Here is a 55749-nt window from a genome sequence, read left to right on the forward strand (position 1 = left end):
CCCCCCCCCCCCCCCCCCCCCCCCCCCCCCCCGTGACCGTTGCTCCGCGTCGCACGGGCGCCGTATGCGGCCTCGACCTCCCGCCGACCCCCGAGGATCTACCCTCCGCCGAGGGCCGAGGCGATCTCCGCGGAGCGCGCCCCCGCGCGGAACCCACGAGCTCGGTTCCCGCATGTCCCCCCAGGACGTCACGGATATCCCGGGGCACCTGCGCTGATGTCCCTCTGAGGTGGTCAGTCACCCGAGGGGGACAGATCTGGGACCGCTGCACGGGTCGGAGACTCCTCGACCGGACACATCTGCCCGAGCGAGCACTGAAGCGCCCTCCACTCAGCCCGTGGCGACCGCGCCCGCGACCGTCTCACCATGGACCGGAACCCAGGGCGCTTCGAGCCAGCGCTCGAGCAGTCCCGAGGTCTAGCCTGAACGGCATGACACGGGTGATCTTCATGTGCGGGCCCGCAGGTTCGGGCAAGTCGACGATCGCACGCCGTCTGGATGCGCAGGGCTTCGTGCGGCTGTCGTTCGATCAGGAAGCCTGGGAGCGCGGGATCCGGGACATGCCCCTGACGGAGGCCGAGCACCACGACATCGAGAGCGTCCTGCGGGGTCGACTCGCCTGCCTTGTCGGCGACGGACATGATGTCGTCCTGGATTTCTCGTTCTGGTCACGCTCCATGCGCGAGGAATGGAAGCAGTTGCTGAAGCCACTGGGTGTGGTTCCTGAAACGATCTACCTCGCGACCGGGCGATCCATCTGCCTGGAGCGGGTGGCGGCACGGGTAGGCGCTCACGGGGACGATTTCCTCCTGGATGCGAAGGATGCCGCCGCCTACTTCGATCATTTCGAGCCGCCGACACCTGATGAGGGCCCCTTGTCAGTGGTCGATTCATGACCTGAGCGACGCTCGCCGCGATAAGGTCCGAGCCGGGGCCAAGACCAGTCCGTACGCTCGGGCCCGACCGCGGCGGCGGCGACCATCCTGCGAAGGTCGCCGCCGTCTCGTGTCAGCGGGACTCCGTCGACCCGCCGCGATCGGGTGCCGGTTCGTCGGCGGGAGCGGACCCGTCGGCGGGAGCGCCGGGTACCCCTCCCCCGACCTGCAGCCGCGCGAGATAGGCGTTGTACTCCTCGAGCTCGGCGCCGCCGTCCCGCTCGGCCTTGCGGTCGTACTGCCGGGCGCGGCGATCCTCAGACTGCATCCACTGGACGGCCATGAGGATCGCGTAACCGAGGGTCGGCACCTCGGAGACGGCCCACATGATCGAGCCACCGCGCACCTGGATCAGCTCGAGCTGCTCCGCGGTGTACATGCCCAGCTCGGTGTACCAGGACTCGGCGACGAGGAAGGTCGCCGAGACCATCGCGACCCCGAAGAAGGCGTGGAAGGCGAGGGTGACCAGCAGGGTGATCAGCTTCAGCGCCGGGTTGATCGTCCGCTGCGCCGGGTCGATGCCGATCATCACCCAGGCGAACAGGTAGCCCGAGGCGAGGAAGTGCACGGTCATCAGCACGTGCCCGAGGTGGCTGTACATCGCCGCTTCGAAGAGCGGCGAGAAGTAGAAGACGACGAGCGAGCCTGCGAACAGCGCCCCAGCCATCGGCGGGGAGGACACGAAGCGGGCGTAGCCCGAGTGCAGCGCCGCGAGCACCCACTCCCGCACCCCGCGGGAGCCGTCGGTGCGCGGCGCCACCGCGCGGGACAGCAGCGTCACGGGGGCACCGAGCACCCACAGCGGCGGCACGATCATCATCATCGCCATGTGCTGGACCATGTGCGCGTCGAAGCGCATCCGACCCCAGGCGGCGGCCCCGCCGCTCATCACCCAGGCGAAGGCGAGGCAGCCCAGCAGGAAGGCGGCGGTGCGATGCCACACCCAGGCGTCGCCGCGACGGTGCAGGCGCACCACCCCGGCAAGATACGCGCCGGCCATCGCGGCCGCGAGCAGCAGCGCCACCCAATCCGGCTGCACCACGGTGACCAGGGCCCGCACCCCGAACTCCTGCGCGGGGGGCAGATAGCCGACGAGGGAGAGGATCCTCAGGTCCCCCACCTCGGGGATCACCTGCGGCACGGGCGGGGCGATGCGGCCCAGCGCGATCGACGCCCCGATCACCACCGCCATCAGCACGCCCTCCCCCGCGGCCAGATGGCGGAAGCGGAGCCGGTCGCCGAGTCGCCGCCGCTGCACCGCGCCGAGCACGGCGAGCACCGCGAGGCCGAGGGCCTTCAGCAGCATGACCCGTCCGTACCCGGTGGTCAGCAGCTCCGCGGGAGAGGACAGGCGGATGCTCGCGCTGAGCAGCCCGGACAGGGCGATCGCGACCACCGCCGCGAGCGCCCACGGGGAAAAACGCCGCACCGCGGCCACGGCCGCTGCGTCGTCGACGCGGGGCAGCAGCAGCGCGAGGGCCAGCAGCCCGCCCGCCCACACGGAGACCCCCACGAGGTGCAGGGCCATCGCGTTGACGGCATTGGTGTGGTCGAGGCTCGCGCCCGCGTGCCCGGCGAGCCCCAGCGCGCCGACGCCCGCGCCGGAGAGCGCCAGACCCCAGCAGGCGAGCACGGTGGAACGGGCGAGGCCGTAGGCGAGCGCGGCGAGGGCGGCGCAGGCCGCGACCCCGATCTGGATCCGGCCCAGGTCGCCGCCGAGCGCGATCGCCCAGACATCCAGATCCGTGCCCGCCCCGGCGGACTCCAGGCCGCCGAGCGGGACCTGCGCCAGCGCAGCGAGCACCCAGAGCAGGGCACCGGCCGCGGCGAGGCGCACCGCGGACCGGCGGGCGGGATCCAGGGTGGTGACCTCGCGGCGCGAGGGGCCGGGCAGCAGCAGCACGGCGGCGCCACCCCCGCCGATCGCGATCAGCAGGCCCAGGTGGTGCAGTGCTCGCACCACGGGCAGGCCCCAGGTCACCAACGGCGAGGCGGGGACGAGGGCCGCCGGGGCGGTCGCGCCCGTGGCCAGCAGGAGCAGCAGCGCGGTGGCCACCGCGAGCAGGAACAGGAGGGGGACGGCGAGCAGGCCCGTGCGGCGCAGGGCGGCGGTCATGCCCCCGCCCGCCGGCGGCGCAGCGTCTCGAAGAGGCACACCGTCGCCGCGGTGTGCACGTTGAGGGACTCGGCCCGGCCCGCGAGCGGGATGCGCACCGCGAGGGGCGCGGCGGCGAGGGTGGCGTCGTCGAGACCGTGGGCCTCGTTGCCGAGGATCCAGGCGAGGCGCTCGGGCAGGTCGACGGTGAACAGCTCGGCCTCGGCATAGCCGCTGGTGGCGGCGGCGGTGATCCCCCGGGCGGCGAGGGCGGGCAGCAGCTCGTCGATCTCGGCGCCGGTGATCACGGGGAGGTGGAAGAGGCTGCCGACGGCGGCGCGCACCGCCTTCGGGGCGAAGGGATCGGCACTGGTGCGGGTGAGCAGCACCAGATCGGCGCCCGCGGCGTCGGCGGTGCGGATCAGGGTGCCGACGTTGCCGGGGTCGCGCACCTCGTGGAGGACGACGACGGTCAGGGAGCCGTCGGCCGGGAGCTCCTGCACGGCGTGGAGCGCGGCCGCGGGCTCGGCGGCGGGGAGGGTGCCGACGGCGACCACGCCCTGGGGGCTCGTGAGCAGGCCGGCGCCCGCGCGGCGGTCATCGCCCCCGGGACGCTCGGAGGCGTCGGCCGGGCCTGCGGCCTGGGCGGTTCCGTCGGCCTCGGGGGCGGAGCCCTCGCGGACCATGGCGCGCACGATCCGGTCGTCGACCGTGTGCAGCGGTACGCCCGCCTCGTGGGCGAGGTCGGTGAGCTCGGGATGGTCCGCGGCGGCCCGCTCGGTGACGAAGACGGAGCGGGCGAGGTCCGGGCGGTGGGCCAGCAGGGAACGGACCGACTGGGGTCCCTCGATGCGGAAGCGGGACTGCTTGCGACGTGCAGAGCGCCCGGCCAGTGCCGCCACCTTCCGCACCCGTTCGGAACGGGGGGAGGTGATCGGCGACTGATCCGGGCGCTCGCTCATCGCGGTCGACGCGGCGATCAGGCTGCCGGCGCGTTGACGTCCTTGGGCAGGGCGTTCTTCGCGACCTCGACCAGCGCAGCGAAGGCCGCGGCGTCGTTGACGGCCAGCTCGGCGAGCATGCGACGGTCCACCTCGACACCCGCGAGGCCGAGGCCCTGGATGAAGCGGTTGTAGGTCAGGCCGTTGGCGCGGGACGCCGCGTTGATGCGCTGGATCCACAGCTGGCGGAAGTCGCCCTTGCGCTTCTTGCGATCGCGGAAGTTGTAGGTCTGCGAGTGCAGCACCTGCTCCTTCGCCTTGCGGTACAGGCGCGAGCGCTGGCCGCGGTAGCCGCTGGCCTGCTCGAGGATCTCCCGACGCTTCTTCTGGGCGTTGACCGCCCGCTTCACGCGTGCCACGTGATACTCCTTCAGTCGTTCGTTCAGGGGCGCAGGAGCTCGGCTCCCGCGTGGGCGATCAGCGGCCCAGCAGCTTCTTCATGCGCTTGGTGTCGGCCTTGGCGACGGTGGTGTCGTTGCCGAGGCGGCGCTTGCGGGTGGAGGACTTGTGCTCGAGGAGGTGGCGCGCGTTGGCCTTCTCCCGCATGAGCTTGCCCGAGCCGGTCACGCGGATGCGCTTCTTGGTCCCCGAGTGGGTCTTGTTCTTCGGCATCTGCCTGTTCTCCTTTTACGTTCTCAGGACTGTGCGCCGGTGTCGTCCGGGGTCGCGGTCTCGGACTGCTCGTCCGTGCCGCGCGCCTCGGCCTTCTCGGCGTCGGTCTTGCGCTTGCGGGCCTCGGCCATGGCCTGGGCCTTCTTCTTGTGCGGCCCGAAGACCATCACCATGTTGCGGCCGTCCTGTCGCGGGTGCGACTCGACGAAGCCGAACTCGGCGACGTCCTCCGCCATGCGGTTCAGCAGACGCACGCCCATCTCGGGGCGGGACTGCTCGCGGCCGCGGAAGCGGATGATGACCTTGACCTTGTCGCCACCGGACAGGAACTTCTCGACGTTGCGGCGCTTGGTGTCGTAGTCGTGCGTGTCGATCTTCAGACCCATCCGGATTTCCTTCTGGACCGTGTTGGCCTGGTTCTTCCGGGCCTCACGAGCCTTCAGGTTGGCTTCGTACTTGTACTTGCCGTAATCCATGAGCCGCGCGACCGGCGGGTTCGCGCCGGGCGCGACCTCGACCAGGTCGAGATCGGCTTCCTGCGCGAGACGCAGGGCGTCCTCGACCCGGACCTCGCCGACCTGCTCGCCGGCAGGGCCGACCAGGAGGACCTTGGGGACCCTGATCTGACCGTTGATGCGCTGTTCGCTGATGGTGGCTCCTCACCTTGATGTCGCTCGAGACGACGAAGGGCCCCCGCAGAATCATGCGGAGGCCCCGAGGTGCGCGGCGCGGACGCCGATCGGGCACTGCTGCCCGAGAGCCGGGCGCTCGGCCCGACCTGCGATACTGACCCGGTGACCGTGGGCGGCGCCTAGGCTCCTGCCGGTCGTCACGAGGTGGGATGGGACTCCACTTGAGGAACGTGGCGAGGGTTTCGTCGTGTTCCGATCGATTATCCTACCAGGGAGAGCGGCCACGTCCAGGTGATGTGCGTCGCGCCGCAGGTGCACGGCGACGAGGAGTACTGGGTGGATCCGGACCGCGAGGCAGAGGCCCCGTCGACCCCCTCGACCCCACAGCCGTCTCCGACGTCTCCGGCCCCGCCGGCTGCGACGCCCCCGGCTGCGTCGTCCGCCGGGAGCCCGTCGGCCGGAAGTCCGTCGGCCGCTCCGTCGGCCGCGAGCCCGTCGGCCGAGCAGCCGCCCCGCATCGAGACCCCGCCCACCGGGATCCGCACCGGCACCGCACCGCGCGCCCTCCTCCGGCCCGTCCCCGAGGGGTTCCCCACCCCGCCGCCGCGCCCCGCGATCCCCAATCGCCGGCCGGCGCGGAGGGTGGAGCCCGAGGCTCCGACGCGCCGCCGCGGCCCGATCATCGCCTCGCTCGTCGTAGTCGCCGTGCTCGTGCTGGTGGTCGCGATCGGCGGCTCGGTCCTCGTGGTGCGCGCCCTGACCTCTCCGGACGCCGGATCCGCAGCGCCGACGCAGCCGTCCGCGGCACCGACCGACGGATCGGATGGATCCGACAGCTCGGCCGGCGCCACCGCGATCGGCGGCGTCGAGGTCGAGGTGCTCTCCACCGAGCGCGGCGTCGAGGCGGTGGGCGAGGGCAGCACCCGTCTCGCCGCCGAGGGTGAGTTCGTGATCGTCACCCTCGACGTCAGCAACGGCACCGACACGCCGGTGAGCCTCCGCGAGGCCGCGGACCTGGTCACCGAGGACGGCGAGGTGCATCCGCCGAGCCCCGAGGCGGGCCGGGTCCACCTCGCCGACAGCGAGCCCTGGGCGCTGCTGCCCGAGGGCGAGAGCGTCCAGGTCCACTACGTGTTCGACGTGCCGCAGGGCTCTGTCCCGGTCTCGCTCGAGCTCGACCTCCGCGATAACCCCGACGCGGGCACCGGCACGGTGCCCCTCGCGCCCTGAATCCCCGCACGCCCCACCCCGAGAAGGACCCATGACCGAGAACCAGACCCCCACCCCCGCCGAGCCCGACGAGAGCGCCGAGGCGCTGCGGGACATCTCGGAGGTCTCCGCGGTCGAGATCATCACCGCCGCCTGCGTGCACCTGATGAGCGCCTCCGCCGTGAAGGTGGGCCTCGCCGAGGACGAGGAGACCGCCCATCACCGGGACCTCTCCGAGGCCCGCAAGCTGATCACCGCCCTCGCGGGCCTGGTCACCGCGGCCGCCCCCGAGATCGGCAACGAGCACGCCCGCTCCCTGCGCGACGGGCTGCGTACCCTCCAGCTGGCCTTCGCCGAGGCGCTGCCCTTCCCCGACGAGCCGGGCGAGGCGCCCGGGGAGAAGTACACCGGCCGCGTCTCGTGACCTCGGCCGGGCCACCGACCGGTCTCAGCTGCCGAGCACGAGCTTCAGGGAGCTGATCCGCTCGGCGACGAGCTGCTCGGCGCCGAGCCGGGCCGAGAGGTCCGCTACCACGGCCCGCACCTGCTCCGCGGCGAGTCCCGGCAGCAGCCGCACGTGCAGGTCGACCTCGGCCCGCTCCCCCGCCTCGGCCCGCAGCCCCTCGACGGCGACGGTCTCGGCCGCGACCCGGTCCAGCACCGCCGCGAGCTCGGCATCGAGGTGCGGCGGCACCCAGGTGCGTCCTTGGGCGAGGGCCCAGAGGATCGACCGCGGCAGGAGCACCGGGCCGCCCTCCTCGGGCGTCGCCGCGGGATCGACGACCAGGGCGGTGCAGCCCTCCTGGACGGCGGCCTGCGCCGCCTGCGGTCCGACGACCGGGACCGGGCGGGCGTCCGGGCGCCAGTCCGACAGCGCCGCCACCGACGTGAAGAGGGGCAGCAGGCGGGTGCCGTCGGGCGCGGTGATCGAGACCATCGCCATGTCGGCTCCGTTGTCGCCGGTGAGGCCGTGGGCGGTGGTGCCCTCCTCCGTCGCGACGGCCATGATCGGCACCAGCACGCGGGTCTCGGCGAGCGCCGCGGCGAGCTGCGCCCGGTGCGGGTCCTCCCCCGCGGCGTGCGCGGCGAGGGCCTCCGCGACGCGCGGGTCGCGGGAACCGTCGTCCCCGGGGAAGGGGCTCACGCTGTAGTCGCGGCCCTTCCAGGGCACCCCCGCGGTGTCGGTCAGCGGGGACTTCTCCACGAAGTGCGCGGGCAGCTCGCGCTGCGGCCCGGAACCCTCCGCGGCGCCGTTCGTCACGGCCGGCCCGCGACGTCCAGCGCCTCGGGCATGGTGAAGGCGCCCGCGTACAGGGCCTTGCCGACGATCGCCCCTTCGACGCCCTGGGACACCAGCTCGCGCAGGGCGCGCAGGTCCTCGAGCGAGGAGATGCCGCCGGAGGCGACGACCTTCGCGTCGGTGCGGGAGCAGACCTCCGCGAGCAGCTCGATGTTCGGTCCGCGCAGGGTGCCGTCCTTGGTCACGTCGGTGACGACGTAGCGCTGGCAGCCGGCGTCGTCGAGGCGCTCGAGGGTCTCCCACAGGTCGCCGCCGTCACGGGTCCAGCCGCGGGCGGCGAGGGTCGTGCCGCGCACGTCGAGGCCGACGGCGATGCGGTCGCCGTGCTCGGCGAGGATCTCCGCGGTCCACTCGGGGTTCTCCAGGGCGGCGGTGCCGAGGTTCACGCGTCGGCAGCCGGTCGCGAGGGCGGCGGCGAGCGACTCGTCGTCCCGGATCCCGCCGGAGAGCTCGACGTCCATGTCCACGGCGGCGACGACGTCCGCGAGCAGCGCGGCGTTGCTGCCGCGCCCGAAGGCGGCATCGAGATCCACGAGATGCAGCCAGCGGGCGCCGCCCTCCTGGAAGGTGAGCGCGGCCTCGAGCGGGGCGCCGTAGGCGGTCTCGGAGCCGGCCTCGCCCTGCACCAGGCGCACGGCCTGGCCGCCCTGGACGTCGACGGCGGGCAGGAGCTCGAGCACGGGAGCGGTCATGGGGGTCCTCCTGGGACGGGTGGGGGCGGCGCGGGCGCCGGGACGGTGCGGGGTGCCGTAGGGCGGCGAGGAAAGGGCGGCTCAGCCGGCCTGGATTCGCCACCACGAGATGGCGAGGCAGACGACGCCGAGGACGGCCATCGCGACGATCTGCCACCACGGCCGCTTACTGCGATAGAACGACCAAGCGCCGCCGAGGATCATGCCCCCGGCGAAGAGCATGAGGAAGGCGAGGATCATGCCGCGTGCCCGTCGGTGCGGCGCGGCAGGGTCGCGAGCCAGTTGCGCAGCAGGCGCGCCCCGGCCTCCCCGGACTTCTCGGGGTGGAACTGGGTGGCGGACAGCGCCCCGTTCTCGACGGCTGCGACGAAGCGGTCGCCGCCGTGCTCCGCCCAGGTCACCTGCGGCGGAACCATCGGGCCGACGGGATCGAAGTCCCAGGTCCGGGCGGCATAGGAGTGGACGAAGTAGAAGCGCTCGGCCTCGACCCCGGCGAAGAGCCGGCTGCCCGCGGGGGGCTCGATGGTGTTCCACCCCATGTGGGGGACGATCTCGGCCTCGAGCCGGGTCACCTCGCCGGGCCACTGCGACAGACCGGTGGAGCGCTCTCCGTGCTCGGTGCCGGAGTCGAACATGATCTGCAGGCCGACGCAGATGCCGAGCACCGGCAGCCCGCCCGCGAGGCGCCGCTCGACGATCCGGTCGCCGCCGACCGCGCGGACCTGCGCGATGGTCTCGGCATAGGCGCCGACGCCGGGGACGACCAGTCCGTCGGCTCCGAGGGCGGCGGGGCGGTCGGCGGTCAGTTCTACGTCGGCGCCGGCGGCCTCGAGGGCGCGCACCACGGAGCGGACGTTTCCGGAGCCGTGGTCGAGGACGACGACGCGGGGTGCTCGGTCCGGTGCGGCGGCGGAGGTGTCGGCGCTCATCGGCGTCGCCCTCGGCCGCGGCGGCCCTCGCCGCCCTGTTCGCCGCCGGAGATGGCCTCGAGGGCCTCGGCGCGGCTCATCGCGACCGGGTCCGCGCCCTCGCCGAGGTCGGAGAGCTCGAGCGCGCCGAGCAGCAGCTGCTCGACGAGGTCGTCGACCGCGCCGAGCACGATCGCGGGCGAGACGTCCTCGCCGCGCTCCCCGTTGCGGTAGCGGGTCGCGGTCATGCGGTCGCCGCGGCGCCAGAACAGGACGATGCCGTTGCGCTGCAGGGCGCTCGAGGCGATCGCCGCGAGGTCGTGCGCGGCGGTCTCCTGCAGGGGGCCGACGGCGACGGCGCCGGTGGAGGCGTCGTGGGTGCGGGTGCCGGCGGGGATGTCGATGCCGTCGGTGCGGGCCTCGCGGCCGAGGCGGATCACGCCGGCGAGCGCGCGGGCGTCGGCGACGGTGGTCGCGACGACGGCGATCGCCGGGATCTGCTCCTCTTCGGCGGCGGGCTCGGCGGCGGGAGCGGCGCCCTCCGGGGCTGCGCCGAGGAGGTCCTCGACGGTCAGCTCGCCGTCCCCGAGGTCGAGGCCCTGGGTGAGCCGGGCGAACTCGGCGTCGACGTCCTCGGGATCGGGTCCGGGCCGGTCGGCGGTGCTCACAGGGCCCCCTTGGTCGAGGGCACGTCGAACACCCGGTCGTCGTACGCGCAGGCGGCGCGCAGCGCGCGGGCGAGCGCCTTGAACTGGGCCTCGACGATGTGGTGCGGGTCCCGGCCGGCGAGCACCCGCATGTGCAGGCAGATCGCCGCGTGCTGGGCGATCGACTCGAGCACGTGACGGGTCAGGGAGCCGGTGAAGTGGCCGCCGATGAGGTGCAGGGCCTGCGCCTCGCTCTCCCCCTCGTGCACGCAGTAGGGGCGGCCGGACAGGTCCACGACCGCCTGGGCGAGCGCCTCGTCGAGCGGGACCATCGCGTCGCCGAAGCGGGCGATGCCCTTCTTGTCGCCGAGGGCCTCGCGCAGGGCCTGGCCGAGCACGATCGCGGTGTCCTCGACGGTGTGGTGGGCGTCGATGTGGGTGTCGCCGGTCGCCGTCACCGTGAGGTCGAAGCGGGCGTGGGTGCCGAGCGCCGTGAGCATGTGGTCGAAGAAGGGCACCGTGGTGGACACGTCCACCTGGCCGGTGCCGTCGACGTCCAGGGTCACCTCGACGCTGGACTCGCGGGTGGCGCGGGTGATCGTCGCGGTGCGGCGGCGGGGGGTCTCGGTCATCGGGGGTCGGCCTCCTCGAGGGCGGTGCGGAAGGCGGCGTCGTCCTCCGGGGTGCCGATCGACACCCGCAGCCAGGGCTGGGGGCCGACCTCCCGGATGAGCACGCCGCGGTCGAGCAGGGACTGCCACACGGCGCGGCGGTCCGGGGCGCCGCGCAGCAGCGGCTGGAAGTACAGGAAGTTCGCGTCCGACGGGGCGACAACGTGGCCGCGCTCGCGCAGGTGCGTCTCGAGGGCGTCGCGGGTGGCGCGCAGGGCGGCGACCTGGGCGAGCAGCTCGCCCCGGTGGGCGAGGGCGGTGCGGGCGACGGCCTGGGTGACGGCGGAGAGGTGGTAGGGCAGGCGCACGATCCGCAGGGAGTCGACGATCTCCGGGTCGGCGACCAGGTAGCCGAGGCGGCCGCCGGCGAGCGCGAAGGCCTTCGACATGGTGCGCGTGACCACGAGGTGACCGAACTCGGGCAGCAGCTCGAGGGCGCTGGGGACGCCGTCGCGGCGGAACTCGCCGTACGCCTCGTCGACCACCAGCAGTCCCCCGGTCTCCGCGAGCGCCGTGGCGGCGGCGCGGATCACGGCGGGCTCGAGCGCCGTGCCGGTGGGATTGTTGGGGCTGGTGAGCACCAGCACGTCCGGGCGGTGCGCGGCGATCGCGGCGGTGACGGCCTCGACGGTCAGCGCGAAGTCGGGGGCTTCGCCGCGGGGCACGGCGACCCAGCGGGTGAAGGTGTCGCGCGCGTACTCCGGGTACATGGAGTAGTGCGGGGAGAAACCGAGAGCGGTGCGGCCCGGGCCGCCGTAGGCCAGCAGCAGCTGGTGCATGACCTCGTTGGAGCCGTTCGCAGCCCAGATCGCCTCGACCGGGGGCGCGGGGATCCCGGCCTCCTCCGCGAGATAGGCGGCGAGGTCGGCGCGCAGCGCGGTGAACTCGCGGTCCGGGTAGCGGTGCAGCGTCGAGGCGGCCTCGGCGACGGCGCGGCCGATCGCCGCGGCGAGCGCCGGGGAGGGCCCGTAGGGGTTCTCGTTGACGTTGAGCAGATGGGGCACGTCGATCTGGGGGGCGCCGTAGGGCTCCTCGTCGCGGAGGTCGTCGCGGCGGGCGGGGATCCGACGCGCCGCGGCGGGTGACACAGTGGTCTTCTCGGAGGTCTCGACGGGCATGGGGTCCATCGTAGAGGTCGCCCCGCGGCGGAGGCCCGGGCGTCCACCTCGTCCCGGGCGTGATGCGGTGCGGGCCACAGCGGGGGCCCGGGTGCGGGCCGCCCCCGGGGCGCGCCGACGCCGACGACTCGCGCGGGTAGCGCTCCGAGGAAGCGAATATGTGGCTCGAACACATACCGCCGACCCGAGAGACCGCTTGACGGCCGTGCGACGACGTGCCCTTATCGAGAGCATCAACTGCACGCCACTCAAAGCGGAGCCGGGTATGCAGAACAACAGAATCGCGATCACCAGCATCGTCGCACTCGCACTGACGCTTTCACTCGGGATAACCGTCAAGAACGCCGCAGACCCCCAGGGAATACCACCCACCTGCAGCTTTGCCGCGCCAACGGAGGGAGAATCCCAGGACCCTCCACTTCTAGCGTGAGCTTAGTCGGGGATGAAGATCGACTCCGGCGCCATGGGAAAGACAACGACGGTCACCTCCCACGCGGCGGGCAAGATCAACAGTCGGAACATTTCCGTCGAACAGGCGCTTAAATCAGGTCGAATCCATCGACAGCACAATGGTCATACATACATCCGATACGGAAAGTGTGAGATACTGGACGTTACCGGTTCAGGTGATATAAGGACGGCCGTTATTCGATAACAGAGGTCTCGTCATGAGCGCACATCAGCCCTTCATCCTCGGAGAGTACGTCGTCGACACGGGCGATCCACGCACAGATTCGACCGCGCCTCAATCACAGGTCGACCTCGAAGGCTCGGGCGTGATCTATTCCCGGGTCAGGGTCCCCAGGCCCGAGGCCTCCGAGACCGCCGTGACCTTCATGGGTACCGAGCTGTGGTGGATCGAGCCGGAGATCGACGCTGGTCATCACCTCGTCCTCTTGACCCTGATGAGCCCCTCTTGGTACGTCGGCAGAGGTCGAGTGAAGGCCCATCTGGAACGCCTCGACACCGCGGAAAAGGACAGCGGACGTCTCACCGGAGAACGGTGGCGGGTGCACATCGACTACTCGTCGCTCGAGGGCCCGCCGTCACGTCCGAAGGAAATGGTCGACCTCCCCCGCCCAGGAGGGGCACATCGGAGAACGGCATCGTCGAAGTCGACATTGATTACGGCGACGACCATCAGGTGCTCGGATTCGACCTGATGATCGCCCCTCCCACGGGTTATCGCGATATCCCCTGATCGACTTACCGACCGCATGAGGTGGCCTGCGGAGCATCCACCACCCCGGAACCCATGCCCGCGGAGGAGAGCCCCGTCCGCACAGGGATGGGCTCCACTCCCGCCCGTCACCCCGTCCAGGGCGCGATGCGGTGCGGGCCACAGCGGGGGCCCGCACCACGGGAACCTCACGGGGCGCGCCGTTACGCTGGAGCGATGTTCCGCTCCTTCGGCGCCCTCGTCGGCGATCTCCTGGCCGTGCTGCTGTTCGTCGCGATCGGGCTGATCCAACACGGCACCTCCCTCACGACGGAGAGCATCGCCCTCGTCGGCTGGCCCTTCGCCCTCGGCGCCCTGCTCGGACACCTGGCGATCCGCTCCTGGCGAGCCCCGTTCCGGCTCTGGCCGCACGGCGTGTTCATCTGGGCGATCACGATCGCCGCGGCGATGGCCGTGCGCACCCTCTTCCAGGCGGGCACCGAGGTGTCCTTCGTGATCGTCACGGCTGTGACCCTGGGCGTGCTCATGCTGGGTTGGCGGGGCCTCGCCCTGTTCCTCACGCGCGGTGAGCGCGCCGCGGCCGTGCCCGCGGCAGCGGCCGTGTCGGCGGCCCAGACCGGCTCAGCGTCCCCGGCCTCCCCCGCCCCGGCCGACGAGCCGGAGGCCGAGGCGGGCCCGTCGGCCGAGGACGGGACCGCGGACGACGACCATTCCGACGAGGCCTCGCCCGCCGGCACCGACGCGCCGGCGACCGCGGCCGAGAAGCGCTGAGGCTCCCCGGCCGCTGCCGGGTCACTCGCCGGCCGCGAAGCGCTCCTGCCCGATGACCGGGCGCAGCGACTGCTCGACCTCGCTGGTCGCGAACCAGCGATGCAGCGCCCCGTCGAGGAGGACGTTGCCGAGGGCGCCCATGATCATCGACTGATCGAGGGACAGGTGCCTCTCGGCGCGCACGCCCGTGCCGATGGCGACGGCGTCGTGGAAGCCGCCGGGGCCGTAGGCGCCGAGCTCCGACTCGATCTGGGACAGGTTCTCGATCGCGGCCTCGCGCTCGTACTGCATCGCGAGGAAGGCGGCGTGCGGGGTGATGACCCCGTCGAGGCCCTGCGGGTACTCCTGCCCCGCGACCCAGTCGGTGCCCGCGGCGTCGGAGAAGTACCCGGTGGGGTTCAGGCCCAGCGCGTCGACGCCGTACTCGCGGTACCCGGCGTGCGGGTCCGAGCTCGGCGAGAAGCCCCAGTACCCGTAGCCCGCCTCGTCGAGGCCGTGCTCGCGCTGGGCGCGCACGTGCAGCGGATGGTTCACACCCCAGCTGTCCGGGGCCCACTCCGCCTCGGGGACGAACAGGTCCGGCATCAGCTCCTCGAACATCGAGCCGCCCCAGCCGGGCACGACCCGGAACCCGCGGTACTCGTGGGCGCCCTCGAAGACCTCCACGCCCTCGTAGGTCGCCCACTCCCCCACGGGCGCCATCTCGGGCCAGTCCCAGTCCGGCGGGAAGGTGCGGAAGGTGGTGAAGTACGCGCCGGCCGGGAACTGCCCGGTCATGATCCCGAGATAGGTGACCATGCGCGCCTCGGACACGGCCGTGTCGTAGTGGTGGGTCGCGTGGTACCAGACCTCCGGTCCGCCCACGCCGTTCCACGGCACGGCCCGGACCACGCCCTCGCGGGAGGGGTCCTCGAGCCAGAAGCCGCCGACGACCTGGCCGGGCTGGGCGGCGACCTCCCGGTCCCAGAACACGTCCCAGCGCATCGCGTCGAAGAGAGCGCGGGCGATGCGGGCATTGGAGGGGTCCGCCTCGGCGACGAGGTGGAGGGCCGCGCCGAGCCAGCCCATGTCCACGCTCGAGACGAAGGGGACGACCACGTCGCCCGAGCCGGGCCAGCTGCGCAGGATGCTGCCGTCCGCCTCGTCGTACCAGTTGACGTACATGCCGGAGGGCTCGTGGCGCTCCATGCGCTGCAGGGTCTTCAGAGTGCGGGCGATCCGCCGACGGGACTCGCCGGGCGTGATCAGCCCCAGCTCGCGGGCCACCAGCGTCGACCACAGCAGTCCGCCGATGTTCGTCGGCGAGGTGTACCCGGAGCGGGTCTGGAGGTCCGCGCCGATGTTGTCCGCGGCGAGGCCGGTGTCGGGGTGGGTCATCGCGTCGAGCGAGCGCCAGGTGTCCGCCGCCCAGCGGCGCAGCAGCGCATCCGGCCCGTCGGACCCTCCGGCGCCGCCGCCGCGCCCGGAGGGGGCGGGGCCCGCGGCGTCGGCCGAGGCGGTGCCGGCGGCGGCGACCGCGGCACCCGCGACCCCCGCGCCGAGCAGCGGCACCATGCCGAGCACGTCCCGGCGGGTGCGGCCCTGCGCTCCGGTGCAGGGGCGGCGGTGCGGAGCGACGTCGCGGGCGGTGGGCTGGGGTCGGGTGTGGGATCGAGCGTGCATGGGGACTCCTTCGTCGTGCGCGCTGAAGCTGCGGATCAGGGGGTCACTTGATACCGGTGGTCGCGATGCCCTGGATGAAGTGTCGCTGGAAGATCACGAAGACCACGAGGATCGGCAGCACGATGAGCGAGGCTCCCGCGAGCAGCAGTCCGTAGTCGGTCTCGTTCTGGCCGGTCGAGATCAGGGCGAGGGCCACCGGGAGGGTGTAGGTGCTCTCCGAGGAGGAGACCACCAGGGGCCACAGGAAGTTGTTCCAGGAGCCCAGGAACGTGAGGATGCCGAGGGTCGCGAAGGCGGGCCCCGCGAGCGGCATGAAGATGCGGAAGAAGATCGCGACCTCGCCGACGCCGTCCAGACGACCGGCCTCGAGGAGCTCGCGGGGGATGCCCAGGAAGAACTGACGCATGAGGAACACGCTGAAGGGCTGCACCAGGAAGGGCAGGATCAGCGCGGGGATCGTGTTGGCGAGCCCCATGTTCACCACGAGCACGTACTGGGGGATGAAGGTGACCAGCCCGGGGATCATCAGGCAGGCGAGGACCACTCCGAAGAGGATCCGCTTGCCCGGGAAGCGCAGGTGCGCCAGGGCGTAGCCGAACATCGAGCTGAGCACCAGGTTGCCGACGGTGACGACCACCGCCACCACCGCCGAGTTCGAGAAGTAGCGGCCGAAGGGCCGTTCGAACAGGCGGCGGAAGTTGTCGAGGGTGGGCTGCTCGGGCAGCCAGGTGGGCGGCACCCGGAGCAGCTCCCCCTGGGTCTTCAGGCTGCCCAGCACCATCCACAGGAAGGGGGTGATGACCAGCAGCAGGAAGACGGTGAGGACGATGTAGGTCAGGACGGGACGGCGGCGCTCGAGCATCACTTCTCCCTCATCAGACGGAACTGCACGAGGGTGACCACGCCGATGACCAGGAAGGTCAGGTAGGCCATGGCGCCGGCGACCCCGTAGTTGCCGAAGCCGAACTGCTCGTAGGTGTACATGGAGGCGGAGACGGTGGAGTTCAGCGGGCCGCCGCCGGTCATCACGAAAGGCTCCTCGAAGAACTGCAGGTAGCCGATCGACGTGGTCACCAGGACGAAGAGCATCGTCGGCCGGATCGAGGGGAGGGTGATGTTCAGGAAGCGCTGCCAGGCGCCCGCGCCGTCCAGCGCGGCCGCCTCGTGGAGCTGGCGGTCCACCGCCTGCAGGCCCGCGAGGAAGATGACCATCGAGGTGCCGAAGTTGCGCCACACGGCCATCACCACGAGGGAGAGCAGGGCGGTGCGCTGATCGCCGAGCCAGTGCGGCCCGTCGATGCCGACCCAGCCGAGCACCGTGTTCACCAGACCCGTGTCCGGCTGGAGCAGGAAGCGCCAGACCACGGCGACCGCGACGATCGAGGTGATGACGGGGGTGTAGAAGCCGACGCGGAAGACCGCGCGCAGCTTCCCCACCCCGCGGTCCAGGGCGATCGCCGCGGCGAGGCCCGCGATGATCGTCAGCGGCACACCGAGGAGCACGAACACCGCCGTGTTCGCCGCGGCCCGCCGGAAGACGGGGTCGGCGAAGGCCGTCGCGTAGTTCTCCAGCCCCACGAACTCGACCGCGAAGGGCGAGCGGATGTCGGTGATCCGCATGTCGGTGAACGACATGATCATCGACTGGAGCACCGGCCAGGCGGTGAAGGTGAGGAAGAGGATCACGAAGGGCAGGGCCAGCAGGAGGCCCGCGCGGGCCTCGGCCCCGCCGCGACGGGAGCGGCGGGACCGGCGCGGGGCGTCCGTCCGGCCGACGGCGGTGCTCGTGCTCATCTCAGGCCCCTGTGCCGATGCCCTGGGCGTCGGACTGGGTGGCGGCCAGCGCCTCCGCCGGGGCGAGGTCGTTCTTGCAGACCTCCTCGACCTGCGCGTCGAACTTCGCGGCGACCTGCTCCCAGGTGGCGATGACCGGCGGGGCGAGGGCGGTGTCGAGCTGGGTGCGGAAGGCCTCGAACTTCTCGTTCGAGGAGACCGACTCGTCCTCCCAGGCGGTCTTCTGCGCGGGCAGGTCGGTGGAGATCGAGAACCACTGCACCTGCACTTCGGGCCTGGAGAGGTACTCCACGAGCTTCCAGGCCGCGTCGCGGTTCTCCGTGCCCTGGAAGACACCGAGGTTGGCGCCGCCGAGGAAGGAGGAGCTGGTCTCCTTGGTGGGCATCACGAAGACGCCGTACTTGTCGGCGAAGCCCTCGCCGCCCACCGCCTCGACCGCGCTCATCATCCACGGGCCGGAGATGAACATCGGCACCGCGCCGGAGACGAAGTCCTGCTCGGTGACGCCGTCGGCGGGTGCGGGGTTGGCGAGCCCGTCGGTGAAGTAGGACTGGTAGTACGCCAGCGCCTCCTCGTTCGGGGCGGACTCGAAGGTGAACTCACCGCCGGCCTCGTCGACGACGCCGCCGCCGTTGGACCACATCAGCGGCAGCACGGCCTGCCAGGACCCCTGGCCGCCGGGTTGGAGGGAGATGCCCCAGGTGGCGTCGGCCTTCTCCTGGAAGGCCGCGGCGAGGGCGACGAGCCCGTCCCAGTCGGTGGGCGGCTCGGTGATCCCGGCCTGCTCGGCGAGGTCCTTGCGGTAGTAGACGAGGCGGGTCTCGACGTACCACGGCACGCCGTAGACGGTGTCGTCGACGGTCACGGAACCCAGGGCGCCCTCGAAGTAGTCGTCGGTGGCGATCGACTCCGGGGTGGGCTCGAGCGCCGAGAGGCCGACGAACTCGGCCATCCAGGTGGAGCCGACCTGTGCGACGTCGGGGGCGGTGCCCGCGGCGATCGCGGAGGTGAACTTGTCATGGGCGCTGTCCCAGGGGACCGGGGTCACCTCGACGGTGACGTCGGGGTTCTCCTCCTGGAAGCCGGTGAGCAGCTCGGGCAGCTTCTCGCCCTCGGCGCCCATGGCCCAGACGGTGAGGCTGCCGGTGGCGGGGCCTTCGGCGATCGGCTCGGCGGGCTCGGCCGCGGAGCCGCCGCCCTCGTCGGGGCGGCCGCAGCTCGCGGCGAGGGTCGCGGTGGCGGCGAGGCCGAGGCCGGTGAAGGCCCGGCGGGTGAGGCGGTGCATGGAGACTCCTTCGTCCGGTTCGTCCGGAGACGCGCCCGGAACAGGTCCGGGCGGTGAGGGCGCCTCGTGATGGAAGCGCTTACATCGAGGCATGACGGTAGCGCAGGCGCGCAGGGAGCACAACTCCCGGTCGGTCACCAGAGGTGTTCCCGGCGGGTCACCGGGGCGGCGACGTGCCGCAGGGCGGGCCGTCGGGCCGGCCGTCGGGTCAGCGGGGGTCAGGGCGCTGCGCCGTGGTCCACTCCTGCAACCGCGGGGACTGCAGCAGGGCGAGGGTCAGCGCGACCCCGGTGGCCCACAGCGCCGGACCGGTCCAGCGCACCACCTCGGGTCCTCCCCGGCGGCCCACAGCGTCACGATCATGGCCCCGATGACGCAGCAGACCAGCAGCTGGGCCAGTCACCACCCCGCGCTCGAGCTGGGTGACGCGCAGCTCGGTCCGCGCGACCCGCCGACGCAGCTCCATCATCTCCTCGGCGCGGGCCCGGGAGTCCGCGCTCACCTCACCGCTGCCGGACCGCTCGTCCATGAGGCCCTCCCCCGGGCGGACGCGCCGCCCTCAGCGCTCGAAGCGGATGTCGATCGCGCGGCCGTGGGCGGGCAGGCCCTCCGCGGCGGCGAGCGTGGTGGCGGCCTGTCGAGCACTCTGCAGCGCCGCCTCGTCGTAGTGGACCACATGGATGCCGCGCAGGAAGGTCTGCACGCCGAGTCCGCCGGTGAAGCGCGCGGTGCCGCCGGTGGGCAGCACGTGGTTGGAGCCGGCCGCATAGTCGCCGAGGCTCACGGGACTGTGCGCGCCGACGAAGACGGCCCCCGCGTTGGTGACCCGCGCGGCGACCGCAGCGGCATCCGCCGTAAGGATCTCGAGGTGCTCGGCCCCGTAGGCGTCGACGACCGCGAGGCCCTGCTCGAGATCGGCGACCAGCACCGCCCCGCTCTGCGGTCCGGACAGCGACTCCTCGATCCGCTCGCGGTGCAGCGCCTCGGGCACCTGCCGCGCGAGCTCCCCCTCGACGGCCGCGACGAGCTCGGGCGAGTCGGTGACCAGGACGCTCGCGGCGAGCGGATCGTGCTCCGCCTGGGAGACGAGGTCCGCGGCGACATAGCGCGGATCCGCGCTGGCATCGGCCAGGATCGCGATCTCGGTGGGGCCGGCCTCCGCGTCGATCCCGACCCGGCCGCGCACGAGCCGCTTCGCGGCGGCGACGTACACGTTGCCGGGGCCGGTCACGAGGTCCACGGGCTCGAGACCCGCCCCGTCGCCGAGATCGTCCGCCCCGTGGGCGAGCAGGGCGATCGCCTGGGCGCCGCCCGCGGCGATCACCTCGGTGACCCCGAGCAGGGCGCAGGCGGCGAGGATCGTCGGGTGCGGCAGCCCGCCGAACTCCTTCTGCGGCGGCGAGGAGAGGACGATCTCCCCCACCCCGGCGACCTGCGCGGGGACCACGTTCATGACCACGGAGCTGGGCAGCACGGCACGCCCACCGGGGACGTAGAGGCCGACACGGCGCACGGGCACCCACCGCTGGGTGACGGTGCCGCCGGGGACCACCTCGACGCGCTCCTCGGGACGCACCTGGGCGCCGTCCACCGCGCGCACCCGCGCGATGGACTGCTCGAGGGCGGTGCGGATCGCCGGGTCCAGCTCGGCGAGCGCCCGGGAGATCGCCACGGCGGGCACCCGCAGGTGCTCGGGCCGGATCCCGTCGAAGCGCTCCGAGGCGTCGAGCACCGCCGCGGCACCGCGGGCGGCGACGTCCTCGACGACCGGTCGCACGGCCGCGCTCGCCGCCTCGACGTCGAGCTCGGCGCGGGGCAGGGCGGCGATCAGCTCGGCCGGGCCCAGAGGATGCGCCCGCAGGTCGGTGACGGCGAGGCGGGTCGGGCGATCATGGGGGGCGCTGCTCTCGGACATGACGAGGAGTCTAGGCGGCCGCGACCCACGGGGCCCGGCGGGTCCGGCGCGGCTCCTCCGTCTCGCGGCACGACCCGACTACGGTTCTCTTCGTGCTCACCGCCTTCCTCCTCACCCTCGTCGCGGGCGGTGCCACCGCCATCGGCGCAGCCCTCGGCGTCCTCGGCCGCGGGACCAGCCCGAAGGCCCTGGCAGGAGGCCTGGGGCTCTCCGCGGGCGTCATGCTCTACGTCTCCTTCGTCGAGCTCCTGCCGCAGGGCGCCCAGGTGCTCTCGGGCGGAGACGCGATCACCGCGCGCGGCACCCTGATCGCGACCGTCTCCTTCTTCGTCGGCATCGCGCTGATCGCGGTCCTCGACCGCCTGGTCCCCGAGGCCGTGAGCCCCCATGAGTTCTCCGGCCGCATGGCGGGCTCCCACGGGCATACCGAGGTGCGGGCCCCGGACGAGCGCGCGGCCGACCTCGCCCTGCGCGCCCGCCTGCTGCGCACCGGGACGGTGACCGCGCTGGCCCTCGCGCTCCACAACGTGCCCGAGGGATTCGCGACCTTCGTCGCCGCCCTGCAGGCGCCCGAGATCGCGATCCCCGTGGTCGCTGCGATCGCCCTGCACAACATCCCCGAGGGCCTTGCGGTCGCCGTGCCCGTCCGCCGGGCGACGGGGTCCCGCGCGAAGGCGTTCTGGCTCGCGACCCTCTCGGGGATCGCGGAGCCCGTCGGCGCCCTCGTCGGCTTCCTGCTGCTCGCCCCGTTCCTGAGCGGCGGAGCGATGGGCGCGATCCTCGCCGGGGTGGCCGGGGTGATGGTCTTCGTGTCGCTCGACGAGCTGCTGCCCGCCGCGGAGGAGACCGGCGAGCACCACACCGTGATCTACTCGTTGATCGTCGGCATGGCCGTGATGGCGGCGACGCTGCTGGTGCTGTGAAGGGCATAGGTCCAGTGGGACCGGTGGGTCCGGGGTGGGACCCGATCGAGGGGATGAGGGGGATCATGGACGGGATGAACAGCGAGACGATGCCGCGGCGCGCCGTTCGGGGTGCCCGGTCGCTGCGCGCCGCCCTGGGCGCGCTCGCCCTCGTCCTGTCCCTCGGGGCCTGCGATCTGCTCGGCGACTCCCGCTCCCCCGAGGAGTCGGAGACCACCGCCGCCGCGTCCCCGATGGACCCCGCGGAGATCGCCGAGTCCGCCGGCACCGCGGCGGATCCGGCCTGGCTGTGCGATCCGGGCGGGGACCACGACGCCCCCGCGGTCCCGGACGACGCCGCCTCGGATCCGGGCACCGCGACCGTCGGGACCCTGACCCCGCAGTCCGTCACGGCCGAGGGCTCCGAGGTGACGATCTCCGGGCCGCTCTCCCTCCCGGACGGGACGGAGCACACGGGCTTCGTCCCCGAGGCGGTCATCGTCCCCGCCGATCCGCAGCAGCGGGGAGCCGCCGCGGCCGGCTGGGCGGAGGTCCTCGCGGGACGGCCCGCGGCGGACTCCCCCACCCCGCCGATCGTCGTGCGCGAGCGGGTCGAGGTCCCCGCCGACGGGCCCGCCCCGTCGGCGGCGACCGCCCATCTGACCCTCGGCACCTGCGACGACTCCCCGCTCCCCGACGGTGCCTATGTGCTCCGCCTGCTCGCCGCGGACGGCACCTGGGCGGCCGACGGCGACGTGCTGCTGGACGTGGTCGGGGGCACGGCCCGCGCCGTGCCGGGCGCGGTCACCGCTCCCGACGGGGAGGTCCCGGTGAACCTCTCCGGGCTCACGTGCCGCGCCGCTCCGGCCACCGAGGGCGACGGCGACGGGCTGACGCTCGCGGTCGCCGATCCCGTGACGACCCTTCCGGCGCAACCCGGGGAGGACGGCAGGGCCCGCGGAGTGAGCGCCAGCGTCACGGTCACCGCGGCGGAACCCGGGAGCCGCACGCTGCTGCAGGGGATCGTGCTCCTCGAGCCGTCCACGGGCACGATCGTGGCCGGGGCCCGCAACGCAGACCGTCTGCCGCTGCAGTGGATCGGCCCCGAGGGCGTCACCCGCACGGAGACCACGTGGACCACCACGGAGACCTGCACGCGCGGCACACTCGGCGTCGGCGAGCTCCACGCGAGAGCCTTCGCGGTCACCGTCGACGCAGACGGCGCGACCCACGTGCTGCTCTCCGATCCCTGGACCGTGACCGTCACCGAGGGCGACGGCTCCTGACCCCGGGCCGCATACGGGCACGTTCCGCGGGCGGTGGCCGTCCCGTACCGTGGAGGCGTCCGGATCGACCCGCGAGCTCCGCCGCCCGGGACGATGAGTCTTGACGTCAAGATAGTCTGGACCGCACGACACATGCCGCACCGACCGAGGGAGCCCCGCGACACCATGGCGCGCATCATCTACACCCACACCGACGAGGCGCCGATGCTGGCGACCGCCTCGTTCCTGCCGATCCTCGAGGCGTTCTCCACGACCGCCGGGATCGACGTCACCACCCGGGACATCTCCCTGGCCGGCCGCATCGTCGCGGCCTTCTCCGACCTCCTGCCCGAGGCGCAGCGCGAGGCCGACGCCCTCGCCGAGCTGGGCGAGCTGGCGAAGACCCCCGAGGCCAACATCATCAAGCTCCCCAACATCTCCGCCTCGGTGCCGCAGCTGCAGGCCGCGATCGCCGAGCTGCAGGGCCAGGGCATCGCGCTGCCGGACTACCCCGAGAACCCCGAGACCGACGCGGAGAAGGACGCCCGCGCCCGGTACGACTCCGTCAAGGGCTCGGCCGTGAACCCCGTCCTGCGCGAGGGCAACTCCGATCGCCGCGCCCCCGAGGCGGTCAAGAGCTTCGCCCGCAAGCACCCCCACCGGATGGGCGCCTGGAGCAGCGACTCGAAGACCTCCGTGGCGACCATGGGTGCCGACGACTTCCGCGCCAACGAGCAGTCCGTCGTGATGGACTCCGCGGACACCCTCTCCATCGTGCACGTCTCCGCCGACGGTGCCGAGACCGTGCTGAAGGCCGCGATCCCCGTCCTCGAGGGCGAGGTCGTCGACTCCACCGTGATGCGCGTGGCCGCGCTCGAGACCTTCCTGCGCGCGCAGATCGCCGCCGCCAAGGAGCAGGGCGTCCTCTTCTCGCTGCACCTCAAGGCCACGATGATGAAGGTCTCCGACCCGATCCTCTTCGGCCACGCGGTCCGGGCCTTCTTCCCGACCCTCTTCACCCAGTACGGCGACGCGCTCGCCGCGGCCGGCCTGTCCCCCAACAACGGGCTCGGCGGCCTCCTCGCCGGGATCGACGAGCTCGAGGAGTCCGTGCGCGAGGGCGCCCGCGCCGCCATCGAGAAGGACCTCGCCGACGGCCCCGACCTCGCGATGGTCAACTCCGCCAAGGGCATCACGAACCTCCACGTCCCCTCCGACGTCATCATCGACGCCTCGATGCCCGCGATGATCCGCACCTCGGGCCACATGTGGAACAAGGACGACGCCGAGCAGGACACCCTCGCGGTGATCCCCGACTCCTCCTACGCCGGCGTCTACGCCGCGACCATCGAGGACTGCCAGCAGAACGGCGCCTTCGACCCCACCACCATGGGCACCGTCCCGAACGTGGGCCTGATGGCGCAGAAGGCCGAGGAGTACGGCTCGCACGACAAGACCTTCGAGATCGCAGCCGACGGCCGCGTCGAGGTGCGCGACGGCTCCGGCGCCGCACTCATGACCCACGAGGTCTCCGCCGGGGACGTCTTCCGCGCCTGCCAGGCCAAGGACGCCCCGATCCGCGACTGGGTGCAGCTGGCCGTGCGCCGCTCCCGCATCTCCGGGATGCCCGCCGTGTTCTGGCTCGACGAGTCCCGCGCCCACGACCGCAACCTCATCGCGAAGGTCGAGCAGTACCTCGCCGAGGGCGTGGACGGCGAGAGCACCGAGGGCCTGGACCTGCGGATCCTCTCCCCGATCGAGGCGACCAAGCACACCCTCGCCCGCGTCCGAGCCGGCGAGGACACCATCTCGGTGACCGGCAACGTGCTGCGCGACTACCTCACCGACCTCTTCCCGATCATGGAGCTCGGCACGAGCGCCAAGATGCTCTCCGTGGTCCCGCTGATGAACGGCGGCGGCCTCTTCGAGACCGGCGCCGGCGGCTCCGCGCCCAAGCACGTCCAGCAGCTCGTCGAGGAGGACTACCTGCGCTGGGACTCCCTCGGCGAGTTCCTCGCGCTCGCCGAGTCCCTGCGCCACCTCTCGCGCACCGCGGACAACCCCCGCGCCGCCGTGCTGGCCGACGCCCTGGACCGCGCGACCGCGACCCTGCTCGACGAGGGCAAGTCGCCGCAGCGCAAGCTCGGCTCGATCGACAACCGCGGCAGCCACTTCTACCTCGCCCTCTACTGGGCTCAGGAGCTGGCGAAGCAGACCTCCGACGCGGAGCTGGCCACCGCCTTCGGGCCGATCGCTGCCCAGCTCACCGAGGGCGAGTCGACCATCGCCGCGGAGCTGCTCGCGGTGCAGGGCAAGCCCGCGGACATCGGCGGGTACTACCGCCCGGACCCGGCGAAGACGGCGGCGGTCATGCGCCCGTCGGCGACCTTCAACCGCATCCTCGAGGAGATCGCCACGGCCCTGTGAGGCCCGGCCCCTCCTCCTGAGGACCCGCGTCCGGCAGCCCCGGACGCGGGTCCTCCTGCTCCCGGGCGGGGACCCGCCCCCGACCCCTGCCCACCCCTCCCGAGGACTCCCCGTGCCCGTCATCCCCTCCCCCGTCGACGGCATCCACCTGCGCTACGACGTCTCCGGCGACGGCCCCGCGCTCGTGCTCCTGCACGGCTCGGTGCTCTCCCGCGCGATCTGGCGCGGCCTCGGCTATCTCGCGCCGCTCGCCGCTGAGCACACCGTGATCCGCGTGGACCTGCGCGGTCACGGCGGCTCGGGCACCCCGCACGAGTCCTCGGCATACACCCAGGCGGCCTTCGTCGCCGATCTCCTCGCGGTGCTCGACGCCGAGGGCCACGCCCGCGCGGCGCTGCTCGGCTACTCGCTCGGGGCGCGGGTGGCGCTCAGCTGCGCCCTCGAGCATCCGGGGCGCATCACCCGCCTGGTGAGCCTCGGCGGCTCGGCCTCCGCCCAGCTGGGAGCGGTGGACGCCGTCTTCTTCCCCGGCGTGATCGACGCCGTCCGCGAGGACGGCATGGAGGCCTTCTGCGCGGGGCAGGGTCTCGGCCCGGACGTCGCCTCCCGCCGGGCCCGCGCGACCCGCACCGCCTTCCTCGCGGCCGATCCCCGGGCGGTCGCCGCCCTCCTCGCCGCCACCGACGCGACCGACGGGGTGCCCGACGAGGCCCTCGCCGCCTGCACCGTGCCCGCGCTGTGGATGGCCGGGAGCGAAGATCATCCGCGGCACGAGCAGTCCCGCCGGGCCGCCGCGCTGATGCCGGATGCCGAGTTCGTGGAGCTGCAAGGCCGGGACCACGGCGGCACGCTGTTCCCGCCGGAGCCCGTGCTCGACCAGGTGCTGCCGTTCCTGCGCTAGAGCACCTGGCGGATCAGGGCCACGAGCGCGACCACGACGATGATCCCGCGCAGCACCCCCTCGGGCAGCCGCTTGGCCAGGTGCGCCCCGAAGTAGCCGCCCAGCAGGGCGCCGACGGCGATCGCGGCCGTGGCGATCCAGACGATCTCGACCCCGAGCACCACGTGGGCGATGAGGTACACCGTCGCCGCGGCGGCGTTGACCACCAGGCTCGCGAGGTTCTTGACGTGGTTGACCTGCCCCATGGGCTTGCCGGTGAGGGCGCCGAGCACGCCGAGGTAGAGGATGCCCTGGGCGGCGGTGAAGTAGCCGCCGTAGATCGAGGCGCCGCCCATCGCGGCGAGCAGCGCCGGGGAGCGGTACGGGCTCGCCGGCGAGGACGGGGCGCCGCCCGCACTCGCGCCGTCCGCCGTCGGGCCGGCGGCCGCCGCGCGCCGCTCGCGCCGCGCGGTGATCGCCCGGGTGATGCGCTTCTGGAAGACCACCATGAGCAGGGCGACGACGATCAGGATCGGCACCACCACGTCGAGCGCGTCGGACGGCGAGAGCAGCAGCAGCACCGCACCCGCCGAGGCCAGCACCGTGGTGGTGCCGATGAGGGGCAGCAGGTCGCGGCCCTCAGCGGCGATCTCCCGCCGGTAGCCGGTGACAGAGCCGATCGTGGAGAAGAGGATGCCGATCGTGTTGGTCCGCACCGCCGTGCCCGGCGGGACGCCGAGGGCGAGCAGCACCGGCAGGGTCAGCAGCGACCCCGAGCCGACGGCCGCGTTGACGGCCCCGGCGAGGGTGCCCAGGACCAGCAGGACGGCGAGGGAGAGGGGATCCACCCGGAGCACCTTAGTGCGCGGGCGGCCGTGGGCGGGACGCGGTCCGCGCCAACCGGCCGCCGCGCCGGCTCAGACCAGGGAGATCTCGCGCCCCTCCTCGGCGGAGCGGTAGATCGCCTCGAGCAGGCGCACCACCTCCACACCGTGCCAGGCGGGGGCCACCGACTCGGCGCGGCCCTGGCAGGTCTGCACGAAGTTCGCAATCTCGGCGGCGAAGCCGGGGCCCATCTCGAAGGTGCCCGAGGAGATCTGCGGGGTGATGTTGACGACCGAGCCGTGCATCTCCGAGGCGATCTGGAGGCTCGGCTCGAGATCCGCGCCGCCCTTGTCGCCGTGGATCGAGACGGCGATGGAGTCGCGGGTCGCGTGCAGCGAGTAGGAGCAGTCGAGCATGAGCACAGCCCCGTTCTCGAAGCGGATCATCGCCCCGGCCATGTCCTCGACCGAGTTCTTCGCCGGGTCGTAGTCGGCGACCTGGTAGCGGGGCATGGTGGTGATGTGGGCGCGGTTGCCGAGGCGGTGGGCGGTGGTGCCGCTGACGGCCACGGCCCTCGGGCTGCCCATGAGGTACCAGGCGAGGTCCAGCACGTGCACGCCGATGTCGAGGAGCGGGCCGCCGCCGGCGATCTCCTTGTCCGCGAACCATCCGCCGGGGTTGCCGTTGCGGCGGATGCAGCTCGCCTTGGCGTAGTAGATCTCCCCCAGCTCGCCCTCGTTGACGAAGGTCTTCAGGACCTGGCAGTTGGGGGCGTGACGGCGCACGAAGCCGACCTGGACTACGACGTCGTGGGCCTCGGCGACTTGTTGGATCTCGAGCGCCTCGGCGAGGGTGCGGGCGATCGGCTTCTCGACGAGGACGTGCTTGCCGGCCTCGATCGCGGCGATCGCCCACGTGGCGTGACTGTCGTTCCAGGTGCAGACGCTCACCGCGTCGATGTCGGGATCGGCGAGCAGCTGCTGCGGGTCGCCGTAGGCGTCGGGGGCGCCGAACTCGTCGGCAACGGCGCGGGCGCGCTCGGCGTTCATGTCGGCGACGGCGACGAGCTGGGAGTCGGGGTCGTCGCGATAGGCGGCGAGGTGGATGCGGGCGATGCTGCCGGCGCCGATGACGCCGATGCGGACGGGCTGGGACGGGGCGGGGGTGCTCATGGGGTGGTCCTCCGGTCGGGGCTGGGGGTGGTCAGGCGATCTCGAGCAGGCGGCGGGCGTTCGCCAGGCCGCGGGAGCAGCCCTGCAGGCTGTGCTCCCAGCCCTCGAACTCGAGGGAGACGTGGCCGCGGAAATCGGACGCGCGGATCGCGCGGGCGATGCCGGGGAGGTCGAGATCCCCGTTGCCGAGCACGGCGCCGCGCAGGTGCTTCCCGCCGCGGCTGCGGAACCAGCCCTCGCCCATCTCCCGCTCGGCGGGGCGGATGTAGAAGTCCTTGAGGTGGACCACCGAGGCGTAGGGCAGATTCTGGGTGACCGCGGCGACGGGGTCCTCGTCGACGTACACGAAGTTGCCGACGTCGAGGGTGGTGCGGAAGTTCGGCTCGTCGACCGCGTGGAGGATGCGGCGCACGCGGTCGGAGGACTGCACGAAGAAGCCGTGGTTCTCGAGGCTCGTGGTGATGCCGGCCGCCGCGGCGTGCCGGGCGATCTCCCGGGAGGACTCGACGATCCGCGGCAGGACTTCCTCGAACAGCGGCGTGTCATCCCCCGCCACCCCGGCGTGGGCGACCACGTCGTGGCGCATCCGGGTGATGCCGAGGGCGGCGGCGAGGTCGACGTAACGGCGCACTCGGTCCACCTGGGCGGCGCGCTCGGCGGGGTCGGCCGCGGAGAGCTCCGCGCCGACCGCGAGGTTGGAGAGCTCTATCCCGGCGGCGTCGGCCGCGGCTCGCACCTCGCGGATCCGGGCGGGGTCGGAGTCGATCGTCGGCAGCGGGCCGTCGGGGTCGTCGCCGAGGATCGCGAGCTCGAGGTGCTCGGCGCCCTGGGCGGCGACCCAGTCGATCGCCTCGAGCAGGCTCATCTCGCCCGAGGAGAGCAGGGGCCAGAGGCTGTAGGAGCTGAGGCCGAGGCGGTAGGGGGAGGTCATCGTCGTCCTTCGGGGTCGGTGCTGGTCGGGGGGTCGGGAGTCAGCGGGTCGGAGGGCAGGGTGCGGCGGATCCGCTCCCAGGGGGCGGGTACGTCGGGGACGCCGACGATCCGCGTCGAGCCGTGCTCGAAGCCGCGGCCGAGGGCGCCCACGAGTGAGCCGTCGGCGGGCAGGGCGGCGGGGACCAGGCGCGGTCGGCCGGGGCCCGTCAGCTGAGAGCCGAGGGCCGCGCGCAGCGGACCGAGCAGGGTCTCCCCCGCCCGGGAGAGGCCGCCGCCGACGACCACCAGCTCGGGGTCTACGGCGAGCAGCAGCCCGGCCAGGCGCGGCGCGATCTCCTCGCAGAAGGCGCGGACCTCCTGCTGGGCCTCCGCATCGCCGGTCGCGGCGCGCTCGAGGAGGGGTCGGGCCTCGTCGCCCGTGGACCACGCGAGGCGGCCGCGCCGGGAGGTGGCGGTCCAGCGCATGCCTCGCTGGGTGCCGAGCTCGCCCGCGAGGCGGTGGGCTCCCTGCAGGATCTGGCCGTGCACCGTGATCGCGACCGAGATGCGGTGCCCGATCCGCAGGAGCACGAGGCCGTCGGCGGCGGGACCGTCGGCCTCCGCTCCGAGGCGGTGCTCGGCGAACGCGGCGAGCTTCACGTCGTTCTCGAGGACCACCGGGGCCTCGAGCTCCTGCGCGAGCTCGCGGGCGAGGTCGCGCCCGGCGAGTGCGGGGAGGGCGAGGCTGCTCCCGACGGAGCCGTCGGCCGCGAGCAGGCCGGGGACGGAGAGGCCGACGGCCCCGAGAGGGGCGGCGTCGGGGCCGGCGCCGGTGCCGACCTCCTCGAGAGCGCGGCGCAGCGACCCGAGCAGGTCCTCGGGGTCGAGGCCCACCGTGCTGCGGGCGAGGACGGTCCCGGCGAGATCGGCGAGCACGCCGCGCACGGACCGCGCTCCGAGGTCGAGACCCGCGACACGAGCAGCCCCCGCGGCGAGGCGCAGCCGGCGGGCGGGGCGGCCGGGACCGGGCTCCTCCGCGGGGGCGGCCGGAACCACGAGGCCGCGAGCGGTGAGGTCGTCGAGAACGCTCAGCACGGTGGGGCGGGAGAGCCCGGTCGCAGCGACCAGCTCGGCGATGCTCAGCGGCTGCTCGGCCTCGCGCAGGGCGAGATGGGCGCGCCGGGTGGAGGCCTGGCGGATATCGGCCGTCGAGCGGTCCTCGCCCATGTCCACGCCCCCGCCCGGTTCCGCATCGACCCCTGCGTCGACGTCTGCGCCCCTCTGCACCGGCGATTATGTAACCACCTTGCAGAATTATTCCGAGCTTATGCCCCGCGGATCCAGGCGGTCAAGCGGCGCGCTCCTCGGCGAGCGACCGCCTCGACGGCCGCGCTCGATGGGCGTGCTCCGCGGAGCTGCAAAGCGGCCCCGCTCAGCCTCCCTGCTCCGCGACCTCCTCCTCGAGGGCGTCCCGGAGCACGAGGGCGTGGTTCTGCTCGGCATCGCGCGCGGCGTACAGCAGGGTGATCCGCTGGGCGGCGGCCTCGCGGGCCGTATCCCGCAGGTCCCCCGGGGCGCCGCTGCGGGCGAGCTCGGCGCGGTAGCGCTCGGCGAACTCGTCGAAGGGAAGCTCGCCGTGGTGGAAGGCCGTGCGCAGATCGCTGCTCGGGGCGGCGTCCTTCGCCCAGAGGTCGTGGCTCAGACGCTCCGTGGCGATCCCGCGCGGCCACAGCCGATCCACGAGCACGCGGAACGTGCCGGGGACGGCGCCGCCGTCGTCCAGCACGTTCCGCACGCGCTCGATGTCGATCTCCATGGGATCAGGCGAGCGCCGCGGCGGCCGCCTCGTAGTCGGGCTCCTCGCCGATCTCGGCGACCTGCTGGGTGTAGAGCACGGTGCCGTCCGCGTCGGCGATGACCACGGCGCGGGAGAGGAGGCCGGCGAGCGGGCCATCGGCCATGGTCACGCCCAGGGCCTCGCCGAAGGAGGAGCGGAAGGCCGAGCCGGTGACGACGTTCTCGAGACCCTCGGCGCCGCAGAAGCGGGCCAGGGCGAAGGGGAGGTCCTTCGAGGCGCACACCACGACGGTGTTCTCGAAGCTGGAGGCGAGCTCGTTGAACTTCCGCACGGACATCGCGCAGGTGCCGGTGTCGACCGAGGGGAAGATGTTCAGCACGATGCGCTTGCCGGCGAGATCAGCGCTCGAGACGGCGCCGAGATCCTGGCCGACGAGATCGAAGCCGGGGAGGGTCGAGCCGACCGCGGGCAGCTCGCCGACGGTGGTGACGGAGTTCTGGTGCAGGGTGATGGAAGCCATGGGTCCATCCTGGCCCCCGAACCTGGACGGCACAAACCGTCGTCCGCGCGCGGCGGTGCCGCCCGCCGGCGAGCCCCGTGCGCGAGGGTGGGCGAGGTCAGCCCTGGGTCGCCCGCAGGCGGCGGATCTCCTCGTCGACGTCGAAGTCGGCGGCGGGCCACTGCGGGTCGATCTCGCGCAGCGCATCGATGAGCAGCTGCTGCACGGCGATGCGGGCGTACCACTTGCGGTCCGCGGGGACCACGTGCCACGGGGCGCCGACGGTGGAGGTCGCGCGGAGCATCCGCGTGTACGCCTCCTGGTAGTCGTCCCAGTGCTCGCGCTCGTCGACGTCACCGGGGTTGTACTTCCAGTGCTTGTCGGGCCGCCCGAGCCGCTCCATGAGCCGCTCGCCCTGCTCCTGGTGCGAGACGTGGAGCATGACCTTGACGACCGTGGTGCCCGCCGCGATGAGCTCACGCTCGAAGGCGTTGATGGCGGTGTACCGGGCGCGGATCTCCTTCGCGTCGGCCCACCCGTGCACGCGGTGGATCAGCACGTCCTCGTAATGGGAGCGGTCGAACACGCCGATCTGCCCGGGCTCGGGGGCGTGCGGCCTGATCCGCCAGAGGAAGTCGTGCTTCTTCTCCTCGTCGGTGGGCGCCTTGAACGCGGTGATGTCCACGCCCTGCGGGTCGACGCTGCCGACCACGTGGCGCATGATCCCGCCCTTCCCGGAGGTGTCCATGCCCTGCACGACCAGCAGCACGCTGCGGCCGCCCTCCGTGCCGTGGTGCGCGGCGTAGAGCCGCTCCTGCAGCTCGTCGAGCTCGGCGTCGCGGGCCAGCAGGAACTCGCGGCCCTCCGCCTTGCGCCCGTCGAAGCCGGGCGTCGCCCGGGACTCGAGGTCGCGCACGTCCCCCGTCCAGTCGTGCGGGATCCGGACTCCGCGCGGTGCCTGCTCCTCGGGGCTCGGCCGGGACGTCTTCGTCGATTTCGCCATGGGGAGGAGCGTAGCCGTTGCCGCTCGCGAGGGCCCGGCTTGACGGGGCGCGGCGCACGGCGGAGGGTCGAGGGATGACATCCGAGACCGCGCACCGCCCCGCCCCCGACTCCCCTGCCGCTCCGACCGCGCCGATCGCCCCGTCGGCCTCGGCGGGCGCAAGGACCTTCGCGATCACCGGTGCCCACGTCGTGCCGATCGAGGGCGAGCCCTTCGACGGTACGGTCCTGGTGCAGGACGGGCGCATCGCCGCGCTCGGCCCGGGCGTCGAGATCCCCGACGGGGCGGAGCGCGTCGACGCGTGCGGCGCGTGGCTGCTGCCCGGCTTCGTGGACGCGCACGTGCACCTCGGGGTGGATGAGGAGGGCGAGGGCTGGGCCGGTGACGACACCAACGAGATGACCGACCCGGTGATGGCTGCGGCACGCGCCATCGACGCCGTGAATCCCCTGGACATCGGCTTCGACGACGCGATCATCGGCGGGGTGACCGCGGTGAACGTGAACCCCGGCTCCGGCAACCCGATCGGCGGGCTCGCGGTCGCGCTGCGCACCCACGGCCGGGTGGTGGACGAGATGGTGCTGCGCAGCCCCTCGGGCCTGAAGGCCGCGCTCGGCGAGAACCCCAAGCGCGTCTACGGGGAGCGCAAGCAGACCCCCTCGACGCGGCTCGGCATCGCCCTCACCATCCGTCAGGCCTTCGCGACCGCGAAGGCCTGGTCGCGCAAGCCCGTCGAGGAGCGGGATGCGGACCTGGTCTCCGAGGCGCTCACGCGGGTGCTCGAGCGGGAGATCCCCTGGCGCCAGCACGCCCACCGCGCCGACGACATCGCGACCGCGCTCCGCCTCGCCGAGGAATTCGGCTATCGCCTGGTCCTGGACCACGGCACCGAGTCCTACCTGATCGCCGATCGCGTCGCCGCAGCCCGAGTGCCCGTGCTCTACGGGCCGCTGATCGTCTCCCGTTCCAAGGTCGAGGTGCGCCACCGCACCCCCGCCGCCCCGGGACTGCTCACCGCTGCCGGGGTCGAGGTCTCGATCATCACCGACCACCCGGTGGTGCCGATCGAGTTCCTCGTCCACCAGGCCGCCCTCGCGGTGAAGCACGGCATGGATCCCGCCGACGCTCTGCGGGCCATCACCCTCCATCCCGCCCGCGTGCTCGGCCTCGAGGACCGGATCGGCTCGCTCGCCGCCGGGAAGGAGGCCGACCTCGTGCTCTGGGAAGGCGATCCGCTCGATGTCCGCCACCGCACGCTGCGGGTCTGGCAGGGCGGGCGCGAGGTGATGCGCCGCGGGGCCGACGGCGAGGCCGTGATCGCCCCGCGCTGAGACCAGCGCGGGACGGCCTACTGCTCGCGGGCGGTCAGTCGTCGACGCGGGTCTCGCCGGTCTCGACGTCCACCTCGACCTCGACGTCGTCATCGCCACCGCCGCCGCGCTCGATGTCGACGGTGTAGTGGACGCGGCCGTCCTCGGACTCCAGGTCCCAGCCGCTGACCCGCCCGGTCTCGACCTCGAGCGCCGCCACGATCGCCTGCTCGGGCGTCATCGGGGACTCGACGGACACGGCCGGGTCGCCGTCGACGTCGTCGTCCTCGTCGTGCTGGGTGACCTCGCCGGTGGTGGCGTCGATGTCGAGCTCGTGCTCGCGACCGTCGAGGACGATCTCGAGCTCCCATTCCCAGGCGGCGTCGTCGTGATCGATCTCGATCCGCACCAGCTCGCCGCCGCCGACCGCCGCCATGCCGAGCGAGGTGGCCTCCGCGGCAGGGATCGGGAGCTGCGCGGTCGCCAGGTCGGCGTCCGCCGGCAGAGCGGCGGCCGCGGCGTCGGTCGACTCCGAGGTCGTGGCCTCCGCCGCCCCGCCGTCGTCGGAGGCGCCGCCGGTGGACTCCGCGGCGTCGTCGCCCCCGGCGTGCTCGGCCGCCGGCTCCGCAGTGGGATCGGCCTCGGGATCCAGCGGCGTTCCGCAGCCGGTCGCGAGTCCGAGCACGAGGGCGCCCAGGGCGACCGAGCGGAGCGTGGCCCGATGGGCGGTGCGGGTACGGAGCGGACTGCGGGTCATGTCGAGTTCTCCTTCGTCGGCCGGTGCCGGCCCGGAGGCCGGGAGTTCCCGGCGGTGGGTCGTCCGTTCCAGCCTAGGGCGGCCCTCACGCCCCCGACAGATTCCTGAGCGGACTCTCATCGGCGCCTCACCGCACCCTCACCGTCCCCTCACCGGTCGCCGGAGAGGCGACGCACCCCGGATCCACGGGCGTCGGGGACCCCGGTCCCTTCCGTCGGATCCTCCTCTTGCCTACGGTGGAGCCGAAGACGCCGCGGCGCCCGCCGCGGTCTCCGACCCCTGGAAGGCGCCATGACCCCCACAGCAGCCTGGCCCGACTCCCCCTCCACCGCTCCCACCGCCGAGGAACTCGCCCGGCTCGACGCCTGGTGGCGTGCCGCGAACTACCTCTCCGTCGGTCAGATCTACCTCCGGGACAACCCCCTCCTGCGCCGGCCCCTGCAGCGCGAGGACGTCAAGCCGCGCCTGCTCGGGCACTGGGGCACGACCCCGGGCCTGACCTTCCTCTACGCCCACGCGAACCGCGCCATCGCACAGCGCGGATTGCACGCCATGTACGTCACGGGCCCCGGCCACGGCGGCCCCGGGCTCGTCGCCTCGACCTATCTCGAGGGCACCTACTCCGAGGTGTACCCCGACGTCAGCGAGGACGAGGCGGGCATGAAGCGCCTGTTCACCCAGTTCTCGTATCCGGGTGGGATCCCCTCGCACGTCGCACCGGAGACCCCGGGGTCGATCCATGAGGGCGGCGAGCTCGGCTACGCCCTCTCCCACGCCTACGGCGCCATGTTCGATGCCCCGGACCAGATCGCGTTCACCGTGGTGGGCGACGGCGAGGCCGAGACCGGTCCGCTCGCCACCTCCTGGCACTCCAACAAGTTCGTCAACCCGCAGCAGGACGGCGTCGTCCTGCCGATCCTCCACCTCAACGGCTACAAGATCGCCAACCCCACGGTGCTCGCCCGCATCGGCGACGACGAGCTCGAGGCGCTGCTGCGCGGCTACGGGCACGAGCCGCTGTTCTTCACGGGCGGCTTCGACGACGAGGACCCGCTCGAGGTCCACCGCCGCTTCGCGGAGGTGCTCGACACCGCCCTCGACCGCATCGCGGAGATCAAGGCGCAGGCCGCCGAGGACGCGGCCGCCGGCCGCGAGACCGAGCGCCCCGCCTGGCCGATGATCGTGCTCCGCACCCCCAAGGGCTGGACCGGACCGGAGGAGATCGACGGCCAGCGGACCGAGGGCTCCTGGCGCTCCCACCAGGTGCCGCTCGCGAACGCCCGCGACACCGACGAGCATCTCGCGGACCTCGACGCGTGGCTGCGCTCCTACCGTCCCGAGGAGCTCTTCGACGAGACCGGGAAGCTGGTCGAGGACGTCGCCGCCATCGCCCCGCGCGGTGAGCTGCGCATGTCCGCGAACCCGTCGACCAACGGCGGTGCGGTGCTGCAGCCGCTGCGGCTGCCGGACTTCCGCGACTACGCCGTGGACGTCCCCCGGCCCGGGGGCTCCGTGGCGGAGGCGACCCGGGTGCTCGGCACCTGGCTGCGGGACGTCATCGCGCAGAACCCGCGCACCTTCCGCATCTTCGGCCCGGACGAGACCGCCTCGAACCGGCTCCAGGCCGTCTACGAGGTCACCGACAAGCAGTGGAACGCCGACTTCGAGGAGCATGACCGCTCAGAGCACCTCGCGCGCGCCGGCCGGGTCATGGAGATGCTCTCCGAGCACCAGTGCCAGGGCTGGCTCGAGGGCTACCTGCTCACCGGGCGCCATGGGCTGTTCTCCTCCTACGAGGCGTTCATCCACATCGTCGACTCGATGGTGAACCAGCACGCGAAGTGGTTGAAGGTGACCAATGAGATCGAGTGGCGCCGGCCGCTCGCGTCGTTGAACTACCTGCTCAGCTCCCACGTCTGGCGTCAGGACCACAACGGCTTCAGCCATCAGGATCCGGGCTTCATCGACCACATGGTCAACAAGAAGGCCGAGATCGTGCGGGTCTACCTGCCGCCGGATGCGAACACCCTGCTGTCCACCTACGACCACTGCCTGCGCTCGCGGCAGTACGTCAACGTGGTCGTCGCGGGAAAGCAGCCGAACCCGAACTGGCTCACCATGGACGACGCGGTGGTGCACTGCACTCGCGGCCTGGGGATCTGGGACTGGGCCGGCACCGAGCAGCCTGGGGAGGACCCGGAGGTGGTCCTCGCGGCGGCGGGGGACATCCCCACCATCGAGGTGCTCGCGGCCGCGAAGATCCTGCGGGAGGAGATCCCTGACCTGCGGGTGCGGGTGATCAACGTGGTCGACCTGATGCGCCTGCAGGACGACACCGAGCATCCGCACGGCCTGTCCGCCCGGGACTTCGACGGCTACTTCGGGGAGGACATCCCGGTGGTCTTCGCGTACCACGGCTATCCCTGGCTGATCCATCGGCTCGCCTACCGGCACGACCGCCTGGGCCGAATCCACGTGCGCGGCTACAAGGAGGAGGGCACCACGACCACCCCCTTCGACATGCTGATGCGCAATGACACCGACCGGTACCACCTGGTGATGGACGTGATCGACCGGGTCGACGGCCTCGCGACGAGCTACGCGCCGCTGCGCCAGCGGATGGTGGACACCCGCATCCGGGCACGTGCCCACGCCTACGAGCATGGGGAGGACCTGCCCGAGGTGGTCGACTGGCGCTGGAGCGACGAGGACGACGCGGCCTCGGCGGCCCTCGCCGACACCGGCGGCGACAACGTGTGACCCCTCGCGGGGAACGGGCGCCCGCCCGGTCACGGTCTCGCGGCCGGGTCCGGGCGCGGCGCTGACGTCTCCGCCGGTTGCAGCCGGTGTCAGCCGGTCTCAGTCCCCCTCAGGGGCGGTCTCCGCGTGACGCGGGGGCCGCCCCCGGTCGGACGACCCGCGCCGGAGATAGCGCACGATCACCACGACGCCGACGGCCACCATCGCCACCGACACCAGCGTCATGCCCTCGCGGCCGACGGTCTCGAACAGCAGCCCGCCGATCCCCGCGCCGAGCGCGATGGACACGTTGAAGGCGGCGGAGTTCAGGGCGGTGCCCTCCTCGACCGCGCCCCGGGACTCGGAGCCGACGAAGGACTGGATCGTCACGGAGGAGGCGCCCGCGAACAGGCCCCACAGCGGCATCACGGCGAGCGCGGCGCCCGGGGAGCGCATCACCAGGAGCACGGCGAGCAGGGAGAGCCCGAGGCCCAGTGCGATCACCAGGACTGCGAGCGGGGCGGAGCGGCGGATCACCGGGCCGATGGCGAAGTTGCCGATCACCCCGGCGATGCCGAAGAGCAGCAGCATCGCGCTGATCCGCTGCAGCGGCACCCCGGCCGCTTCCTGCAGCACGGGGCTGACGAAGCTGTAGGTGATGAACTGGGCGGTGACCAGCACGAGAGTGAGGGTGATGGCGTGGCGCACGCCGCGGTTCCCGGTCGCACCGAGCATCATCCGCGCGGTGATCGGAGTCTCGCTGCGCACCGGTCGTGCGAGCAGGACGATGAGCACCGCCATCAGCAGCGCGCCCGCCCCGACGACGGCGAAGGCCTCGCGCCAACCGAGATGCGTGCCGATCCAGGTCGCGAGCGGCACCCCGAGCACGAGCGCGCCGCCGGTGCCGGAGAAGGCGAGGGTCAGCGCCGCCGCCTGCTGGGCGGGCGGCACCTGACCGACGGCCACGATGGGCAGCACCGCCCAGTACAGGCCGATCGCGACGCCCGCGAGCACCCTCCCCAGGAGCAGCACCGCGAAGTTCGGAGCGAGCATCGAGACCGCGCACGACGCGACCACCGCGACGAGGGCGAGGACCAGCGCGAGGCGGCGGTCGAGCCGGCCGACGATCACCGGGGTGGCCATGGCCACGAGCGCCGCGAGCACACCGGGGACGGTGACGGCGAGCCCCGCCATGCCCTCGGAGACCGCGAGGTCGGGAGCCATCACCGAGAGCACCCCGATCGGCAGCTCCTCGATCGTGATGAGGATGAAGATTCCCATCGCGAGCACCGCGACCCCTGCCCAGCGACGCATAGACCGCTCCTCCTGCTCTCCACGGCTCCGGTCGCCGTGGCTCCGGCGCGCCGCTCCCGGCGGGCGCGGCAAACCCGTCCAGGCTACGCCGGGGTGGAGCCGGGATGGCGGCGAGGTCGGAGCCGCGATGGCGCCGAGGTGGAGCCGAGGTCGGAGCCGCGGGCCGGTCCCGCGGTGTCGAGGGGTCGCCGGGGTGGCGCATCGCGCACCGCGGCGACCTGCCGGGCCACCGGGCGGACCCGTTACTGTGTGCCCGACGACCTGCGCGCCGCCCGAGGGGCGGGAGCGCCTTCCTGAGGGGGACCCAGCATGGCCGGTGGCCTGGCAGCACTGCTCGACGACGTCGCGGCGATCGCGAGGATGGCGGCCGCGAGCGCGGACGACGTCGCCCTCGCGAGCGCCAGGGCCAGCTCGAAGGCCGCCGGTGTGGTGATCGACGACGCCGCCGTCACCCCGCAGTACGTCGCGGGCCTGAAGCCGGCGCGGGAACTGCCGATCATCTGGAAGATCGCGCGGGGCTCCTTCATCAACAAGCTCGTGATCATCCTGCCGGTGATCCTGCTGCTGTCCTGGCTGGCCCCTTGGGCGCTCACACCGATCCTGATGATCGGCGGCGCCTATCTCTGCTTCGAGGGCGCCGAGAAGATCTGGGAGCTGGTCTCGGGGACGACGCACGAGAAGAAGCCCGCCGCGGCGAAGGGCGCCGACTCCGAGAAGGCCATCGTCAGCGGCGCCGTGCGCACCGACCTGATCCTCTCCGCCGAGATCATGGTGATCTCGATGAACTCGATCGAGGCGGACTCCTTCTGGATGCGCGCAGCGATCCTCGTGGTCGTCGGCATCTCGATGACCGTCGTGGTCTACGGCGCGGTCGCGCTGCTGGTGAAGATGGACGACGCGGGCCTGGCGATGGCCCAGCGGGAGAGCGGCGCGAGCCAGCGCCTGGGCCACGGCCTTGTCGCGGCGATGCCCGTGGTGATGAAGGTGATCAGCTACGTCGGCATGGTCGCCATGCTGTGGGTGGGCGGACACATCATCCTCGAGGGCCTGCACACCTTCGGCCTCGCCCAGCCCTACGGGCTGGTCCACCACCTCGAGGAGATCGCCGTCGGGGTGCCCACGGTGGGCGGGGTCCTCGGCTGGCTCGTCAACACCTTCTTCTCGATGGTGCTCGGGCTGATCGTCGGCGCGATCATCGCGGTGATCGTGCACTTCCTGCCGTTCGGCGGGACGCACGGGGACGGCGAGCACGCCCCCGGCGTGGAGCACGGCGCGACCGGCACGGGCGCCGAGCGGAGCGCAAGCGGCCCCGGAGCCTCCGGGGCCGCCTGAGCGCGGCGCGTCGGCCGACGGGATCGGCCTGCGGGATCAGCCGACGGCGTCGGCGATCGGCTGATCCCCGTCGTTGAACTCGATCGTGCGGCCGATGGTGTCCGCCCGCCCGACCACCTCGGCGATCACCGCGGCGACGTTCCCGCGCGAGACCTGACGGCTCTCCGCGGCGGTGGTGTCGATCGTGCCGGTCGGCTCCTCGAGGGTGAGGCCCGAGGGGCCGAGAATGGTCCAGTCGAGCACCGTGCCGCGCAGGTGGGCGTCGGCCGCGGCCTTGGCCTCCGCGTAGTGGTAGAAGCCCTCCGCGGGGTCGATCCCGTGGTCGGGTCCGGCCCCGAAGTAGCTGACCATGACGTAGCGGCGCACGCCCTGGCGCAGCGCCGCGTCCACCGAGGCGATCGCGGCGTCCTGGTCGACGGCGCGGGTGCGCTCGGGGCTGCCGCCGCCGGCACCCGCGGCCCAGATCACCGCGTCGCTCCCCGCGAGCAGCGCATCCCAGCCGGCCGCGTCGAGGGTCTCGATATCCGTGATGACGGCGGTGGCCCCCGCGGCCTCGACCTCCGGGGCGTGCTCGGGATTGCGGATCACCGCCCGCACCGTGTGCCCCGCTTGCGCGAGCAGCGGCTCTGCGAGCAGCGCGACCTTGCCATGTCCTCCGATGAGCGTGATGTCCATGGGACCCACCCTGTCACCGGTTTCCGGCGCCGTCGACCCCTTCGGCTGTCGGCGAAGCCCCGTCGGCCCTCCGCGCCTCGTCCGCGGAGTCCTCCGGGAGGGTGTCGCCGTCCTCGTCGAGGTAGGCCCCCGCCTCGTAGTCGTACTCGACGGGGTTGCCGTCCTCGTCGGTCCGGGCGTACCACTCGGTGACCTCGGGCGCGGTGGAGTCGAACTCGCCACCGGTCGCGTACTCGCTGTTTGGGGCGGTCGGCTCGATCGCGAGGGCGAAGTGGTCGCCGTACTCGGCGACACCGTGCTTGACGGCGTTCTCGATCGCGGCCTCCTGGTAGTGCTCGCGGATCGCCATCGGGTCATGCCGCAGCTCCTTGACGAGCGCCACGGCCATGAGCACGAGCACCACGGCGAAGGGCAGCGCCGAGATGACGATCAGGTTCTGCAGGCCCTGCAGGGCGTTCTGCCCGCCGAACAGCAGGATCACCATGGCGATCCCCGCCATGCACAGCGCCCAGAAGGCGGTGACCAAGCGGTTCGGAGTCGGATTGCCCCTCTGGGAGAGCTGCGAGTTCACGAGCGAGGCGGAATCGGCCGAGGTGATGAAGAAAATCGCGAGCATGACGATCACGATCGCGGCGATGATCCCCGACCCGGGAAGCTGGTCGACCACCGCGAAGAAGATCTCCTCGGGGGCGGGCAGCGAGTCGACGGTGCCGTCGGGCGCGATCGCCCGGTCCGGGTCGGCGATGCCGACGGTGTTGCCGGCGGCGTCGAGCTCGCTCGCGCGGCGCTGCAGCCAGATCGCGGTACCGCCAAGCACAGCGAAGGCCAGCACGATGATCGAGGAGGGGATCAGCAGCACGCCGAGGACGAACTGGCGGACGGTGCGGCCGCGGGAGATCTTCGCGGTGAAGACGCCGACGAAGGGCGCCCAGCTCACCCACCAGGCCCAGTAGAAGGTGGTCCAGTTCGAGAGGAACGTCTGCATGTCCTCGCCCTCGGACATGTTCGCACCGAGCATGTCCGGGAGGGTGCCGAAGTACTCGGTGATCGCGCCGGGGATGATGTTGACCAGGAAGACGGTCGGCCCGACGACGAAGATGAACACGGCCAGCAGCAGCGCGAGGGCCATGTTGATGTTCGAGAGCCAGCGGATGCCGCGGGCCACGCCCGAGACCGCCGAGGCGATGGTCCCCACGGTGAGCACGCCGATGATCACCATGGCGAGCGCCGTCCCGGTGGCGGGGAGCCCGCCGACGATCTCGACGCCGCGCGCGATCTGCAGCGCGCCGATGCCCAGGGAGGCGGCGGTGCCGAAGAGGGTCGCGATGATCGCGAGGGCGTCGATGACGCGGCTCCCGGGCGAGGAGGAGTCCCCGCCCCAGAGGCCCGCGACGATCGCGCTCATCAGCGGGACCCGGCCTCGGCGGAAGGACACGTAGGCGACGGCGAGCCCCACGATCGCGTAGATCGCCCAGGCGTTGATGCCCCAGTGCAGCGCGGACTGCGCGATCGCACCCTTCATCGCGGCGATCGATCCGGCGTCATAGGGCGCCCCGGGCCGCGGCGAGAGGTAGTGGGTCAGCGGCTCGTAGGGGCCGAAGAAGATGATGCCGATGCCGATGCCGGCACCGAAGAGCATCGCCGCCCAGGAGGCGGTGCCGTACTCGGGCTTCTCGCCGTCCAGGCCCAGCGGGATCTTCCCGTAGCGCGAGAAGGCTAGGACCAGGAGCAGCAGCACCATGCCGATCGCGAGGACGTTGAAGATCCACCCGAGGTTGCGCATCACCCAGCCGAGCGCGGCGGTCGACAGGTCGAAGACCTGCTGCGGGGCGATGACTCCCCAGGCGACGAAGCCGAGGATCACGGCGCCGACGACGACCAGGATGACCCGGTCGATCCCGTAGCGCACCTTCTGGTCCTCGACCGAGACGCCGGGGACGAGCGCTGGGTGGAGGCTGTGCGGGTAGTTCACCTCGTCGAGGAAGCGTTTGGCCTGGCGACGTCGGGTGAAGTACCGGACCCTCCGCTCGGCGGCGTACTCGTCGGCGGCCTTCTCGGTCGACTCGGCGCGGGGCGCCTGCTCCGGCGGGGTCATGTCTCCTCCTGGGGTGGACGGCGACCCCACCGTAGCGGCACCCCTGTCACCTGCCTGCCCCGACAGCACATGCCAACACAAGCGGACAGACATTCACTGTTGCTTTCTGTTGTTATCGGATCTAGCCTGTCCTCACGCGGCCCTCACCGCGTCCGATCCTCCAGAGCAGCAGGTGATCCATGTACGCCCGAGAACGCCAGCGCCGCATCCTCGCGCAGCTCGAGACCGCCGGCCGCGTGGCCGTGACCGACCTCGCCACCGAGTTCGAGGTGACCACCGAGACGGTGCGCCGCGACCTCGACCAGCTCGCCGGCGAGCGCCGCCTGGTGCGCGTCCACGGCGGGGCGGTGCCCCGCGCCACCGCCGAGACCGAGCCCGACCTCGAGGTGCGCCGGGTGACGAACGTCGAGGTCAAGCGCCGCATCGTCCGCGCTGCCGCCGCGCTCCTGCCCGAGGATCCGCGGGCTGCGGTGATGCTCGACGCGGGCAGCACCGTCGGCGAGCTCGTGCCGCATCTCAGCGGGCGCCGCGGCCCCGTGATCACCCACGCCCCCGCGATCGTCCAGGCCGCGCTGGTGCACACCGACCTCGAGGTGCACCTGCTGCCGGGCCGCGTGCGTCCCACCACCCAGGCCGCCGTCGGCGCCGCGACCGTGGACGCGATCCGCGCCCTCCACCCGGCCCTCGCGGTGCTCGGCGGCAACGGGATCCACCCCGCGGGGTTCACCACCCCCGACCCCGACGAGGCCGCGGTCAAGGCCGCCATGGTCGCCGCCGCCGAGCGACGGATCCTGCTGGTCGACTCCACCAAGGCGGGGGTGCGCCACCTGGTCACCTTCGCCACCACGGCCGAGGTGGACACGCTCGTCACCGACGACGGTCTCCCCGAGGAGCTCGTCGATCAGCTCGAGGAGGCCGGGGTGGAGGTCGTGCGGGCATGATCCTCACCCTCACCGCGAACCCCTCCCTCGACCGCACGGTCGACCTCGGCGGGGAGCTCGTCCCCGGCGGGGTGCACCGCATCGTCGGCGAGGCCACCCAGCCGGGCGGCAAGGGCGTCAACGTCGCCCTCGGCGTCCACCGCGCCGGCGCCGAGGCGCTCGCCGTCCTCCCCGCCGCTCCCGCAGATCCGCTCCTCGCCCTGCTCGATCGGGAGGGCCTCCCGCATCGCGCGAGCCCGGTCGCCGCCCCGGTGCGCACCAATCTCACCGTTCTCTCCGCCCCGTCCCGGACCACCAAGATCAACGAGCCCGGCACCGCCCCCTCGGCGGACGAGGCCGCGGCGCTGCAGGAACTGCTGCTCGAGGCCGCCTCCCCCGGCGACCTGGTGATGCTCTCGGGATCCCTCGCCCCGGGCCTCCCCACCGATCTCTACGTCCAGCTCACGGCGCGGCTGCAGGAGCGGGGCGCCCGTGTCGGCGTCGACACCTCCGACGCCCCGCTCGCCGCGGTCGCGAGCGCGCTGGGGACCACCGCGCCGGACCTGCTCAAGCCCAACGCCGAGGAACTCGGCCAGATCGTCGGCGTCGACGGCGCCCGGCTCGAGGCCTCCGCCGCCGCCGGGGATCTCTCCGCCGCGCGCGACGCGGCACTCGCCCTGCACCGCGAGGGCGTCGGCGCCGTGCTCGTCACCCTCGGTGCTGCGGGCGGCGTGCTGGCCACAGAGGACGCCGTGTGGTTCGCCCCCTCGCCCGCGGTCCGCGCCGTCTCCACCGTCGGCGCGGGCGATTCGGCGACCGCCGGCTACCTGCTGGCCCTGACCCGCGGCGAGGGCCCCGCCGCGCGGCTCGCCCTCGCGCTCGCCTACGGGAGCGCCGCCGTCGGCCTCCCGGGCACCACCATCCCGCGGCCCGATCAGGTCCGCCCGGATCCACGCGGCGTCGTCCGCCTCTGACTCCCCCCCCTGCTCCGCCCCGCGGCGGAGTCCGTCCCCGTTCGAAGGAGAACCTCATGTCCGCACCCCTGATCACGCCAGAGCTGGTCCGGCTCGACGTGCCGCCCCCGGGCGACAAGCACGCCGTGATCGGCCTGATGGCCGATCTGATCGCCTCGACCGGCCGCTCCGAGCGCGACGGTCTCGAGGCCGGGCTGCTCGCCCGCGAGGAGTCGTTCGCCACCGGCATGCCCGGCGGCTTCGCGATCCCCCACTGCCGCGTCGACGCAGTGCACGAGGCGGCGCTCGGCGTGGTCCGCCTCCGCGAGCCCGTGGACTTCGGCGCGGCCGACGGACCCGCGGATCTGATCCTCGCGATCACCGCCCCCGCCGGGACCGACGACCAGCACCTGAAGCTCCTCGCCCAGCTCTCCCGGGCCCTGATCCGCCCCGAGTTCCTCGCCGACCTGCGCGGCGCCGAGACCCCGGAGCAGGTCTCCGCGCTCATCGCCGAGGTCGTGGAGCCGGCGCCCGACCCCACCGACACCGCCGCGAGCACGTCCGGGGTCGCCGCCCCCGTTGCCGCCGCGAGCACCTCCATGTCGGCCCCGGGCGCGGAGCCCGCCGCGGAACCCGGAGCGAGTCCGGTGCTGCTCGCCATCACCTCCTGCCCGACCGGCATCGCCCACACCTACATGGCGGCCGAGGCCCTCGAGAACGCCGCGCGGGACAAGGGCGTCGAGCTGCACGTGGAGACCCAGGGCTCCGGCGGCATCACCCCCTTCACCGAGGAGCAGATCGCCGCGGCGAGCGCCCTGATCATCGCGGCCGACGTGAACGTCTCCGGCCGCGAGCGCTTCGCCGGGCTGCCGCTCGTGGAGCACCCCGTCAAGCGCGCCATCTCCCACGGTCCGCAGCTGATCGACGAGGCGCTCGCCGCAGCCGCGGACCCGCGCGCCGCGCGGGTTCCCGCCAGCTCCGCCGCGAGCGAGGGCGAGAAGGGCGGCGCCTCGCAGTCCTGGCCGCGCCGGATCCAGGGCGCCGTGATGACGGGTGTCTCCTACATGATCCCGTTCGTCGCCGCGGGCGGCCTGCTCATGGCGCTCGGCTTCCTCATCGCCGGCTTCGACGTCGCCTTCGTGGCCCAGGACGTCGCCACCACCAGCTCGCTCTCCTCCCTGCCCGGCCACATCGGCTACGAGGGCCCGACGGGCGCGGCCGAGACCGAGCGGGCGGGCCTGGCCCTCTACCTCGGCGCGGTGCTGTTCACCCTCGGCAACCTCGGCATGGGCTTCCTGGTCGCGGCCCTCTCGGGCTACATCGCCTTCGGCCTCGCCGGCCGGCCCGGCATCGCTCCCGGCTTCATCGGCGGCGCGGTCTCCGTGGCGGTCGGCGCCGGCTTCCTCGGCGGTCTGATCACGGGTCTGCTCGCGGGGCTGATCGCGCTGTGGTTCACCACCCTGAAGCCCCCGCGGTGGCTCGCCGGGCTGATGCCGGTGGTGATCATCCCGCTGGTGACCACCTTCGTCGTCGGCGGGCTGATGCTGCTCTTCCTGGGTCGACCCCTCGCCTCTCTGATGACCGCGCTGCAGGACGGCCTGACCGGCATGTCCGGCTCCTCCGCCGTGCTGCTCGGCGTGATCATCGGGCTGATGATGTGCTTCGACCTGGGCGGACCGGTGAACAAGGCGGCCTACCTCTTCGCGACCGCGGGGCTGTCCCAGGGAACCGAGGCGTCCTTCCAGATCATGGCCGCCGTGATGGCGGCGGGCATGGTGCCGCCGCTCGCGATGGCGCTGTCCACGCTGGTGCGCCGCCGTCTCTACTCCCCCGTCGAGCGGGAGAACGGGACGACCGCCTGGCTGCTCGGGGCGGCCTTCATCTCCGAGGGCGCAATCCCCTTCGCCGCCGCGGACCCGCTGCGGGTGATCCCGTCGATGATGACCGGCGGGGCGGTGACCGGAGCGCTGGTCATGGCGCTCGGCGTCGGCTCCCAGGCGCCGCACGGCGGCATCTTCGTCGCCTTCGCGATCAGCCCCGTCTGGGGGTTCGTGCTCGCGATCCTCGCCGGGACCCTCCTCGCCGCGGCCCTGGTGACGGTGCTCAAGGAGCTCGCCGGGCGCCGCGCCGCTCGATCCGCCTGATCCGCCTGATCCGCCTGATCCATCGTTCCCTCCCCCTTCGCGCGTGAAGCGCCCCGCCCCGGCGGGGCGCTTCCGTATGCTCGGCCCGGATCGTCACGGACCAGGAGGCGCGGATGACCGGAACGGACCCCGACCCGGACAGGGCGCTCGAGCTGCTCGCCGATGGGCCGCTGGGCCACATGCCCGCCTACGGCACGACGCACGTGACGATGCTCGCGCTCCTCGCCGTCGCCGCCGTCGCCCTGGTGGTGCTGGCGCGGCGCGCCCCGCCCGACCGCACGGACCGGGTCCTGCGGATCGCCGGTTGGGCGCTGCTCGCGAACTCGACGTTCTGGACCCTGTGGGGATTCATGCCCTGGGCCTGGAACCTGGACGAGTCCCTGCCGCTGCACTTCTCGGACGCGCTCCGCTTCCTGGTCCCCCTCGCCCTGATCACGCAGGCCCGCTGGGCGATCGTGGTGAGCTGGTACTGGGGGCTCACCCTCAATATGCAGTCGGTCCTCACGCCCGACGTGAACTACTTCGTCTGGGTGCCGCTGGAGTTCGCCCAGTACTGGATCGCGCATGGCGCGGGCCTGCTCGCCCCCATCGTGCTGGTGTGGGGGCTCGGCTATCGGCCCACCTGGCGCGGGTACGGCGCGGCCTATGCGGCGACCCTCGCCTGGGCCGCGATCGCGGTCACCGGCAACGCCCTCACCGGCGCCAACTACGGCTACCTGAACCGGGCACCGTCAGGCCCGTCGATCCTGGACCTGCTGGGCCCGTGGCCGGAGTACCTGCTCGTCGAGGCGGTGCTGATCGCGACGGTGTGGGCGGCGATGACCCTGCCCTGGGTGCTCCTGGACCGCCGAGCCGGCACGCCGCTCAGCGGCCGCGGCGGGCTGCTCAGGCGAGCAGCTCGACTTGCGCCAGGCGCAGCGGACCCTGAGCGGTCGTTATCACCAGTCGGTGATGGTCCATCGCCTGCGGTGAGGCGAGGAGGAAGGGTCGCGTCTGCCGGCGCCAGCGGAAGGTCTCGCCGCCGCGAGCGTCCAGCACCTGCCAGGTGCGGCCGTCGCGGGAGCCCTCGAGCCGCCAGGCGATCGGGTCGCCGCCCTCCTCCGCGCCCGAGGTGAGGGTGAGATAGCGGGCCGTCAGCGCCTCCTCGAGCACCGGCAGGTCGATGACCGCGGTCCGCTCCTCCCAGTGCCGCTCCGTGCCGGAGTCGTCGTCGAGCAGCGGATCGGACGGAACGCGGGGCAGCAGGTCCACGAGCGGGTGCGCGCGGCCGCCGGGCGGGGTGAGCGAGGGCGGCACCGCGTCGAAGCCGTCGGGCTCCGCCCCGAGCGCGACCTCGATCCGGCCGCGCAGCGCCGAGTGCTCGATCCAGGGGCCGGGGAGCGCGGCGCCGTCCGCGGTGACGCCCTGCAGCGCGACCTCGCCGGAGCGCGCGGCGGGGGCGTGCACGCTGAACGGCTCGCCGCCGAGCGGCCGCACCCGCGCCTCCTCGAACAGCGGCGCGACCAGGTGGTAGCGCTCCGTCGCGAGCTGCAGCGGGTACAGGCCGAGCGCCGTGAACAGCCACCACGCGCTCATCTCGCCGTTGTCCTCGTCGCCCGGGTAGCCCTGGCCGATCTGCTCGCCGACGAACAGCCGACGCTGCACCTCCCGCACCACCTCGGCGGCGCGCTGCGGCGAGCCGGCATGGTGGAACAGGAAGGGGATGTGGTGGGCCGGCTGGTTGGAGACCCCGAACTGCCCCATGCGCACGGCGCGCGCCTCGGTCATCTCGTGGATCACGTGGCCGTAGGTGCCCTTCCGATCCGCCCGCTCCGGGGTCGCGAAGAACTCCTCGAGCTGGGCGTGGAGGGCATCGTGCCCGCCGTAGAGGTCCGCGAGCCCCTCGCCGTCGTGCGGGACGTGGAAGGCGAAGTTCCAGCCGTCGGTCTCCGTGAAGTCCCCGCCCCAGCTGAGCGGGTCGAACTCCTCGGGCGTCGTCGCGAAGGCGCCGTCGCGGCGTCGACCCTGGAAGAAGCGGATCGCCGGGTCGAAGAGCAGGGCATAGCCCCGCGAGCGGTCGCGCAGGTAGGCCGCCTCCTCGCGGAGGGTCTCAGCCCGCGCCGCGTCCTCGGTGCGCTCGGCCAGCAGCGCGGCGTGCACGGCGAGGCCGGCGTCGTTGATGTGGGCCTCGAGCGCCCAGGACACGGACTCCGGGGTGTCGGTGTCGACGTAGCCGGTGAACACGGCACGCTCATTGCCCTTGCGCCCGACCTCGGGGAAGGGCGGGGCGACGGTCGCATTGCGCAGTCCGGAGAGATAGGCGGCCTCCGGATCCGGCAGCTCGACGCCCTTGACCAGGAGATCGGCGAAGGCGATGTCGCTGCTGGTCCCGGTCATGCAGTCGGCGTAGCCGGGCGAGGACCAGCGGGCGATCCAGCCGCCCTCGCGGAACTGCTGCACGAAGCCGTCGGCGAGCTCGGCGGCGAGCTCCGGGTACAGCAGGGCGTAGGCGGGCCACGCGGTGCGGTAGGTGTCCCAGAAGCCGTTGTTGACGTGCATCCGCCCGGGGAGGACCTGGGCGTTGGTGCGCGTATCGGTCGCCTCGCCCTTGACCGGCAGGACGGGGCTCGCGTGCACCGGCTCGGGGCGCTGCAGGGTGCCCGCGTCCTCCCAGTGCGAGTTGGGGTAGAGGTTCAGGCGGTAGAGGTTGCCGTAGAGGGTGCGGCGCTCGGCGGGGCTCGCCCCGGGCACCTCGATCACCTCGAGCCGCTCGGTCCAGGCGGCGTGGGCGTCGCGGCGCACCTGCTCGAGGGAGCGTCGCTCGACCTCCCGGGCGAAGGTACGCCGTGCCTGATCGATCCCGACGAAGCTGGTCACCAGGCGCACCGTCACCCGGGTCGTGCCGGGCGCGAAGCTGAGCACGGAGGCCCCGGGCGTGGCGCCGGAGGCCGGCCCGACGGACTCCGGCGCGGGGCTCACCTCGCCGAGCACGAACATGCGGGTCGACCCGTCGGCCCGGGCGTAGCCCTCGGCGAGTCCCGAGTCGACCCACGCGTGGAAGCGGCCGTCGAAGACGGCACCGGCGGCGTCGATCCGGCAATGCCGGTCCACGCCCTCCAGCAGCAGGTGGCGCGGCCCCTCCTCGACGGGGAGGTCCACCTCGAGGATCGCCCCGTGGTCGGTGGGGGCGAGGCGCACGGTGAGGTCGCCGTCCAGGGGCGCCTCGTACAGGTCGGGGCGCGCGGTCTCCGTCGCATGGTCGAAGCCCCGGGCGCGGCCCTCCGGGGAGGCGTCCGGCTCCTCCCCGAGCAGCGGCATCATCACGAACTGGTTGCGGTCGCCCATCCAGGGGCTCGGCTGGTGGCTGATCGCGAGCCCCTGCAGACGGGGGCGGTTGTCCTCCCCGCCGCGCCGGTGCCACTCGTAGAGCCAGCGACGGGTGCGCGCATCGGTCACCGGGGTGAAGAAGGCGAAACCGTTGGGGATCGCGGTGAGCGGGAGGGTGTTGCCGCGGGAGAAGTCCCCGGAGGAGTAGGTGCCGCGGCGCGTGTCGACCCAGGCGACGGGGTCCTCGAGCGGCGGATCGGCGGGGCGCGCGGCGAGACGGGGGCCGTCGAGGAAGCCGTGCAGCTCCACCCCGGTGCCGATCGGCTCGCCCTGGTCGTCGTGCTGCGGTGCGGCGACGCTCAGCAGCACCTTGGCGACGGTGCGGCCGACGGCGTCCTCGAGCCCCACCTGCACGTCGTTCCACTGATCGGCGTACAGGATCCGCGCCGCACCCATCCCCTCGGCGGTCGCCCGGGTCCCGTACTGGTCGCGGGGGTCGAGCTGGGAGAGACGGCTGCCGTCGGTGAACTCGAGGTCGATCGCGGCGTGGGTCGCACCCCAGCTCAGCGCGGGATCCAGCACGGGGTGCAGGAACCAGCGCAGCTGCTCGCCGGCGCCGATGGTGCGGCCGACGAGGGAGGGCGCCCCCTCGTGCCCGTCCACGGCGACCTCGGCCCGCTCCCCCGGCTCGATCACGTACATGAGGGTCTCGGGCGCGAGGAACCCGGCACCGTCCCTGCTGGTGGGCGAGCCGACGGGACCGGGGTCTGCGGTGACGATCATGCCCACCAGCGTATCGAGCGCGGCGGGCGTGCGGAGTTCTCCCCACGCCGCGGACGTGCGCCGACGTCCCCCGTGCGGGATACTCGGGGCGAGCACTGAGATCCGAGGGGGACCGATGGCCTACGCACAGCCGCAGGGGATGATGCCGACCGCCGGCGGGGGCCGTGCTAGGCGCCCCACCTGGCACTGGATGCTGATCGGGGGCGTCGCGCTGTTCCTCGCCCTGATCGTCCTCGCCCTGGCGGTGCTGATCGGCTGGCGGATCCTGGGTCGCGGCGATCCGGCGGACACCGTCGACGACTTCTACTCCTCGCTGCAGGAGGCCGACTGCGATCTCTTCATGGAGTCGACCACCGAGGAGTTCCGCTCCGCGACGGGGCTGACCTCGTGCGCGATCTTCGACGAGAACATCGTCGGGACCGACGCGATCACCTACGAGGTCAACGACCGCATCAACCGACAGGGTTACGCGATCTTCGAGGTCACCGAGACCTACACCGTCGACGGCCAGTCCGAGTCCGCGGACCTCCGCTATTACGTGCGGCGGATCGACGGGCAGTGGGACCTCGACGGCATCGAGCTGCTCACCGAGGACTCGGTCCCGATCACCTGATCGCCCGCGGTCTCAGGCGGGCTCACCCGGTCGAGGCCGCGCCAGGAGCAGAGCCGGCGCCGGGCGCCCCCGAGGCGCCGGTCTCCCGGAGATCACGGTGCCTCCGGCAGCGCGCCTGATAGGACTCGACCCCTCCCACCTGCTCCGCGGTCGCCGACCTCGGATCGCCGGTGCTCCCCGCGAGCCGCACGTGGAAGGCCGCGTCCCGACCGCACACGGTGCACACCGCGGTGAGCTTCACGACCTCCTCGGCGAGCGCCATCAGCGTCGGCACCGGCTCGAACCCGTCCCCGTCGTAGGTGACGCAGAGCCCCGCCGCCTCGACCTGCACGCCCGCGTCGAGGAGGGCGTCGATCGCGAGCACGAGCCCGGGACCGAAGAACTGCGCCTCGTCGATCGCCACGAGATCGGGCGGCTCCCCGGCGAGCAGCGCGGAGAGCTCCCCGGGGGTGCTCATCATCCGTGCGGGCAGCGAGGCGCCCAGGTGGGTGCGCAGCCGCTCCGCCCCCGCCCGGGTGTCGAGGGCATGGCCGATCACCTCGACGCGCGCCCCGGCGAGGCGGGAGCGACGCACGCGGCGCAGCAGCTCCTCGGTCTTCCCCGCGAACATCGGTCCGGCGATCACGTGCAGGCGTCCTGCCTCGCTGCGGTGCATGCGGTCAGCCTACGGCGCGGCGCTACAGTGCAGAGGTGAGCTCACGACGCCCCTCCCCGTTGCACGGCGCGCGCCCCACCCGCGCGGATCTCGCCGCCGTGGACACCACCGATCCCTGCGCGCTGGACGACGTGCTGCCCGCGGTGCCGGACACCCTGAGGCTGTTGATCGTGGGGATCAACCCGGGGCTGTGGACCGCGGCCGTGCGCGCCCCCTTCGCCCATCCGGGGAACCGCTTCTGGCCCTCGCTGCACCGCGCCGGGCTGACGTCGCGCCTCGTGGATGCCTCCCGCGGTCTCGACCTCGCCGACGAGCAGGACCTGCTGGACCGCGGCCTCGGGATCACGAATCTCGTGGGCCGGGCGACCGCGCGCGCCGCCGAGCTGGACCGCGAGGAGCTGCGCGCGGGCGGAGCGGCCCTGCTCGGGCGCCTGCCGCGGCTGCGACCCCGCGTCGTCGCGATCGCGGGCATCACCGCCTTCCGCAGCGCCTTCGGAGTGCCCAGGGCCCGGCTCGGCCGCCAGGATCCGGGCACGGTCGCCGGCTGGCCCGAGGGGCCCGGCGCCCCTGTGCTGTGGGTCGTGCCGCAGCCCAGCGGGCTGAACGCCCACGCCACGGTCGACTCGCTCGCCGCGACCTGGCGGGAGGTCGCGGCCGAGGCGGGCGTCCCCACCGAGGGATCCGAGCCCGTCCGTCCAGCTCGGGAATCGGGTGCCGCCGGGCCGCGCGGTGCGTGAGCGGGCCGGATCCTGCCATCGCACCCCGCGGATGCTCCCGATCGGTCGGCACCGGGTCGCCTGCGGGCACGCGGCCTCCTGAACTCCCTTGCCGCGGCCGGGGCCGCGTGGAAGGGTGGTGCGGATCCAGGCGGGGCGATGAGGCCGAGCCGAGCGCACGGCCCTCCCCGCACGTCGCGCACGCAGGAGGTACCTGGTGAAGCTGCCCTGGCTCACGGCCGCCCTCGACGGGACGGGCCCCGTCGTCTCCGTCCATCTCGACACCACGCGCACGGACCCGCAATCCGCCGGCGAGCTCGAGGCCCGCTGGGCGCAGATGCGCTCGGGACTCGCCGCTGACGGCGCCCCGGAAAGGGTGCTCGCGGAGATCGAGGACTCCGTGCTCAGCCCCTCCCGCCTCGGAGGGCGGCACGGGCGCTCGGTCTTCGCGACCGACGACGGGATCCTCGTGGACCGGGTGCTGCCGGCGCCGCCGCTGCAGGAGTCCGCTCACCGCGGCGAGTTCCCCCAGCTGCTGCCGCTCGTGCAGGTGATCCCCTTCGCCGTCAGCCAGCTGCTGGTGGTGGTGGATCGAGCCGGAGCGGACCTGCACCTGCGCGCCCCCGAGAACCCGTCGATCGTCCACGGCTCCCCCGGGCTCGGCGAGGACGCGCAGGTCGAGGGCGGCCATGACGTGCTGCACAAGGCCGGGGTGGGCGGCGGCGCCCAGCATGGCTGGCGCGCCGACAACTCCGAGGCCCGGGTCGAGGACTCCTGGGAGCGCAACGCGGACGCGGTGGCGGCGGCTGTCGAGCGGACGCTGCGGGAGCACCGCGTGGACATGGTGATGCTCAGCGGCGACGTGCGGGCGATGGGTCTGCTGCGGGAGGCGCTGGGTCGCGAGGCCCGTGAGCGGATCCTCGAGGTGCCCGGCGGGAGCCGGGGCGCGGCGCTGGACCGGGGCCCCTTCCGCGAGGCGCTCACCCGCACCACGCTCGAGGTCATCGCCGCACGGCAGCAGGCGCTCGCCGACCGCTTCCGGGAGAGCCAGGCCCGCGACGGCGCCTCGGTCGCCGGTGCCGCCGAGGTCGCCCAGGCGCTCGGCCGCGGACAGGTCGAGGAGCTCGTCCTGGTCACCGGTCACGAACCGGCGGGCATCGAGGAGCTGCTGCGCGGGGCCCTGGCGACCGACGCGGCGATCTCGGCGCTCCAGGAGGACACGCTCGGGATCCCCGAAGGGGTCGGGGCGCTGCTGCGCTGGAAGGACGAGGCCACCCCGTCCAACAGCATCGGCTCGATGTCCGGGGATCACGGCCGGGAGTGAGGCCGTCCGGCCGGCCCGCCGGCCCTTCGAGGCCCTGCGGCGGCCCGGCCGGCGGCCAGCGGATCGACCGTTCGGTCCGTCCCCTCGACACCGAGCGACGCCGCGGCAGGATGGAGGAGCGGCCGCCGTCCGGCGGGCCGAGTGCACCGATCAGGAGGAGACATGCCCGAGGCATGGAGCGCGAAGCGCGAGCGTCAGTACGAGCACATCAAGCAGAGCCAGCTCGACCGGGGGGTCTCCGCGGACGAAGCCGAGGAGATCGCCGCGCGCACGGTCAACAAGACCCGTGCGCAGGAGGGCGAGTCCGAGGAAGCCAGCCGCACGTCCCTCGAGGACAAGTCGCCGTCCGAGCGGGGCGGCGAGCGCTCGCACAGCGGAGCGCAGGGACGCACGAAGGAGCAGCTCTACCAGGACGCCCGCCGACAGGGTGTCGAGGGCCGGTCGACGATGGACAAGGACGAGCTGGAGCAGGCGGTCGAGGACCGCTGAGGGGTGCAGCGGGCGCTGCGTCGGCGGAGACCCTGATCGCAGGGTCTTCCCAGGTGCGGAGGGTCCCCGTGTAGAATCGCGGACGGCAACGGGGGAGTATCCGCCACGCTGTGCACGTCATCACGAGGGCCGACAGGGGCGCTCCGGGCGCAGCGGCCCATCGGCTCGGTCGAGGGGTGGAGAGACCCGGGTCTCCCGATTCGACCCCCGAAAGTAGAGCCATGACCGTCTCCCCGCTCGTCTGGATCCTCACCGTCGTGGCGATCCTGGGCCTTCTGGCCTTCGACTACATCTTCCACGTGCGCAAGGCGCACATCCCCACGCTGCGCGAGGCCGCCGTCTGGTCCGCGATCTACGTGGGCATCGCCCTCGCCTTCGGCGTCGGCGTGCTCGCCCTCGGCGGCGTGGACATGGGCACCGAGTACTTCGCCGGATACGTCACCGAGAAGGCCCTCTCGGTCGACAACCTCTTCGTGTTCCTCGTGATCATGAGCGCCTTCGCCGTGCCCCGCGAGGACCAGCAGAAGGTGCTGCTCTTCGGCATCACCTTCGCGATCGTGGCCCGCACCGGCATGATCCTGGCCGGTGCGGCCGCGATCGACGCCTTCTCCTGGGCCTTCTACATCTTCGGCGCGATCCTGCTGTTCACCGCGATCAAGATGCTCCTCGAGGAGTTGCGCGAGAAGGACGACGAGGCCGGCGAGGGCTTCTTCGTCCGCGTGGTCAAGCGGTTCCTGCCCGCCACCGACGAGTACGACGGCGACAAGCTGTTCACCATCGAGAACGGCAAGCGCGTCCTCACCCCGATGCTGCTGGTGATGATCGCGATCGGCGGCACCGACCTGCTGTTCGCGCTCGACTCGATCCCGGCAATCTTCGGCCTGACCCAGAACACCTACATCGTGTTCACCGCGACGGTGTTCTCGCTGCTGGGCCTGCGCCAGCTCTACTTCCTCATCGACGGCCTGCTGGACCGGCTCGTGTACCTGTCCTACGGGCTCTCGATCATCCTCGCGTTCATCGGCGTGAAGCTCGTGGTCCACGCGCTGCACGAGAACGAGCTGGCCTTCATCAACGGCGGCGAGGCGGTGCACGCGATCCCGGAGATCACCACCGCGTTCTCCCTGTCCGTGATCGTCGGCGTCCTCGTCGTCACCGTTCTCGCCTCGCTGCTCTCCCCCAAGGGCCGGGCGCAGGCCGCGGTGAACGACGCCCACCGCGAGGCGCAGGCCTACGTCGAGATGACCTACGCCTCGTTCGAGCAGCGACGCGATGCGCTGTACGCGCGGATGATCGAGCACGAGAAGGCCATCGAGGCGCTGCCCGCGAAGTACCAGGACATGGTCGTCGAGGAGCGCAACGTCCTCGAGCTGCTCGCCGATGCCCACCGCATCCACGAGCTGCGCCAGGCCCACAACGACCGCGGCGAGCGCAGCGACGAGCAGCCGGAGGGCCTGGTCGTCACCCGCCCGGACGGCACCGTCGCGACCGATCCCAGCGGCAACGTCATCACC

The 55749-nt window shown here is 72.8% G+C and carries 51 protein-coding genes and 1 pseudogene (1 of these 52 cut by a window edge); 21 read left to right on the forward strand and 31 right to left on the reverse strand.

Features of this window, described 5'->3' with window-relative positions; translation table 11 throughout:
* Window positions 1-431: 431 nt before the first annotated feature.
* Window positions 432-896 (forward strand): P-loop nucleotide/nucleoside kinase family protein, encoded by a 465-nt coding sequence (locus tag ACZCAH_RS06315; RefSeq protein WP_464340275.1) that lies wholly within the window; start codon window positions 432-434, stop codon window positions 894-896.
* Window positions 897-1008: 112 nt separating this feature from the next.
* Here the strand turns inward: ACZCAH_RS06315 and ACZCAH_RS06320 are convergent, their stop codons facing one another.
* The 5 genes from ACZCAH_RS06320 to infC are packed head-to-tail and all read right to left on the reverse strand — an operon-like array spanning window position 1009 to window position 5293.
* Window positions 1009-3051, reverse strand: a complete 2043-nt coding sequence (locus ACZCAH_RS06320; RefSeq protein WP_464340276.1) for a bifunctional copper resistance protein CopD/cytochrome c oxidase assembly protein — start codon at window positions 3049-3051, stop codon at window positions 1009-1011.
* Window positions 3048-3992 (reverse strand): TrmH family RNA methyltransferase, encoded by a 945-nt coding sequence (locus ACZCAH_RS06325; protein ID WP_464340277.1) that lies wholly within the window; start codon window positions 3990-3992, stop codon window positions 3048-3050. Before ACZCAH_RS06325 ends, ACZCAH_RS06320 begins: the two co-directional genes overlap by 4 nt.
* A gap of 17 nt (window positions 3993-4009) precedes the next feature.
* Window positions 4010-4390, reverse strand: a complete 381-nt coding sequence (rplT, locus tag ACZCAH_RS06330; protein ID WP_329747621.1) for a 50S ribosomal protein L20 — start codon at window positions 4388-4390, stop codon at window positions 4010-4012.
* A gap of 58 nt (window positions 4391-4448) precedes the next feature.
* On the reverse strand, window positions 4449-4643 hold the full coding sequence (rpmI, locus tag ACZCAH_RS06335; protein WP_329747620.1) for a 50S ribosomal protein L35: 195 nt from the start codon (window positions 4641-4643) through the stop codon (window positions 4449-4451).
* Window positions 4644-4666: 23 nt separating this feature from the next.
* Window positions 4667-5293, reverse strand: a complete 627-nt coding sequence (gene infC, locus ACZCAH_RS06340; RefSeq protein WP_464340511.1) for a translation initiation factor IF-3 — start codon at window positions 5291-5293, stop codon at window positions 4667-4669.
* 276 nt (window positions 5294-5569) lie between these two features.
* Here infC and ACZCAH_RS06345 point away from each other — a divergent pair, with 276 nt between their 5' ends.
* Window positions 5570-6505, forward strand: a complete 936-nt coding sequence (locus ACZCAH_RS06345; RefSeq protein WP_464340278.1) for a DUF4352 domain-containing protein — start codon at window positions 5570-5572, stop codon at window positions 6503-6505.
* 31 nt (window positions 6506-6536) lie between these two features.
* Window positions 6537-6908 (forward strand): DUF1844 domain-containing protein, encoded by a 372-nt coding sequence (locus ACZCAH_RS06350; protein ID WP_329749150.1) that lies wholly within the window; start codon window positions 6537-6539, stop codon window positions 6906-6908.
* A 24-nt stretch (window positions 6909-6932) separates the two neighbouring features.
* On the opposite strand, the gene ACZCAH_RS06355 is transcribed toward ACZCAH_RS06350, so the two are convergent.
* The 7 genes from ACZCAH_RS06355 to ACZCAH_RS06385 form a co-directional block, all read right to left on the reverse strand.
* Complete coding sequence (locus tag ACZCAH_RS06355; RefSeq protein ID WP_464340279.1) at window positions 6933-7745, reverse strand: SseB family protein; 813 nt, start codon at window positions 7743-7745, stop codon at window positions 6933-6935.
* Window positions 7742-8476, reverse strand: a complete 735-nt coding sequence (priA, locus tag ACZCAH_RS06360) for a bifunctional 1-(5-phosphoribosyl)-5-((5-phosphoribosylamino)methylideneamino)imidazole-4-carboxamide isomerase/phosphoribosylanthranilate isomerase PriA (protein ID WP_464340280.1) — start codon at window positions 8474-8476, stop codon at window positions 7742-7744. Before priA ends, ACZCAH_RS06355 begins: the two co-directional genes overlap by 4 nt.
* A gap of 81 nt (window positions 8477-8557) precedes the next feature.
* Window positions 8558-8716: a hypothetical protein gene (locus ACZCAH_RS06365; RefSeq protein WP_464340281.1), complete on the reverse strand. Its 159-nt coding sequence runs from the start codon at window positions 8714-8716 to the stop codon at window positions 8558-8560.
* Complete coding sequence (gene hisH, locus ACZCAH_RS06370; protein WP_464340282.1) at window positions 8713-9405, reverse strand: imidazole glycerol phosphate synthase subunit HisH; 693 nt, start codon at window positions 9403-9405, stop codon at window positions 8713-8715. The genes ACZCAH_RS06365 and hisH overlap by 4 nt, the downstream gene beginning before the upstream one ends.
* Window positions 9402-10052 carry a hypothetical protein gene (locus tag ACZCAH_RS06375; protein WP_464340283.1) on the reverse strand — a complete coding sequence of 217 codons (651 nt, stop codon included), beginning with the start codon at window positions 10050-10052 and terminating at the stop codon, window positions 9402-9404. Before ACZCAH_RS06375 ends, hisH begins: the two co-directional genes overlap by 4 nt.
* Window positions 10049-10663 carry an imidazoleglycerol-phosphate dehydratase HisB gene (hisB, locus tag ACZCAH_RS06380; RefSeq protein ID WP_464340284.1) on the reverse strand — a complete coding sequence of 205 codons (615 nt, stop codon included), beginning with the start codon at window positions 10661-10663 and terminating at the stop codon, window positions 10049-10051. The genes ACZCAH_RS06375 and hisB overlap by 4 nt, the downstream gene beginning before the upstream one ends.
* A complete protein-coding gene (locus ACZCAH_RS06385) occupies window positions 10660-11820 on the reverse strand; it encodes a histidinol-phosphate transaminase (RefSeq protein ID WP_464340285.1) in 1161 nt (386 codons plus the stop codon). The genes hisB and ACZCAH_RS06385 overlap by 4 nt, the downstream gene beginning before the upstream one ends.
* A gap of 668 nt (window positions 11821-12488) precedes the next feature.
* Here ACZCAH_RS06385 and ACZCAH_RS06390 point away from each other — a divergent pair.
* A complete protein-coding gene (locus ACZCAH_RS06390) occupies window positions 12489-12983 on the forward strand; it encodes a hypothetical protein (protein ID WP_464340286.1) in 495 nt (164 codons plus the stop codon).
* Window positions 12984-13216: 233 nt separating this feature from the next.
* Window positions 13217-13771, forward strand: a complete 555-nt coding sequence (locus ACZCAH_RS06395) for a DUF3054 domain-containing protein (protein ID WP_464340287.1) — start codon at window positions 13217-13219, stop codon at window positions 13769-13771.
* Between the two features lie 21 nt (window positions 13772-13792).
* Here the strand turns inward: ACZCAH_RS06395 and ACZCAH_RS06400 are convergent, their stop codons facing one another.
* The 6 genes from ACZCAH_RS06400 to hisD form a co-directional block, all read right to left on the reverse strand.
* Entirely contained in the window at window positions 13793-15433 is a 1641-nt protein-coding gene (locus ACZCAH_RS06400; RefSeq protein ID WP_464340288.1) for a glucoamylase family protein, read from the reverse strand.
* 43 nt (window positions 15434-15476) lie between these two features.
* Window positions 15477-16295 (reverse strand): carbohydrate ABC transporter permease, encoded by an 819-nt coding sequence (locus ACZCAH_RS06405; protein ID WP_464340289.1) that lies wholly within the window; start codon window positions 16293-16295, stop codon window positions 15477-15479.
* Entirely contained in the window at window positions 16295-17227 is a 933-nt protein-coding gene (locus ACZCAH_RS06410; RefSeq protein ID WP_329747607.1) for a carbohydrate ABC transporter permease, read from the reverse strand. Before ACZCAH_RS06410 ends, ACZCAH_RS06405 begins: the two co-directional genes overlap by 1 nt.
* 1 nt (window position 17228) lies before the next feature.
* Window positions 17229-18512 (reverse strand): sugar ABC transporter substrate-binding protein, encoded by a 1284-nt coding sequence (locus tag ACZCAH_RS06415; RefSeq protein WP_464340290.1) that lies wholly within the window; start codon window positions 18510-18512, stop codon window positions 17229-17231.
* Window positions 18513-18720: 208 nt separating this feature from the next.
* On the reverse strand, window positions 18721-19041 hold the full coding sequence (locus ACZCAH_RS06420; protein ID WP_464340291.1) for a hypothetical protein: 321 nt from the start codon (window positions 19039-19041) through the stop codon (window positions 18721-18723).
* Window positions 19042-19071: 30 nt separating this feature from the next.
* Entirely contained in the window at window positions 19072-20427 is a 1356-nt protein-coding gene (gene hisD / locus ACZCAH_RS06425) for a histidinol dehydrogenase (protein ID WP_464340292.1), read from the reverse strand.
* A 92-nt stretch (window positions 20428-20519) separates the two neighbouring features.
* Between hisD and zupT the strand changes: the two genes are divergently transcribed.
* The 4 genes from zupT to ACZCAH_RS06445 all read left to right on the forward strand — a co-directional run bounded on the left by zupT (window position 20520) and on the right by ACZCAH_RS06445 (window position 25922).
* On the forward strand, window positions 20520-21350 hold the full coding sequence (gene zupT, locus ACZCAH_RS06430) for a zinc transporter ZupT (protein WP_464340293.1): 831 nt from the start codon (window positions 20520-20522) through the stop codon (window positions 21348-21350).
* A gap of 74 nt (window positions 21351-21424) precedes the next feature.
* The gene (locus tag ACZCAH_RS06435) at window positions 21425-22615 is read left to right on the forward strand and encodes a hypothetical protein (protein ID WP_464340294.1); all 1191 of its coding nucleotides are present in this window, start codon (window positions 21425-21427) and stop codon (window positions 22613-22615) included.
* Between the two features lie 165 nt (window positions 22616-22780).
* Complete coding sequence (locus ACZCAH_RS06440; protein ID WP_464340295.1) at window positions 22781-25021, forward strand: NADP-dependent isocitrate dehydrogenase; 2241 nt, start codon at window positions 22781-22783, stop codon at window positions 25019-25021.
* A 112-nt stretch (window positions 25022-25133) separates the two neighbouring features.
* Window positions 25134-25922, forward strand: a complete 789-nt coding sequence (locus tag ACZCAH_RS06445) for an alpha/beta fold hydrolase (RefSeq protein ID WP_464340296.1) — start codon at window positions 25134-25136, stop codon at window positions 25920-25922.
* Here the strand turns inward: ACZCAH_RS06445 and ACZCAH_RS06450 are convergent.
* The 7 genes from ACZCAH_RS06450 to ACZCAH_RS06480 form a co-directional block, all read right to left on the reverse strand.
* The gene (locus tag ACZCAH_RS06450; protein WP_464340297.1) at window positions 25919-26749 is read right to left on the reverse strand and encodes a sulfite exporter TauE/SafE family protein; all 831 of its coding nucleotides are present in this window, start codon (window positions 26747-26749) and stop codon (window positions 25919-25921) included. The genes ACZCAH_RS06445 and ACZCAH_RS06450 overlap by 4 nt on opposite strands.
* 69 nt (window positions 26750-26818) lie before the next feature.
* Window positions 26819-27898 (reverse strand): Gfo/Idh/MocA family protein, encoded by a 1080-nt coding sequence (locus ACZCAH_RS06455; RefSeq protein WP_464340298.1) that lies wholly within the window; start codon window positions 27896-27898, stop codon window positions 26819-26821.
* Window positions 27899-27929: 31 nt separating this feature from the next.
* On the reverse strand, window positions 27930-28829 hold the full coding sequence (locus tag ACZCAH_RS06460; protein ID WP_464340299.1) for a sugar phosphate isomerase/epimerase family protein: 900 nt from the start codon (window positions 28827-28829) through the stop codon (window positions 27930-27932).
* Window positions 28826-30097, reverse strand: coding sequence for an ROK family protein (locus tag ACZCAH_RS06465; protein WP_464340300.1), 1272 nt, complete (start codon window positions 30095-30097; stop codon window positions 28826-28828). Before ACZCAH_RS06465 ends, ACZCAH_RS06460 begins: the two co-directional genes overlap by 4 nt.
* A 145-nt stretch (window positions 30098-30242) precedes the next feature.
* Window positions 30243-30626: a DUF488 domain-containing protein gene (locus ACZCAH_RS06470; RefSeq protein ID WP_464340301.1), complete on the reverse strand. Its 384-nt coding sequence runs from the start codon at window positions 30624-30626 to the stop codon at window positions 30243-30245.
* A 4-nt stretch (window positions 30627-30630) separates the two neighbouring features.
* Window positions 30631-31128, reverse strand: a complete 498-nt coding sequence (tpx, locus tag ACZCAH_RS06475) for a thiol peroxidase (protein WP_464340302.1) — start codon at window positions 31126-31128, stop codon at window positions 30631-30633.
* A gap of 97 nt (window positions 31129-31225) precedes the next feature.
* Window positions 31226-32110, reverse strand: a complete 885-nt coding sequence (locus tag ACZCAH_RS06480) for a PPK2 family polyphosphate kinase (RefSeq protein WP_464340303.1) — start codon at window positions 32108-32110, stop codon at window positions 31226-31228.
* Window positions 32111-32184: 74 nt separating this feature from the next.
* Between ACZCAH_RS06480 and ACZCAH_RS06485 the strand changes: the two genes are divergently transcribed.
* Window positions 32185-33441 carry an amidohydrolase gene (locus tag ACZCAH_RS06485; protein WP_464340304.1) on the forward strand — a complete coding sequence of 419 codons (1257 nt, stop codon included), beginning with the start codon at window positions 32185-32187 and terminating at the stop codon, window positions 33439-33441.
* 34 nt (window positions 33442-33475) lie between these two features.
* On the opposite strand, the gene ACZCAH_RS06490 is transcribed toward ACZCAH_RS06485, so the two are convergent.
* Entirely contained in the window at window positions 33476-34177 is a 702-nt protein-coding gene (locus tag ACZCAH_RS06490; RefSeq protein WP_464340305.1) for a PepSY domain-containing protein, read from the reverse strand.
* A gap of 291 nt (window positions 34178-34468) precedes the next feature.
* On the opposite strand from ACZCAH_RS06490, the gene ACZCAH_RS06495 reads away from it, so the two are divergent.
* Window positions 34469-36937 carry a phosphoketolase family protein gene (locus ACZCAH_RS06495; protein ID WP_464340306.1) on the forward strand — a complete coding sequence of 823 codons (2469 nt, stop codon included), beginning with the start codon at window positions 34469-34471 and terminating at the stop codon, window positions 36935-36937.
* A gap of 99 nt (window positions 36938-37036) precedes the next feature.
* On the opposite strand, the gene ACZCAH_RS06500 is transcribed toward ACZCAH_RS06495, so the two are convergent.
* Complete coding sequence (locus ACZCAH_RS06500; protein ID WP_464340307.1) at window positions 37037-38230, reverse strand: MFS transporter; 1194 nt, start codon at window positions 38228-38230, stop codon at window positions 37037-37039.
* Window positions 38231-38539: 309 nt separating this feature from the next.
* On the opposite strand from ACZCAH_RS06500, the gene ACZCAH_RS06505 reads away from it, so the two are divergent.
* The gene (locus ACZCAH_RS06505; RefSeq protein WP_464340308.1) at window positions 38540-39562 is read left to right on the forward strand and encodes a DUF808 domain-containing protein; all 1023 of its coding nucleotides are present in this window, start codon (window positions 38540-38542) and stop codon (window positions 39560-39562) included.
* A gap of 36 nt (window positions 39563-39598) precedes the next feature.
* Here the strand turns inward: ACZCAH_RS06505 and ACZCAH_RS06510 are convergent, their stop codons facing one another.
* The gene (locus ACZCAH_RS06510; RefSeq protein WP_464340309.1) at window positions 39599-40237 is read right to left on the reverse strand and encodes an SDR family oxidoreductase; all 639 of its coding nucleotides are present in this window, start codon (window positions 40235-40237) and stop codon (window positions 39599-39601) included.
* A gap of 13 nt (window positions 40238-40250) precedes the next feature.
* Window positions 40251-42332 carry a BCCT family transporter gene (locus tag ACZCAH_RS06515; RefSeq protein ID WP_464340310.1) on the reverse strand — a complete coding sequence of 694 codons (2082 nt, stop codon included), beginning with the start codon at window positions 42330-42332 and terminating at the stop codon, window positions 40251-40253.
* Window positions 42333-42511: 179 nt separating this feature from the next.
* Here ACZCAH_RS06515 and ACZCAH_RS06520 point away from each other — a divergent pair, with 179 nt between their 5' ends.
* The 4 genes and pseudogenes from ACZCAH_RS06520 to ACZCAH_RS06535 form a co-directional block, all read left to right on the forward strand.
* A complete protein-coding gene (locus tag ACZCAH_RS06520) occupies window positions 42512-43273 on the forward strand; it encodes a DeoR/GlpR family DNA-binding transcription regulator (protein ID WP_464340311.1) in 762 nt (253 codons plus the stop codon).
* Window positions 43270-44226, forward strand: a complete 957-nt coding sequence (locus ACZCAH_RS06525) for a 1-phosphofructokinase family hexose kinase (RefSeq protein WP_464340312.1) — start codon at window positions 43270-43272, stop codon at window positions 44224-44226. The genes ACZCAH_RS06520 and ACZCAH_RS06525 overlap by 4 nt, the downstream gene beginning before the upstream one ends.
* 56 nt (window positions 44227-44282) lie before the next feature.
* On the forward strand, window positions 44283-46349 hold the full coding sequence (locus ACZCAH_RS06530; RefSeq protein WP_464340313.1) for a PTS fructose transporter subunit IIABC: 2067 nt from the start codon (window positions 44283-44285) through the stop codon (window positions 46347-46349).
* Window positions 46350-46558: 209 nt separating this feature from the next.
* Window positions 46559-47125, forward strand: a pseudogene (locus tag ACZCAH_RS06535) (YwaF family protein); the annotation flags it as partial.
* Window positions 47126-47234: 109 nt separating this feature from the next.
* Here ACZCAH_RS06535 and ACZCAH_RS06540 read toward each other — a convergent pair.
* Window positions 47235-50438 carry a GH92 family glycosyl hydrolase gene (locus ACZCAH_RS06540; RefSeq protein ID WP_464340314.1) on the reverse strand — a complete coding sequence of 1068 codons (3204 nt, stop codon included), beginning with the start codon at window positions 50436-50438 and terminating at the stop codon, window positions 47235-47237.
* A 115-nt stretch (window positions 50439-50553) separates the two neighbouring features.
* Between ACZCAH_RS06540 and ACZCAH_RS06545 the strand changes: the two genes are divergently transcribed.
* Complete coding sequence (locus tag ACZCAH_RS06545) at window positions 50554-51051, forward strand: hypothetical protein (RefSeq protein ID WP_464340315.1); 498 nt, start codon at window positions 50554-50556, stop codon at window positions 51049-51051.
* Between the two features lie 22 nt (window positions 51052-51073).
* On the opposite strand, the gene ACZCAH_RS06550 is transcribed toward ACZCAH_RS06545, so the two are convergent.
* Window positions 51074-51706, reverse strand: coding sequence for a thymidine kinase (locus tag ACZCAH_RS06550; protein WP_464340316.1), 633 nt, complete (start codon window positions 51704-51706; stop codon window positions 51074-51076).
* A 35-nt stretch (window positions 51707-51741) separates the two neighbouring features.
* Here ACZCAH_RS06550 and ACZCAH_RS06555 point away from each other — a divergent pair, with 35 nt between their 5' ends.
* The 4 genes from ACZCAH_RS06555 to ACZCAH_RS06570 form a co-directional block, all read left to right on the forward strand.
* Window positions 51742-52443 carry a mismatch-specific DNA-glycosylase gene (locus ACZCAH_RS06555; RefSeq protein ID WP_464340317.1) on the forward strand — a complete coding sequence of 234 codons (702 nt, stop codon included), beginning with the start codon at window positions 51742-51744 and terminating at the stop codon, window positions 52441-52443.
* Between the two features lie 196 nt (window positions 52444-52639).
* A complete protein-coding gene (locus ACZCAH_RS06560) occupies window positions 52640-53746 on the forward strand; it encodes a baeRF2 domain-containing protein (protein WP_464340318.1) in 1107 nt (368 codons plus the stop codon).
* 162 nt (window positions 53747-53908) lie between these two features.
* Window positions 53909-54235 carry a plasmid stabilization protein gene (locus tag ACZCAH_RS06565; RefSeq protein WP_464340319.1) on the forward strand — a complete coding sequence of 109 codons (327 nt, stop codon included), beginning with the start codon at window positions 53909-53911 and terminating at the stop codon, window positions 54233-54235.
* Between the two features lie 221 nt (window positions 54236-54456).
* On the forward strand, window positions 54457-55749 hold the 5' portion of the coding sequence (locus ACZCAH_RS06570; protein ID WP_464340320.1) for a TerC family protein. The gene runs 87 nt beyond the window's last position; 1293 of the gene's 1380 nt are visible here — the first part of the coding sequence; its start codon is at window positions 54457-54459; its stop codon lies beyond the right edge, outside the window.

The organism is Brachybacterium sp. B718/18 (genome assembly GCF_055454375.1).

Bases quoted from the DNA above. Each gene is read 5' to 3' on its own strand.
- ACZCAH_RS06315 (WP_464340275.1), top strand. From the start codon at position 432: ATGACACGGGTGATCTTCATGTGCGGGCCCGCAGGTTCGGGCAAGTCG.
- ACZCAH_RS06320 (WP_464340276.1), bottom strand. From the start codon at position 3,051: ATGACCGCCGCCCTGCGCCGCACGGGCCTGCTCGCCGTCCCCCTCCTG.
- ACZCAH_RS06325 (WP_464340277.1), bottom strand. From the start codon at position 3,992: ATGAGCGAGCGCCCGGATCAGTCGCCGATCACCTCCCCCCGTTCCGAA.
- rpmI (WP_329747620.1), bottom strand. From the start codon at position 4,643: ATGCCGAAGAACAAGACCCACTCGGGGACCAAGAAGCGCATCCGCGTG.
- ACZCAH_RS06345 (WP_464340278.1), top strand. From the start codon at position 5,570: ATGTGCGTCGCGCCGCAGGTGCACGGCGACGAGGAGTACTGGGTGGAT.
- ACZCAH_RS06350 (WP_329749150.1), top strand. From the start codon at position 6,537: ATGACCGAGAACCAGACCCCCACCCCCGCCGAGCCCGACGAGAGCGCC.
- priA (WP_464340280.1), bottom strand. From the start codon at position 8,476: ATGACCGCTCCCGTGCTCGAGCTCCTGCCCGCCGTCGACGTCCAGGGC.
- ACZCAH_RS06365 (WP_464340281.1), bottom strand. From the start codon at position 8,716: ATGATCCTCGCCTTCCTCATGCTCTTCGCCGGGGGCATGATCCTCGGC.
- hisH (WP_464340282.1), bottom strand. From the start codon at position 9,405: ATGAGCGCCGACACCTCCGCCGCCGCACCGGACCGAGCACCCCGCGTC.
- hisB (WP_464340284.1), bottom strand. From the start codon at position 10,663: ATGACCGAGACCCCCCGCCGCCGCACCGCGACGATCACCCGCGCCACC.
- ACZCAH_RS06385 (WP_464340285.1), bottom strand. From the start codon at position 11,820: ATGCCCGTCGAGACCTCCGAGAAGACCACTGTGTCACCCGCCGCGGCG.
- ACZCAH_RS06390 (WP_464340286.1), top strand. From the start codon at position 12,489: ATGAGCGCACATCAGCCCTTCATCCTCGGAGAGTACGTCGTCGACACG.
- ACZCAH_RS06395 (WP_464340287.1), top strand. From the start codon at position 13,217: ATGTTCCGCTCCTTCGGCGCCCTCGTCGGCGATCTCCTGGCCGTGCTG.
- ACZCAH_RS06400 (WP_464340288.1), bottom strand. From the start codon at position 15,433: ATGCACGCTCGATCCCACACCCGACCCCAGCCCACCGCCCGCGACGTC.
- ACZCAH_RS06405 (WP_464340289.1), bottom strand. From the start codon at position 16,295: ATGCTCGAGCGCCGCCGTCCCGTCCTGACCTACATCGTCCTCACCGTC.
- ACZCAH_RS06410 (WP_329747607.1), bottom strand. From the start codon at position 17,227: ATGAGCACGAGCACCGCCGTCGGCCGGACGGACGCCCCGCGCCGGTCC.
- ACZCAH_RS06415 (WP_464340290.1), bottom strand. From the start codon at position 18,512: ATGCACCGCCTCACCCGCCGGGCCTTCACCGGCCTCGGCCTCGCCGCC.
- ACZCAH_RS06420 (WP_464340291.1), bottom strand. From the start codon at position 19,041: ATGGACGAGCGGTCCGGCAGCGGTGAGGTGAGCGCGGACTCCCGGGCC.
- hisD (WP_464340292.1), bottom strand. From the start codon at position 20,427: ATGTCCGAGAGCAGCGCCCCCCATGATCGCCCGACCCGCCTCGCCGTC.
- ACZCAH_RS06435 (WP_464340294.1), top strand. From the start codon at position 21,425: ATGAACAGCGAGACGATGCCGCGGCGCGCCGTTCGGGGTGCCCGGTCG.
- ACZCAH_RS06440 (WP_464340295.1), top strand. From the start codon at position 22,781: ATGGCGCGCATCATCTACACCCACACCGACGAGGCGCCGATGCTGGCG.
- ACZCAH_RS06455 (WP_464340298.1), bottom strand. From the start codon at position 27,898: ATGAGCACCCCCGCCCCGTCCCAGCCCGTCCGCATCGGCGTCATCGGC.
- ACZCAH_RS06460 (WP_464340299.1), bottom strand. From the start codon at position 28,829: ATGACCTCCCCCTACCGCCTCGGCCTCAGCTCCTACAGCCTCTGGCCC.
- ACZCAH_RS06470 (WP_464340301.1), bottom strand. From the start codon at position 30,626: ATGGAGATCGACATCGAGCGCGTGCGGAACGTGCTGGACGACGGCGGC.
- tpx (WP_464340302.1), bottom strand. From the start codon at position 31,128: ATGGCTTCCATCACCCTGCACCAGAACTCCGTCACCACCGTCGGCGAG.
- ACZCAH_RS06480 (WP_464340303.1), bottom strand. From the start codon at position 32,110: ATGGCGAAATCGACGAAGACGTCCCGGCCGAGCCCCGAGGAGCAGGCA.
- ACZCAH_RS06485 (WP_464340304.1), top strand. From the start codon at position 32,185: ATGACATCCGAGACCGCGCACCGCCCCGCCCCCGACTCCCCTGCCGCT.
- ACZCAH_RS06490 (WP_464340305.1), bottom strand. From the start codon at position 34,177: ATGACCCGCAGTCCGCTCCGTACCCGCACCGCCCATCGGGCCACGCTC.
- ACZCAH_RS06495 (WP_464340306.1), top strand. From the start codon at position 34,469: ATGACCCCCACAGCAGCCTGGCCCGACTCCCCCTCCACCGCTCCCACC.
- ACZCAH_RS06500 (WP_464340307.1), bottom strand. From the start codon at position 38,230: ATGCGTCGCTGGGCAGGGGTCGCGGTGCTCGCGATGGGAATCTTCATC.
- ACZCAH_RS06505 (WP_464340308.1), top strand. From the start codon at position 38,540: ATGGCCGGTGGCCTGGCAGCACTGCTCGACGACGTCGCGGCGATCGCG.
- ACZCAH_RS06510 (WP_464340309.1), bottom strand. From the start codon at position 40,237: ATGGACATCACGCTCATCGGAGGACATGGCAAGGTCGCGCTGCTCGCA.
- ACZCAH_RS06515 (WP_464340310.1), bottom strand. From the start codon at position 42,332: ATGACCCCGCCGGAGCAGGCGCCCCGCGCCGAGTCGACCGAGAAGGCC.
- ACZCAH_RS06520 (WP_464340311.1), top strand. From the start codon at position 42,512: ATGTACGCCCGAGAACGCCAGCGCCGCATCCTCGCGCAGCTCGAGACC.
- ACZCAH_RS06525 (WP_464340312.1), top strand. From the start codon at position 43,270: ATGATCCTCACCCTCACCGCGAACCCCTCCCTCGACCGCACGGTCGAC.
- ACZCAH_RS06530 (WP_464340313.1), top strand. From the start codon at position 44,283: ATGTCCGCACCCCTGATCACGCCAGAGCTGGTCCGGCTCGACGTGCCG.
- ACZCAH_RS06540 (WP_464340314.1), bottom strand. From the start codon at position 50,438: ATGATCGTCACCGCAGACCCCGGTCCCGTCGGCTCGCCCACCAGCAGG.
- ACZCAH_RS06545 (WP_464340315.1), top strand. From the start codon at position 50,554: ATGGCCTACGCACAGCCGCAGGGGATGATGCCGACCGCCGGCGGGGGC.
- ACZCAH_RS06550 (WP_464340316.1), bottom strand. From the start codon at position 51,706: ATGCACCGCAGCGAGGCAGGACGCCTGCACGTGATCGCCGGACCGATG.
- ACZCAH_RS06565 (WP_464340319.1), top strand. From the start codon at position 53,909: ATGCCCGAGGCATGGAGCGCGAAGCGCGAGCGTCAGTACGAGCACATC.